This window comes from Spirosoma endbachense (genome assembly GCF_010233585.1).
In the GTDB taxonomy this organism is placed as follows: Bacteria; Bacteroidota; Bacteroidia; order Cytophagales; family Spirosomataceae; genus Spirosoma; species Spirosoma endbachense.
The window spans coordinates 2045237-2102907 of the sequence record NZ_CP045997.1 but is presented as its reverse complement, the minus strand read 5'-3'; the positions used below and the strand labels follow the sequence as shown (position 1 = coordinate 2102907).

At 48.7% G+C, this 57671-nt stretch carries 45 protein-coding genes and 1 tRNA gene (1 of these 46 cut by a window edge); 16 read left to right on the top strand and 30 right to left on the bottom strand.

Features of this window, described 5'->3' with window-relative positions:
* The 3 genes in view from GJR95_RS08270 to rpiB are tightly spaced (at most 28 nt apart) and all read right to left on the bottom strand, a layout consistent with a single transcriptional unit that may run on beyond the window.
* Positions 1–1203, bottom strand: the 5' portion of a protein-coding gene (locus GJR95_RS08270) for an FUSC family protein (RefSeq protein WP_162385431.1). Its footprint begins 936 nt before the window's first position; 1203 of the gene's 2139 nt are visible here — the first part of the coding sequence; its start codon is at positions 1201–1203; its stop codon lies off the left edge, out of view.
* A 28-nt stretch (positions 1204–1231) separates the two neighbouring features.
* Positions 1232–2992 (bottom strand): ABC transporter ATP-binding protein, encoded by a 1761-nt coding sequence (locus GJR95_RS08265; protein ID WP_162385430.1) that lies wholly within the window; start codon positions 2990–2992, stop codon positions 1232–1234.
* An 11-nt stretch (positions 2993–3003) separates the two neighbouring features.
* A complete protein-coding gene (gene rpiB, locus GJR95_RS08260; RefSeq protein WP_162385429.1) occupies positions 3004–3435 on the bottom strand; it encodes a ribose 5-phosphate isomerase B in 432 nt (143 codons plus the stop codon).
* Positions 3436–3577: 142 nt separating this feature from the next.
* Here rpiB and zwf point away from each other — a divergent pair, with 142 nt between their 5' ends.
* A complete protein-coding gene (zwf, locus tag GJR95_RS08255; protein ID WP_162385428.1) occupies positions 3578–5071 on the top strand; it encodes a glucose-6-phosphate dehydrogenase in 1494 nt (497 codons plus the stop codon).
* Between the two features lie 111 nt (positions 5072–5182).
* Complete coding sequence (pgl, locus tag GJR95_RS08250) at positions 5183–5923, top strand: 6-phosphogluconolactonase (protein WP_162385427.1); 741 nt, start codon at positions 5183–5185, stop codon at positions 5921–5923.
* Positions 5924–5955: 32 nt separating this feature from the next.
* Here pgl and trpS read toward each other — a convergent pair whose 3' ends face one another.
* Both trpS and GJR95_RS08240 read right to left on the bottom strand, forming a co-directional pair.
* The gene (gene trpS / locus GJR95_RS08245) at positions 5956–6936 is read right to left on the bottom strand and encodes a tryptophan--tRNA ligase (protein ID WP_162385426.1); all 981 of its coding nucleotides are present in this window, start codon (positions 6934–6936) and stop codon (positions 5956–5958) included.
* 96 nt (positions 6937–7032) lie between these two features.
* Positions 7033–9300 (bottom strand): NADP-dependent malic enzyme, encoded by a 2268-nt coding sequence (locus GJR95_RS08240; RefSeq protein ID WP_162385425.1) that lies wholly within the window; start codon positions 9298–9300, stop codon positions 7033–7035.
* A 158-nt stretch (positions 9301–9458) separates the two neighbouring features.
* On the opposite strand from GJR95_RS08240, the gene GJR95_RS08235 reads away from it, so the two are divergent.
* Positions 9459–9989, top strand: a complete 531-nt coding sequence (locus GJR95_RS08235; protein WP_162385424.1) for a hypothetical protein — start codon at positions 9459–9461, stop codon at positions 9987–9989.
* Between the two features lie 20 nt (positions 9990–10009).
* On the opposite strand, the gene GJR95_RS08230 is transcribed toward GJR95_RS08235, so the two are convergent.
* The 18 genes from GJR95_RS08230 to hisG all read right to left on the bottom strand — a co-directional run bounded on the left by GJR95_RS08230 (position 10010) and on the right by hisG (position 28619).
* Positions 10010–10939 (bottom strand): bifunctional riboflavin kinase/FAD synthetase, encoded by a 930-nt coding sequence (locus tag GJR95_RS08230; RefSeq protein ID WP_162385423.1) that lies wholly within the window; start codon positions 10937–10939, stop codon positions 10010–10012.
* A complete protein-coding gene (truB, locus tag GJR95_RS08225; RefSeq protein WP_162385422.1) occupies positions 10936–11667 on the bottom strand; it encodes a tRNA pseudouridine(55) synthase TruB in 732 nt (243 codons plus the stop codon). The genes GJR95_RS08230 and truB overlap by 4 nt, the downstream gene beginning before the upstream one ends.
* A gap of 82 nt (positions 11668–11749) precedes the next feature.
* Positions 11750–12595 (bottom strand): undecaprenyl-diphosphate phosphatase, encoded by an 846-nt coding sequence (locus GJR95_RS08220; protein WP_162385421.1) that lies wholly within the window; start codon positions 12593–12595, stop codon positions 11750–11752.
* Between the two features lie 99 nt (positions 12596–12694).
* Positions 12695–13036 carry a DUF3098 domain-containing protein gene (locus GJR95_RS08215; protein WP_162385420.1) on the bottom strand — a complete coding sequence of 114 codons (342 nt, stop codon included), beginning with the start codon at positions 13034–13036 and terminating at the stop codon, positions 12695–12697.
* 101 nt (positions 13037–13137) lie between these two features.
* Complete coding sequence (locus GJR95_RS08210; RefSeq protein ID WP_162385419.1) at positions 13138–14019, bottom strand: cell division protein FtsX; 882 nt, start codon at positions 14017–14019, stop codon at positions 13138–13140.
* 144 nt (positions 14020–14163) lie between these two features.
* On the bottom strand, positions 14164–15708 hold the full coding sequence (locus GJR95_RS08205; RefSeq protein WP_162385418.1) for a glycoside hydrolase family 32 protein: 1545 nt from the start codon (positions 15706–15708) through the stop codon (positions 14164–14166).
* A gap of 184 nt (positions 15709–15892) precedes the next feature.
* Positions 15893–16852, bottom strand: coding sequence for a methylenetetrahydrofolate reductase [NAD(P)H] (gene metF, locus GJR95_RS08200; RefSeq protein WP_162385417.1), 960 nt, complete (start codon positions 16850–16852; stop codon positions 15893–15895).
* A gap of 19 nt (positions 16853–16871) precedes the next feature.
* Complete coding sequence (locus GJR95_RS08195) at positions 16872–17174, bottom strand: hypothetical protein (RefSeq protein WP_162385416.1); 303 nt, start codon at positions 17172–17174, stop codon at positions 16872–16874.
* A gap of 17 nt (positions 17175–17191) precedes the next feature.
* The gene (locus tag GJR95_RS08190; RefSeq protein ID WP_162385415.1) at positions 17192–18052 is read right to left on the bottom strand and encodes a phosphatase PAP2 family protein; all 861 of its coding nucleotides are present in this window, start codon (positions 18050–18052) and stop codon (positions 17192–17194) included.
* A gap of 46 nt (positions 18053–18098) precedes the next feature.
* A complete protein-coding gene (locus tag GJR95_RS08185; RefSeq protein ID WP_162385414.1) occupies positions 18099–18974 on the bottom strand; it encodes a phosphatase PAP2 family protein in 876 nt (291 codons plus the stop codon).
* A 20-nt stretch (positions 18975–18994) separates the two neighbouring features.
* The gene (locus GJR95_RS08180) at positions 18995–22339 is read right to left on the bottom strand and encodes a UvrD-helicase domain-containing protein (RefSeq protein ID WP_162385413.1); all 3345 of its coding nucleotides are present in this window, start codon (positions 22337–22339) and stop codon (positions 18995–18997) included.
* A gap of 70 nt (positions 22340–22409) precedes the next feature.
* The gene (locus GJR95_RS08175; RefSeq protein WP_162385412.1) at positions 22410–22940 is read right to left on the bottom strand and encodes a hypothetical protein; all 531 of its coding nucleotides are present in this window, start codon (positions 22938–22940) and stop codon (positions 22410–22412) included.
* Positions 22941–22955: 15 nt separating this feature from the next.
* Entirely contained in the window at positions 22956–24050 is a 1095-nt protein-coding gene (hisC, locus tag GJR95_RS08170; protein ID WP_162385411.1) for a histidinol-phosphate transaminase, read from the bottom strand.
* Positions 24051–24073: 23 nt separating this feature from the next.
* Positions 24074–24577 carry a peptide deformylase gene (locus GJR95_RS08165; protein ID WP_162385410.1) on the bottom strand — a complete coding sequence of 168 codons (504 nt, stop codon included), beginning with the start codon at positions 24575–24577 and terminating at the stop codon, positions 24074–24076.
* Positions 24574–25758, bottom strand: coding sequence for an aminotransferase class V-fold PLP-dependent enzyme (locus GJR95_RS08160; RefSeq protein ID WP_162385409.1), 1185 nt, complete (start codon positions 25756–25758; stop codon positions 24574–24576). Before GJR95_RS08160 ends, GJR95_RS08165 begins: the two co-directional genes overlap by 4 nt.
* A gap of 353 nt (positions 25759–26111) precedes the next feature.
* The gene (locus GJR95_RS08155) at positions 26112–26351 is read right to left on the bottom strand and encodes a hypothetical protein (RefSeq protein ID WP_162385408.1); all 240 of its coding nucleotides are present in this window, start codon (positions 26349–26351) and stop codon (positions 26112–26114) included.
* Positions 26352–26382: 31 nt separating this feature from the next.
* On the bottom strand, positions 26383–27672 hold the full coding sequence (gene hisD, locus GJR95_RS08150) for a histidinol dehydrogenase (RefSeq protein ID WP_162385407.1): 1290 nt from the start codon (positions 27670–27672) through the stop codon (positions 26383–26385).
* 86 nt (positions 27673–27758) lie between these two features.
* Positions 27759–28619 (bottom strand): ATP phosphoribosyltransferase, encoded by an 861-nt coding sequence (gene hisG, locus GJR95_RS08145; protein ID WP_162385406.1) that lies wholly within the window; start codon positions 28617–28619, stop codon positions 27759–27761.
* Between the two features lie 447 nt (positions 28620–29066).
* On the opposite strand from hisG, the gene GJR95_RS08140 reads away from it, so the two are divergent.
* From GJR95_RS08140 to GJR95_RS08125, 4 genes are all read left to right on the top strand, one after another.
* Positions 29067–29360: a type II toxin-antitoxin system HigB family toxin gene (locus tag GJR95_RS08140; RefSeq protein ID WP_162385405.1), complete on the top strand. Its 294-nt coding sequence runs from the start codon at positions 29067–29069 to the stop codon at positions 29358–29360.
* Positions 29332–29760, top strand: coding sequence for a helix-turn-helix domain-containing protein (locus GJR95_RS08135; protein WP_162385404.1), 429 nt, complete (start codon positions 29332–29334; stop codon positions 29758–29760). Before GJR95_RS08140 ends, GJR95_RS08135 begins: the two co-directional genes overlap by 29 nt.
* Before the next feature lie 406 nt (positions 29761–30166).
* Entirely contained in the window at positions 30167–31630 is a 1464-nt protein-coding gene (locus tag GJR95_RS08130; RefSeq protein WP_162391624.1) for a DEAD/DEAH box helicase, read from the top strand.
* Positions 31631–31711: 81 nt separating this feature from the next.
* On the top strand, positions 31712–32821 hold the full coding sequence (locus tag GJR95_RS08125) for a Gfo/Idh/MocA family protein (protein ID WP_162385403.1): 1110 nt from the start codon (positions 31712–31714) through the stop codon (positions 32819–32821).
* Positions 32822–32967: 146 nt separating this feature from the next.
* Here GJR95_RS08125 and GJR95_RS08120 read toward each other — a convergent pair whose 3' ends face one another.
* Positions 32968–33867: a LysR family transcriptional regulator gene (locus tag GJR95_RS08120; RefSeq protein ID WP_162385402.1), complete on the bottom strand. Its 900-nt coding sequence runs from the start codon at positions 33865–33867 to the stop codon at positions 32968–32970.
* A gap of 141 nt (positions 33868–34008) precedes the next feature.
* On the opposite strand from GJR95_RS08120, the gene GJR95_RS08115 reads away from it, so the two are divergent.
* Entirely contained in the window at positions 34009–34632 is a 624-nt protein-coding gene (locus GJR95_RS08115) for an NAD(P)H-dependent oxidoreductase (protein ID WP_162385401.1), read from the top strand.
* Between the two features lie 181 nt (positions 34633–34813).
* A complete protein-coding gene (locus tag GJR95_RS08110; protein ID WP_162385400.1) occupies positions 34814–37327 on the top strand; it encodes a glutaminase family protein in 2514 nt (837 codons plus the stop codon).
* 73 nt (positions 37328–37400) lie between these two features.
* On the opposite strand, the gene GJR95_RS08105 is transcribed toward GJR95_RS08110, so the two are convergent.
* From GJR95_RS08105 to GJR95_RS08090, 4 genes are all read right to left on the bottom strand, one after another.
* Complete coding sequence (locus GJR95_RS08105) at positions 37401–38960, bottom strand: sulfatase family protein (protein WP_162385399.1); 1560 nt, start codon at positions 38958–38960, stop codon at positions 37401–37403.
* Between the two features lie 169 nt (positions 38961–39129).
* Positions 39130–40857 carry a GMC oxidoreductase gene (locus tag GJR95_RS08100; RefSeq protein ID WP_162385398.1) on the bottom strand — a complete coding sequence of 576 codons (1728 nt, stop codon included), beginning with the start codon at positions 40855–40857 and terminating at the stop codon, positions 39130–39132.
* Between the two features lie 307 nt (positions 40858–41164).
* Complete coding sequence (locus GJR95_RS08095) at positions 41165–41593, bottom strand: VOC family protein (protein ID WP_232541118.1); 429 nt, start codon at positions 41591–41593, stop codon at positions 41165–41167.
* Between the two features lie 355 nt (positions 41594–41948).
* The gene (locus GJR95_RS08090) at positions 41949–46040 is read right to left on the bottom strand and encodes a glycoside hydrolase family 9 protein (protein ID WP_162385396.1); all 4092 of its coding nucleotides are present in this window, start codon (positions 46038–46040) and stop codon (positions 41949–41951) included.
* A gap of 318 nt (positions 46041–46358) precedes the next feature.
* On the opposite strand from GJR95_RS08090, the gene GJR95_RS08085 reads away from it, so the two are divergent.
* Positions 46359–47804 (top strand): BNR-4 repeat-containing protein, encoded by a 1446-nt coding sequence (locus tag GJR95_RS08085; RefSeq protein WP_162385395.1) that lies wholly within the window; start codon positions 46359–46361, stop codon positions 47802–47804.
* 70 nt (positions 47805–47874) lie between these two features.
* On the opposite strand, the gene GJR95_RS08080 is transcribed toward GJR95_RS08085, so the two are convergent.
* A complete protein-coding gene (locus GJR95_RS08080) occupies positions 47875–50436 on the bottom strand; it encodes a M14 metallopeptidase family protein (RefSeq protein ID WP_162385394.1) in 2562 nt (853 codons plus the stop codon).
* Positions 50437–50622: 186 nt separating this feature from the next.
* On the opposite strand from GJR95_RS08080, the gene GJR95_RS08075 reads away from it, so the two are divergent.
* The 4 genes from GJR95_RS08075 (at position 50623) to GJR95_RS08060 (ending at position 54582) form a co-directional block, all read left to right on the top strand.
* Positions 50623–50694, top strand: a tRNA-Glu gene (locus GJR95_RS08075).
* A gap of 277 nt (positions 50695–50971) precedes the next feature.
* Positions 50972–52468, top strand: a complete 1497-nt coding sequence (locus tag GJR95_RS08070) for a pyridoxal phosphate-dependent decarboxylase family protein (protein ID WP_162385393.1) — start codon at positions 50972–50974, stop codon at positions 52466–52468.
* Between the two features lie 201 nt (positions 52469–52669).
* Positions 52670–53557: an NmrA family NAD(P)-binding protein gene (locus GJR95_RS08065; protein WP_162385392.1), complete on the top strand. Its 888-nt coding sequence runs from the start codon at positions 52670–52672 to the stop codon at positions 53555–53557.
* Positions 53558–53649: 92 nt separating this feature from the next.
* Complete coding sequence (locus tag GJR95_RS08060; protein WP_162385391.1) at positions 53650–54582, top strand: helix-turn-helix domain-containing protein; 933 nt, start codon at positions 53650–53652, stop codon at positions 54580–54582.
* 47 nt (positions 54583–54629) lie between these two features.
* Here GJR95_RS08060 and GJR95_RS08055 read toward each other — a convergent pair whose 3' ends face one another.
* The gene (locus tag GJR95_RS08055) at positions 54630–54986 is read right to left on the bottom strand and encodes a winged helix-turn-helix transcriptional regulator (RefSeq protein ID WP_162385390.1); all 357 of its coding nucleotides are present in this window, start codon (positions 54984–54986) and stop codon (positions 54630–54632) included.
* 84 nt (positions 54987–55070) lie between these two features.
* Here GJR95_RS08055 and GJR95_RS08050 point away from each other — a divergent pair, with 84 nt between their 5' ends.
* Both GJR95_RS08050 and GJR95_RS08045 read left to right on the top strand, forming a co-directional pair.
* On the top strand, positions 55071–55463 hold the full coding sequence (locus tag GJR95_RS08050; RefSeq protein WP_162385389.1) for a DoxX family protein: 393 nt from the start codon (positions 55071–55073) through the stop codon (positions 55461–55463).
* Between the two features lie 535 nt (positions 55464–55998).
* Positions 55999–57117 carry a hypothetical protein gene (locus GJR95_RS08045; protein WP_162385388.1) on the top strand — a complete coding sequence of 373 codons (1119 nt, stop codon included), beginning with the start codon at positions 55999–56001 and terminating at the stop codon, positions 57115–57117.
* Positions 57118–57671: the final 554 nt, after the last annotated feature.

The window sequence follows — 57671 nt, the reverse complement described above, 5'->3', positions numbered from 1 at the left end:
CAGCATGGCCAGTGCTACGCGTACCGAATGCCGGAATACGGACGAATCGAGACTGAGGTTATCCAGAAGTGATTTCAGATCAATTTCCTGATGAGATACGAAGCGACCGTATTCGAGTCCATCCAGCGAAGTCGGACTCGTATCGGGCGTCGCCAGATGAGCCTGCATCGTGGCCAACCGCTGGCTGATGTTTCGTAAACTGACCAGAATTTTTTTAAGGACCAAAGTGCTGCCTTCCCGGTCGCCGAGCTCATCGATTTCACGTTTCAATTTGTTCAGCGCATGCGTAAAATCAATCGGTTTTCGGGATGGAACAATAGATTGAACGGCTAAACCCATATGGTCGAGTTCGGTCGATAGCAGGCGAATGAGCCGGGCAATCGTGTTGAGAACGCCCGTTTGCCCAAATCGCTCGCGGATGGCTGCGTAATCGTAGTACATGGACAGGATCTGCTCATAGAGGTCGACAATATCCACAAATGTCAGCACCAGCAACCGGCTGGTATTGGTTGATTCGGCAACAAACTGGCGATTTTTGAAGAGCAAATCCCGGACTTCATCCTGCTTTTCACTAACGGTTACCTGCTGGGCAACCAACCGGCGATAATCAGTATCCAAATCGGTTTCCGTATTGTAAAAATCAGCCTTGAGGGCCATGAATTTGGCAATTTCATGAATGCACAAGCCCAATGCCTGCTGCGATGATCGATAGGGCTGAAGTTGTAACGCGAGCAGGCTTATGGTTGTATACCAGATGCCCCCGGCCAAAATTAGTCCTCCTTCCCGCAAAACGCCGACCGCATCGAGTGGCCGGTCGAGGGTGAGAATCATGATCAGCAGAGCCGCTGTTCCGACAGATGTTGCGCGATTGCCATAGACGGCGAGCATGGAAAAAAGAAACCCGAAGAGCAGGATTTCCAGTCCCAGCGTATAGTCGTTCATCCGGGCAAATCCCGTTACCAGTGCGACTGTAAACCCTGATATGACGGTAGCAACCATACCATTTCGCCGGTGCTGAATCGGACCGGGCGCATCGCTCAGACTTACGCTCAGGGCACCCATCGACATCGCCATACCGACCGGAAGCTGCCCAACCTGCGCCAACAGCAGCGATGGCAGGAGAATAGACAGGGTCGTTCTTAGACCATTCGAAAAATACTGGCCAGACAGAAAGTAGTTGACTTGTCGGGTGCGCCTGTTCATGAAACGTCTTTAGTAACTCACGCAATGATTATGCACTAACGTTTCCGGTTTTCCGTTCGCCGATTTGTTGCCGCCACATGGCATAATAGAGGCCCTTCTGGGCAACGAGTTCATCGTGACTGCCTGTTTCAACAATCTTGCCCTTTTCGAGCACAAAAATCGTATTGGCGTGCAAAATGGTCGAAAGTCGGTGAGCAATCAAAATGGTGATCTGCTCATTTAAGGCCGATACACTTCGAACCGTATCCGTAATTTCTTCCTCGGTCAGTGAGTCCAGCGCAGACGTAGCTTCATCGAAAATCAACAACCGGGGATGGCGAACCAGCGCCCGGGCAATAGATAGCCGTTGTTTTTCGCCACCCGACATCTTAAGGCCGCCTTCGCCAATCTGGGTATCAAGCCCTTTTTCGGAGCGAGCCAGTAGATGATCACAGGCCGCTTTGTCCAGTGCATCGAGTAACTCGGCTTCTGTGGCATCGGGTTTGACAAATAACAGATTTTCGCGAATGGTGCCGGAGAACAGGTGGGTATCCTGGGTGACGAAACCGATCTGGCGACGCATTGGGTTAAACCGTATATCTTTGGTTGATATGTCGTTGTAATAGATTTCGCCACCCACAGGCCGATAAAGTCCTACCAGCAGTTTAACCATCGTCGATTTCCCGGACCCCGATGGCCCCACAAAAGCGATGGTATCGCCCAGCGTGGCCTCAAATGAAACGCCGTCGATGGCATTTTGACTGGCCCCTTTGTGGCGAAAGATCACATCCGCAAAACGCAACCGTTCGATTGGCCCTACTTCTACGGGTGATTCAGGATTTCGTTCGATCGGTTTCTGCATCAATTGATCGAAACTGTTCAAACCAGCTTCTGCTTCCCGGTAGGCCAGAATTATATTGCCCAGATCCTGCAACGGGTTGAATATCGAGACCGAAATAAACTGCATGGAGATCAGCTCCCCCGTGCTGAGCACATTCCGGAATATCAACCAGAGTAGCGTAAATAACACCGACTGTTTCAGCACATTGAGCGTAGTGCTTTGCCAGAATGATAGCAGCCGAACCCGCTTTACTTTAAACATTTCTAACTCGAAAATTCGACTGGTTTGCTCTTTCAGTCGGCGAATTTCCGGAAACGTCAGGCCCAGACTTTTGATCAGTTCGATATTTCGCAGCGATTCGGTGATAACCCCCGATAGCAGAGCTGTTTCGCGGTTGATCGATCGCTGTGTCGTTTTGATCTGCTTGCTGAGCAGACCGGTCAGACCACCGAGCAATAGTACGCCAATCAGAAACACAGGTACAAGCGCCCAATGCTTCGTTACGGCATACCAGATCAGGAAGCCTATACCCACAATGGACGAAAACAGGACGTTCACGAAGGAGTTGATAAACTTCTCGGTGTCTGTGCGTACCTTTTGCAGAATAGACAGCGTTGCGCCACTGCTCTGATCGCCAAATTCCTGATACGACAATCGCAGCGTTTGTTTAAGCCCGTCGTTGAAAATATCGGTACCAAACTTCTGAACAACCAGGCGCGTCATGTACTCCTGAAACGCCTTCGTTATATTAGACAGTATGGCAACACCAACAGCCAGGGCCAGGAGCTGCAACACACCCGAAATTTTTTCAGAATCGGTTTTTGCGCCAGGATTAGTGGCGTATTCGTCGATGAGTTTCCCGAAAATAATCGGGTCGACCAGGGCGAGAATCTGCGCAACTCCCGCCAAGAGCAATGCAAGCACAGCCAGCCAGCGGTATGGCTTGAGGTATTTCCAGAGAATAGGCATAGGCGCAGTGGTTACTCGTCCAGTTCCTGAATGCGGGCCAGGTGCCGTCCGCCTTCAAATGGCGTATCGAGCCAGATGTGAACGAGTTTCAGGGCTGTTTCTTCCGACATCATTCGTTCGCCAAGGGAAATAACATTAGCATCGTTGTGCTGCCGCCCTAATCGTGCCGATTCTTCATTCCAGCACAGGGCGCACCGAACGCCTTTGATGCGGTTGGCTGTGATGGCTTCCCCGTTTCCAGATCCCCCCAGAACAACGCCCCGATCGACATCACCCGCTGCAACAGCCTCGGCAACAGGCCGGATAAACCGGGGATAATCGACAGATGGCGTCTCGGCATAGGTGCCTTTGTCAATAACTTCGTGGCCGAGGCCGGTTAGAAATGTTTTGATGGCTTCTTTATAACGGAAACCGGCGTGGTCGGAGCCAATGGCAATTTTCATAGCGTATAGTATAAATGAGAAACAACGCCCAAAAGTAGCAGAATCGTAGACTATCTTGAATCCTTAATGAACGAAACTTGTTCAACAGAACGGACGCCGGTATCTTGCACCGACTTTCGGTTTGACAACAACCTGTTTACCAATGATCCCAGCTACTAACCAGCGGCCCGCTGCTACCGTACTTTTTATTTTTGGCGGCAGCGGAGACCTCAATTTGCGCAAACTAACTCCCGCGCTTTACAATTTGTTTATCGATAAATACCTGCCTGAACATTTCTCGGTGGTTGGTATCGGGCGAAGCAAGTATACCGACGAAAGCTTTCGGGAACGATTGCTTGAAGGGGTAAATGAATTCTCCCGCCGTAAAGACGGACCCTGGAATGAATTTGCACCCAGTATTTCATACCTGCAAATGGATGGGGGAGATGCAGCCGCTTACTCGGCTATTTCGGATTTTGTCGAGGCCAGGAAACAGGAGTGGGGCGAATCGCCAAATGTCTTGTTCTATCTGGCCGTGGCTCCTCAATTGGTACCGGGCATTGCTACGAATCTGGCCAAGCTTGAACTCTGCGGTGATAAATCCCACGTTCGAATTGTCGTTGAAAAACCATTTGGTCATGATCTGAAAACGGCACAGGAGTTGAACACGCTTCTGGGCGGGTTGTTTGCCGAAGAGCAGATTTATCGTATTGACCACTATCTCGGTAAAGAGACCGTACAAAATATTCTGGCTTTACGCTTTGCGAACTCACTCTTTGAGCCAATCTGGAACCGTCGCTATGTCGAGCATATTCAGATCACTGCCGCCGAAACGGTTGGTCTGGAAGGCCGTGGTGGTTACTATGAAGGTTCGGGTGCCTTGCGCGATATGATCCAGAACCACCTGTTGCAGGTGTTGTGTATGGTCGCAACGGAAGCGCCAATCAGTTTTGATGCGAACGAAGTCCGTAACAAAAAAGTCGACGTACTGAATGCCATCCGGCGGATTCAGCCCGATCAGGTTAAAGACGTTGCGGTTCGCGGACAATATGGGCCCGGTAAAGTGAAGGATAAAGAAATGCCCGGCTATCGGGAAGAAGAGGGCGTAGACCCGAATTCGGCTACCGAAACCTTTGCCGCTATTAAACTATTCGTAGACAACTGGCGCTGGGAAGATGTACCGTTCTATTTGCGGACGGGTAAGTCGATGCCCGAAAAAACAACCGTTATCACCGTTCAGTTTAAGCCCGCTCCCAGTTATGCTTTCCCCGGCGAAGCAACGGGCAGTTGGGAGGCTAACCGACTGGTTATAAGCATTCAGCCTGCTATGGATATCCGGCTTCGGTTCCAGGCAAAGCGGCCAGGCCAGACGCTGGCTATCGATCCTGTTGAAATGGTATTTAGTTATAAAACAGCCTACGACGGTCAGGAGCCAGAAGCCTACGAAACGCTCTTGCTGGATGCCCTGACGGGTGATGCGACGTTATTTATGCGTGCCGATCAGGTTGAAGCCGCCTGGAAGGTTGTAACGCCGATCATCGAAGCCTGGGGCAATGAAGCACCAACTGACTTCCCGAATTATACGCCCGGTTCCTGGGGCCCTCAGGCCGCTATGGACCTGATCGAGAAAGACGGGTTTAAGTGGATGACTAAATAACGTTTGCAAGAGTTTTCAGTTTGTCGTTTTCACCGATCTGTCGTTGTGGTTGTGAGCATATCAGCCTACCGAAACGAAAAACTATAGACTGAAAACTGAAAATTCTTCCCGATGCAACTTATTATTAAAAAGAATCCGGCTGATCTGGCCAAAGCTGCGGCTGATTTTATCGCGAAGCGAATTAAAGACGTTCTGAAGAAGTCGGGTCCCAATGGGCAGGATCGGTTTACGATTGCCCTGTCGGGTGGGAGCACGCCCAAAGCGTTACACGAACTGCTGGCCAAATCGCCCTATCGGGAACAGATTCCGTGGGCACAGTTGCATGTTTTCTGGGGCGACGAGCGTTATGTGCCCATTGACGACGAGCAGAGTAACGCAGGAATGGCCTACGACACGCTGCTGGGCCATGTCTACACGCCCGAAGATCAGATTCACGTCTGGCGCACGGAGCTTGAACCCGAAGCCGCTGCCGCCGATTATGACCGTATTTTACACGAGTATTTCGGCGAAACGGGCCCGTCCTTCGATCTCGTTCTGCTCGGCATGGGCGACGATGGTCATACGCTTTCGCTGTTTCCTGGCACTGAGGTCGTTCATGAACAGACGGCCTGGACAAAAGCCTATTTTCTGGAACAGCAGAATATGTATCGCCTGACGCTGACTGCTCCCATCGTTAACCGGGCATCTTGTGTGGCATTTCTGGTGGCTGGTCCCAAGAAAGCCGAACCCCTGAAAGAGGTACTGGAAGGAGCCTATAATCCGGATAAATTCCCATCACAGGTGATTAAGCCAGCGGATGGGGAACTCGTCTGGATGGTGGATGAAAAAGCGGCTGAGTTGCTGAAAAAGTAACGTGGGCCGATCGTTCGATCCACATTACTTTTTTAATTAAAGCCTAATTTTTCCCGAACCCGCGCAATGGTTTTTCCGGCCACAGCGCGGGCTTTTTCTTCTCCAGCCTGAAGTTCGGCTTCAAGCGCATCCGGATTGTCAATTATGTAGTAATTGTATCGTTCACGCTCTGTAGCGAACTGGCTGAGAATGAGTTCGTAGAGCGCTTTTTTAGCCGTTCCGTAGCCATAATTGCCACCTTCATATAGGCCACGCAAGGCTGCGGTCTGCTCAACCGACGCCAACAGCGAATACAGCTGAAATGTAATGTCGGTATCTGGATTCTTCGGTTCCTCCAGGGGCGTCGAATCAGATTTGATCTTCTTGATCACTTTCCACAACTCATTTTCCGGCAGAAAAATATCGATGTAGTTGTTGTATGACTTACTCATCTTAGCGCCGTCGATGCCGGGAATGGTCATTAACCGATCGTCGATTCGCGGTTCGGGTAGAACAAACACCTCATCGTCGTATTGCCGGTTAAACGTACTGGCAATGTCGCGGGTCATTTCGATGTGTTGCCGCTGATCTTTCCCAACGGGAATAATTTCGGCGTCATAGAGCAGAATATCGGCAGCCTGCAAAACCGGATAAACAAACAGGCCAGTATTCACCGCACCCGTAGCCCGATCTGATTTTTCCTTGAACGAGGTTGCGTTGTTGAGCATCGGAATCGGTGTAAAGCAACTCAGATACCAGCATAACTCGGTATGCTCGGCTACCCGCGACTGTCTCCAGAAGGTGTTCTTGCTGGTATCCAAACCGAATGCCAGCCAGGTTGCAGCTACCGATTTTGTAAACTCCCGGCGCGTTGGCCCATCCTTAATCGTTGTCAGGGAGTGTAAATCAGCGATGAACAGAAATGACTCGTTGTCTGGATGTTTGGATAAGTCGATGGCGGGTTTGATGGCCCCCAGAATATTGCCTAAATGCGGTCGTCCGCTGCTTTGAATACCAGTTAATATGCGTGCCATAATTTTGAGTATTAGAAGCGGGGAGTGAGGATAGTGGAGCTACTTATGCTAGCAACTCCTTCCTACTCCTCACTCCCCACTCCTCACTTCTACTACTTATTTCCCCTGCGCTTCCACTACCGAAATGGCAACCATGTTGACAATTTCGCGTTCCGATGAACCCAGCTGCAAAACATAGACTGGCTTACGGATACCCAGTAGAATTGGCCCGATGGCGTCGAAACCGGCGGTTTCCGACATCAGGTTGTAGGCAATATTAGCGGCCGAGAGGTTCGGGAAAATCAACGTATTCGCGCCTTCACCTACTAATTTACTGAACGGATGGTTCTGTTGAAGCAACTCCGTATTGAAGGCAAGGTGTGCCTGAATTTCGCCGTCTACGATGAGGTCAGGGTGCTTCTTTTGTAAAATCTCGACTGCCCGATTCATCTTTTCTGCATCTTCTCCCTTCGCACTCCCGAAGTTTGAATAGGTCACTAAAGCAATGCGAGGCTTAATGTTGAAGCGTTCAACGGTACGGGCGGTCATTTCTGTGATTTCAACGATCTCTTCGGCCGTTGGGTTAAAATTGACCGTTGTGTCAGAGAAAAACAGCGGACCACGTTTGGTCAGCAAAATATACATACCGGCCACTTTCTGCACACCCGGCTCTTTCCCGATTATCTGCAAAGCGGGCCGGATCGTATCCGGATAACTGCGCGTGAGACCCGAAATGAGCGCATCAGCCTCACCCGTTTCGACCATCATAGCACCGAAGTAATTGCGGTAATACATCATTTTGCGCGCTTCGGTGGCATTGACGCCCTTTCGCTTTCGTTTCTCAAAATAGATGTCGGCAAAGCGTTCAATCAATACATTCTGCTCGGGTGCACGCGGGTCGATAATTGGTATTTGACCCAGATCCAGGCTATTGTCTTTAATAATTTGCTGGATCTTATCGGTTTCGCCCAGTAGAATTGGGAAGGCAATGCCCTCATCCCGAACCTGTTGAGCCGCTTTGAGCACTTTCAGGTTTTCTGCATCGGCAAACACAACACGCTTTGGATTTGTCTTTGCTTTGGTCAGAATAACCCGCGAAATCTGATTATCCTGGCCCAGTCGCCGGGCGAGTTGCTGCTCATAAGCATCCCAGTCGGTAATAGGCATCCGGGCTACGCCCGATTCAATGGCCGCTTTCGCTACAGCGGGCGCAACGGTGGCCAGTAGACGTGGATCAACCGGCTTTGGCAGGATATACGTTCGGCTAAACACCATGTTGTCTTCGCCGTAGGCCAGGTTAACGATATCAGGCACAGGTTTTTTGGCCAATTCTGCCAGAGCGTAGGTTGCCGCCAGCTTCATGGCCTCATTGATTTCAGTAGCCCGAACGTCGAGCGCACCCCGAAAGATGTAGGGGAAGCCAAGTACATTGTTGACCTGGTTCGGGTAGTCTGAACGGCCCGTTGCCATGATAATATCGGGTCGGGCAGCCATGGCATCTTCGTAGCTGATTTCGGGCGTTGGATTGGCCATAGCGAACACAATCGCATCGCTGGCCATCGAACGAATCAGATCCTGACCAATAATATTGCCTTTCGACAAACCAACAAATACATCCGCTCCGGCAAATGCATCGGCCAGTGACTGAATATTACGGGAGGTTGCAAAAGGCCGCATGATCTCGCTCAGGTCGGTGCGGTCGGTGCGAAGTGGCCCATTCACGTCGAACATAACGATGTTCTCAAGCTTCGCGCCTAAGGCCACATACTGCCGTGCACAGGAAATAGCCGCAGCTCCAGCTCCCATAAATACGAACTGAGCCGTTTCGATCTGCTTGCCAACCAGTTCAAGGGCGTTGAGTAAAGCCGCTCCACTGACAATAGCCGTTCCATGCTGATCATCGTGCATGACCGGAATATTCAGTTCACGCTTAATCCGTTCTTCAATTTCAAAGCATTCAGGGGCCTTGATGTCCTCCAGGTTTACACCGCCGAAGGTTGGCTCAAGAATCTTAACGGTTCGGGCGAACTCGTCAATATCTTTCGTATTAAGTTCGATATCAAAAACATCGATATCGGCATAGATTTTGAACAGCAATCCTTTACCCTCCATAACGGGTTTGCTGGCCGCAGCGCCAATATCGCCTAAGCCTAAAACGGCTGTTCCGTTACTGATAACAGCGACGAGGTTACCCTTAGCGGTGTATTTGTAGGCATCATCGGGGTTGGCTTCAATGGCCAGACACGGTTCGGCCACGCCCGGAGAGTAAGCAAGAGAGAGATCACGTTGGGTACTGTATTCTTTCGTCGGGATGACTTCGAGTTTACCCGGACGCCCCTTGGCGTGGTAATCAAGGGCATCTTCGCGCCGGATTTTCTGTTGCATAACAGTTTGGTTGATGATCGTTTAGGGTACGGTTCGGAGCGCGAAGGTACGTAAAATAGATAAACGGGATTTATTTGATGTTTAAGAAACCGGGTACTATGTTTTTCGTAAGTATAGAAAACAAACTACATTGCAGGCAAGAATAACCGTAACGATCCATGGAAAACACATCTATGTTTATTGAAGAATTACTTAATTCCGATGCTTATTTATCTAAAATTGATCAATTTACCAGCCAGCCTGGTCGTATTAAGCAGGCTAATCGGTTGATCACTGGTTTAATAATAGCCTGTCTTCATCGACAACTTCAGTCCGACATCGGCCGTAATCTGATGTATCGGGTTATGGTCAACCATACGCGTTTTGCCGAAGATGCTCTTCCATTCTGGCTTTCTGTCAATATTGACCCGGTCATGTATGCCGCTGAAGGGAATCGGCTGTTCAGTACGATCATACCCGGCAAGAAAAGTGCCTTGGTTCAGATTGCAGGCCATTATGCTAAACTTTCATTTGCTGAAATCGATTTGCTGGTGGGGCTGTGTTCTAATGCGCTAATTACTAATTTTTCGTCAAGGTTATCTAAAAATAATGACCTGACGGGCTTGTTGCCAGCACTAAAAGACTTGTCGGCTTTAATCCCTGAATTGACCAGAAAGGACTATGAATCGATGGGCCTCAATAGGTTATAAATGCACCTAAAATCAGCCGGTCAGCTCTGTAGTATGGCCCGTGCCGTTTCTTCGTCACGCTTCAACTGGGCTACCAGGGCAGGCAGGCCCTCGAACTTCTGCTCGGGGCGTAGAAACTCCCTGAAGCGGAGGGTCATGTGTTCGCCGTAAATGTCTTTATCGAAGTCAAAAATATACGTCTCGATGGTCTGATGGGTTCCGGCAACGGTTGGGCGGAAGCCGATATTAAGCATTCCACCGTATACCTGACCCGCCTGAACGACGTCAACCGCATACACGCCGTTGGCCGGAACGAGCTTAATGAGGTCATCTACCTGGAGATTGGCCGTTGGAAAGCCAATGGTTCGACCGAGTTGCTGACCTTTCACGATGGTTCCTGTCAGATTGTACTGACGCCCTAAAAACAAGTTGGCCGTATGAATATTACCTTCCTGTAAAGCTGTCCGGATTTTTGACGAACTGACTCCTACCGCTTCTACGTCCTGGCGGGGAATTTCTTCTACTTCAAAGCCATATTCGCTCTGGTGGGCCTGAATGTAGTCGAAACCTCCTTCGCGGTCACGGCCGAAGCGGTGGTCATATCCAATCACGAGTTTCTTCGTCCCGATCTTATCAATTAAAATCTGCCGGATATACTGCTCAGACGTTAGTTCGGAAAATGATCGCGTAAATGGAATAGCAACCAGATGATTGACACCAGCCTGTTCGATCAACTCGATTTTTTCGTCCAGCGTCGTCAATAACTTAAGATCCTGGCTATCGTTAGAAACGACCGTGCGCGGGTGCGGCCAATAGGTAATCAGAACAGATTCGCCCTCACTGGTTTGAGCAACCTCCGTAAGTCGGGCCAGAATTGTCTGATGACCGCGATGGACACCATCGAAGGTGCCACTGGTAACTACGGCGTTAGTAAGCGGAGAAATATCATCTAAACCACGGTGAACTATCATAGCATTGGGGGGCCTGTTTCTGGGCGGCACTTGGCAATAAAACGTTCGAGCGTATCGGCATCGGCTATCCGGAAGTTACCAATGCGTGTCCGGCGAAGGGCGCTCATGTAGGCACCATTGTTGAGTAATAGGCCAAGGTCGCGTACCAGACTGCGAATATACGTGCCTTTAGAACATACGATGCGGAAATCAACTTCTGGAAGCCGATCGGTATTTACCTCAAATACGGAAACCGTAACCTGTCGTGATTTGATGCCACCCTCGATTCCGTCTGCCGTTTCTCCACGGCGGGCTTTCTCATAAAGACGCTCCCCGTTGACACGAACGGCCGAATAAATGGGCGGTACCTGCAGGATGTCGCCGGTAAGCTGATGGGCCGCATTCTGGACTTGTTCAGTTGTGATGCCGGTCGTATCAAACTCGGCATCGAAGGCTGTTTCGAGATCGACCGATGGAGTGGTTTTGCCTAACATGAGCGTGCCTGTATACTCTTTTTCCTGCGCCTGATATTGATCGATCTGCTTCGTCATTTTACCCGTGCACAGAATCAGTAAACCGGTTGCAAGGGGGTCGAGCGTACCCGCATGACCGATTTTCTTGAATTTGCAGGCATATTTGAGCTTGTTAGCCACATCGAACGATGTCCAGGTGAGTGGCTTGTCAATGAGTATGACCTGTCCCGGATCTGCCTGACCGGGGACGTGTGGTGGTGCTTTTTCTTGCGACACAAAAAATAGAAAAGAAGCACAAAGATACACGGAGTTGAGTCTCTGCGAACCTCTATGCTTCTTTATTGACCAGGAGTAGGTATTAAATGACGTCCAGTTTAACGCCAGCGGCTACTAAACCTAACAGCAATAAGCCAAGTACAATGCGATAATATCCGAACACCTTGAAACCGTAGCGTGTCAGGAAACCAACGAATCCCCGAATGGCCAGCATGCCGACGATGAAGGCAATCACATTACCGATAAGCAATGTCTGATAATCGGCGGGCTGGAGGAGTTTGTAGGTTTTCAGCAGCTTATAACCCGACGCAGCCGCCATGGTAGGAACGGCCAGAAAGAACGAGAATTCGGCCGCCTGCGTCCGTGTTAGTCCCTGAAACATACCACCAATGATCGTTGCCGCCGACCGCGATACGCCCGGAACCATAGCAATACACTGAAAAAAGCCGATGCGAATAGCATCGGCAACAGTCACGTCGCCGTCTTTAGGCTGCCGGGTCACGATACGATCGATGAAGACCAGAATAATACCGCCTAAAAGCAGCATTATGGCCACAACAACCACGTTTTCGAGCAGCGAGTCGATAAAGTCATTCAGTAAAAAACCAATAACGGCGGCAGGCAGGAAAGCAATCAGGATTTTGCTGTAAAAATCCAGCATTGGCTGCAACTTCGGTGGAAAGGACTTTAAATAGCTGGGAACGGTAAATGTACCCGTTCGGGCATTCGTCATGAAACGACGGTGATAAAGCACTAATACCGACAGAATGCAACCGAATTGAACGTCGACGGTGTAAAGTTTAGTGAATTCATTACCGGCAATGCCAGCCAGAGAGGAGTAAATAATCATGTGGCCCGTTGAGGAAACCGGCAGAAACTCGGTCAATCCCTCAATGATGGCCAGCGCAATAGCGTGAATCAGGTCCATATAGTGGTTATACAGTTTAAGGTATTCGGCTTATAGGAGGTTGACGCAAACATTCGCTCATCAGCCAACCGTAAACCGAATACCCTAAACCATAAACAGTTATGCCTTGGGCCGGGCGAGAATAGCAAAAAATTCAATAACGAAACCACTCATAACCACAATAGGACCGAGGGTGAGGCCCAGAAAACCAAAGCCGAATTCTTCTTTATCGAGGCTCATGATAAAGAAGCCAGCCAGAATAGTAGCAATGCCCGCCAGCATCAATACATAGTTCTGACGACCAAATGGTAGCGCTGCGGCTGCTGTTTCCCGACGGGTAGGTTCAGAAGCCGACGTCCGTAGTGGTGCCGGTTTTGCGACCGGTGTCGTACTGGCCGGTACCTTCTTGGCGGGTTCGTCGCGAGTCAACGTAGCCGAGCTATATTGTTTGTCTTTTGCCATGTTCGTAAGTCAGTTATACTCTTTGTGTAACCTTAAAATTGGTTTACTGTTCGTGGTTACACACTACTGGGAATGTATAAGCAAAAACCGAAAACTATAAATTAGTACAGTTCATCCAGCGTCATGCCCAGATACCGATTCACAGCCTGGAACGTGCTTAGAAAACCAATCAGAACACCCAGTCCAACGATTCCTGCCAACAGGAACATAAGCTTCTGAGGGTCCTGAAACATAGCCAGTTCGGGCAGATTATGAATCGCAACCTGTAGACCAACCAGCAATAATACAACCGCAATGACACCTGCCAGGAGCCCCTGCCACATACCTCGCCCCAGAAAAGGCCGCGTTATGAAACCGTTTGTTGCTCCGACCAGTTGCATACTCCGGATCAGCATTCGCTGCGAATGGAGCGCTAACCGGATGGTATTGTTCATCAGAACAACAATAATCAACAGCAATATTAGCGCAAAAGCTGACATCACGGCATAAATTTTCGTGATGTTGCGGTTGATGTTGTCAACCAGATTTTCCTGATAAACTACCTCAAAAACGCCATCGACCTCTTCCAGATCCTGTTTTACCTGTTGAAGTTTCGCTTCTTCGAAATACTCTTCCGTTAATTTGATCCGGTAACTGTCACGTAAGGGATTTTCGCCTAGAAACTTCGAGAAATCCTCTTTGGTTTCGGCAATAAATTCTTTTGCTGCTACGTCTTTCGGGACAAAAGTTACCTGGGCGGCTCCTTTGGCTTTTAGAATATAAGGCTTTTCGGCGATGATCTTCGACAGTTTTGTCAGTTTTACATCGCTGAGCCCTTTATCCAGAAAAGCCCGCATTTCGTAATTTTCACGAATATAGGTCACCACCCGCTTCGACTGGATAGCCAGCATTCCGCAGAACCCAATCAAAAACAGAGCCAGCGTCAGACTAAACAGAATCATGCCGCTGGGGTACGCACCTACTTTTTTCTTTGTACGAGCCATTCAGGGGTTCGTGTTAATAGAGACAAAAATAATGATTTCGACGGGCGAATCGCCTAATTTAAGAAAATTTAAGGGATAATGGCTATTAGACCAGATGCGGGAGCAAGTCCGGCATCGATTATCTGACATCCAGTGTCCAGCTTGTCATTTCCAGATCGGCTCAACGGAGCGGATAAGCACCGAACGGAGCCCATCCCCAAAAAATTCTATCCCTCTACTTTCAGGCTTCGGGAAGATCTGATTCGTTAAGGTTATTTCGCCATTGTTGCCAAAGACTTCGACCGATGACCGATCGACCCATATCTGTAACGAAATCCGGCCGTTTTGTGGTTTAAGCGGAGCCGTAAATCGTCCTGTAAATTCCTTTTTGAACGCTACCTGACCGGATCGGCTTCGATCAACATAAACCTGTTGTTTCGCAGGGTCATAACCAATAACGGTTTCTTCACCTTTTCCCTGTGCTGCTTCCTCTTTTTTTACACGAACACCTACGCCGGTTTTGGCCGCTTCTAATTCGAGCTGAAGCCAGTAGGTGTCACCGGCAAGGCTATTGCTGGCCAGGCTTTGGTTCAGTTGAGCAACGTCGGTTCCAGTCCACTGGAAACTGGTACCAAGTAACGGTTTTAATTCCTGTATCGGCTGTTGGCGTAACTCATAACGGGCAACAGGGGCGGGCATTTTAGCGAGCCTGAGTTCGCGCGGTAAGGTCATTGTGCCCCGAAAAGGCGTGGTTGGAATCTCGCTGGCATACTGTAAATTGTTCATCCAGCCGATGCTGATAGCTCCCCGGTTACCACGCCTTGGTAAATTATTGAACGTAATGGCGGCATAATAATCTTTTCCCCAATCGACATAGCGTTGCTCGCCGGGCTTCGATTCATTGATGAACGTTGACCCGTTGAAGCGGCCCACGTAATATTGCATACCTGAACCGCCAGCGGGGGCATTATTGCCCATCGACAGCAACAGCACCCATTTCCGCTCGATCGTGCCATCGACCGGAACTTCAACCAGATCAGGACATTCCCAAACGGTGGCAGGGCTATCAGCAGCCGTAAACTCACCGGTTTTAGTCCACACTTTCAAATTGGGCGACTTATAGAACAGGGCTTTCCTGTCGGTTGGCAATAAAACGATCATTACCCAGTGCTGACTGGGTTCATACCAGAATACCTTTGGATCACGGAAATCTTTCTGTTTTAAATCAATAATCGGATTGCTGGCATATTTGGTCCAGGTGCGGCCTTTGTCCAGACTATAGGCAATATGCTGACTCTGGTTATCCGGACGTGCCCCCGTATAAATAGCCACCATCGGCACGCGACCGTCCTGTCCGAAACCACTTGTGTTGGTTTTATCGATGACACAGCTCCCCGAGTAAATCATGGTTTCCCCTTCTTCGGGTATAGCCGGTGGAAGTTCCTGCCAGTGAACCAGATCGCGGCTAATCGCATGCCCCCAGGTCATGTGGCCCCAGCGAATACCCAATGGATTGTATTGATAGAAAAGATGATATTCACCATCGTAGTAAACCAGACCGTTTGGGTCATTGATCCAGTTCGCACGGGGCGAAAAGTGATATTGCGGGCGGTGGGGCTGTTTGTAGGTTGTATCGCCGGTTGTTCGTTGAGCGAACAAGTCAGGAGTTATCAAGCCAAACACAAGCAATACCACAAGGGTACGAGTCATAAATAGTTTAAGTCAATAAGTAGTGTTTTTACTTCGAGCCGTGCCTCGGTTCGTGCAGCCACCAGTGGAAACTGTGACACGACTCGAAGCAAAGACACCGAAGTAATTTGGTGTACTAACTCGGCAAGTTGGTGATATTTTTCGTCTAATTACTGACGAACTTATCAACTGGTGAGTTTTTTGGTTAAAATACCTCGCGGGCAATTTTCATGATGTTATCCGCTTTTCCCATCGTGTAAAAATGCAGGACAGGAGCCTCATGTGCTATTAGTTCGCGGCATTGCTGAATGCTCCACTCAATACCTACCTGCCGTGCCTGCTGGTCATTTTCACAGGCCTCAATAGCTTTTACAAGATCGTCAGGGAGATGCAAATGGAAGATCTTGGGTAAGATCTGGATTTGTTTTCGGGTGCTTATGGGCTTCAGGCCTGGTATAATTGGAACCGTAATACCCTCTTGCCGACAGCGTTCGACAAAATCAAAATATTTTTTATTATCGAAAAACATCTGCGTGACGATGTAGTCGGCCCCTTTGTCGATTTTATACTTGAGGTAGTGAAAATCAATATCGTGGTTGGCGGCTTCAAAATGTTTTTCGGGATAAGCCGCTACGCCAATACAGAAATTGCTGGGAGCCAGTGGTGTATCTTCCTCATGGAGGTAAATACCCCGGTTCATATTGGCAACTTGCTCTACCAGTTCGCTGGCGTAGGTATAGCCGTTTTCTTTCGCTTTAAATGTCGAAAAAGGCTTGGCCGGATCGCCCCGTAAAACCAGTGCATTGTCGATGCCAAGGTAATGCAGATCGATCAGGAAATCTTCGGTTTCTTCCCGTGTGAAACCTCCACACAGAACGTGCGGCACCGGATCGACACCAAACCGATGCATAATGGCTGAGCAGATACCAACCGTACCGGGCCGTTTACGCGTTACGATTTTCTGGATCGTTCCATCGGGTAAAGGGCGCTCAATGTATTCTTCGCGATGATAGGTAACGTCAATGAATGGGGGCTTAAACTCCATCAGGGGCTCAATGTTATCGAGCAGATTTTTCAGATTGTCGCCTTTGATGGGCGGAATTACTTCAATCGAAAAAATAGGTTTGCCATTGGAGGCCTTAATGTGATCGGTAATTTTAGTCATTCAATAAATTGCTTAACCCTTATTTCGTATATCGTTGAAGACCTGCCAGATAAATGACTACCAGCAGTTGCGACGATAAAATGAACGCTATACAAACTATAAGCTGACCACGTTCTGTTGGAACAAACTGTGAAATACCACCGACGCTTAATGCAACAGTAGCTAAAACGAACAGGCAGTTGCGAGCCCAGCGGGCCAGACCCTTTTTATCAATAATGGCAGCCTTATCAACATTGGATAGCAAATCTGTTCGCTCAAAGCGCCCTATAATAAGCCCCAACAGGGCGATAAAAAGGCCAATACTGATGAAGATTGTGCTCATCGCCTACAAAATGGTTGCTACCGCGAAAACACCAATAGCCGTGCGTTGATTCCAGTGGCTGAGCCATTGTTCCAGGGTTGAATCGTGAGCCGCTGGCTAATGCCTTTCTGCTTTTTGACTTCATGTAATTTCGGAATCCACCAGCCCGCCAATGATCCGAATGCTGCTCCTACTAAAATGTCGCTCGGGAAATGGTAGCCAGCTTCATACCGCATCAGGCTCGTTGTTGACGCTAAGCCAAGCATGATGACCCAGACAACAGGCTTTAGTTTTGAATTTGGATAGAAATGCCGAAACATTTCGGAGGCAAAGACTGCCGAAGCAAAAGCAGTGCCAGCGTGCCCCGAAAAGAATGATTGGCGGCCATTGGGGGCTAATTTGGGGTCTAATGGCGCATCGGGATTATACACATACGGGCGCGTTCGCAGAACAATATTTTTAACGGTCTGTTGAATCAGCGTGGGTAAAGCCAGTACTTCGATGTACATCACTGGCACCGTTGCCCAGTTTTTATCCCGAAATAATGTCGGGACGGCAATCAAACCAGTCGCAACAAAATTGGCGGTCAGGGTCTGATCACTCACGCGAAACGCATCCGGCGACCATTTGTATGTGGCGCTTCGGTCGAAGGCATTGACCTGGCTCCGATCAAATCGACTGAGGTCGTTTACCGTAAACGGCTGAACCTGTTGTTCAAGCAGGAGGGAAGATACACCGGAAACTGCTACCAGCCCCAGTAACGTAGCATCTGTTTTCCAGCTAAGCCGATACGGATTCGGCCGATGATGAGTGGTTGATTGAGAAAGTGTATCCTGCCCCTGCGCAACCGACAGTTGCAGAAATAACAGGAAGGAGAAAATAGTATGGTTAGCTCTCAAAGGGAACGGTGTTTATGACGCAAATTTACGGATAAACCCGAAACCTTTAGTGGAGCCGAAGGCGGGCATAGAGACCTGTAGCGGAACCACTGCTCCACGGCTGAATATCGAGCCGACGGCCCAAATCGCTCCGGTTTTTTACTTCATGTAATTTGGGGACGCCCCAGCCCACCAGTGATCCAAAGGCGGCCCCCACCAGCAAATCGCTTTGGTAGTGCCGACCGCTCTCGTAGCGCATGACACAGGTTGCACTGGCCAGGCCCAGTGTGCCGACCCAGACAACGGCTTTTAGCTTCGAGTCAGGAAAATAATGCCGGAACACCTCGCTTGTAAAAACCGCAGTAGCAAAAGCCGTGGTGGCATGTCCTGAGAAAAATGATTGTCGGGCATCTCGGGTGAGTTTGTTCTCCATCGGAACATCGGGATTAAACACGAAGGGCCGGGGTCGCTGCGAAAGGGCTTTGACGGTACTTTCAACCCCATTGGCCAGTAGCAATGTCTCCAGATACATAACACCCACAGTTTTGATATCCTTACGCATCGGTTTGGTGCCAAGCGTAAGCAAAACTGGCAGAGCCACATTAGTGTACAAAGTAAGGTCACTGACACGAGCGATGGATGGGTCCCAGTGTTTTGTAGCACCTCGATCAAACGCGTTGATTTCCTCCCGATTCAACGCATTTACCTGGTCCGGAGTAAGTGGATCAACCGATTGGTTAAGCAGTATCGATGCGCCATAGGTGGCTACACCCGCTCCCAGAAGACTAATCTCCAGCCCTTTTTTGAGTTGATAAGGAGAGTCGGAAGACTGGGCCGTAAGCCGCTGAGGACTGATCGTTTGTGCTGTGCCAATCAGCGATTGCAGGGACAGCCAAACCAATAAAACGGGTGTTGAGCGAGTCAACCGAAAACCATAGATCATAAACGGAAAACTATAAACTGTTAAGTGACTCGGACAACGGTTGGTTCATCAGCCAAATAAACCAACCGGCCTTCGACTTCGGGGAAACCCATGTCACGGTATAAACTTGTAAAATACTTTAATGAATCCGTCGGGTTCGGAGTTTGGGCGAGGGTAGAGTCCGACGAAAGTCCGGGTAGTGATTCATACTGTACCAGCACAACACTACCGTCTGGATAATAAACAACGCGGTGAGGGGCGCCATGAATACGTTTGTTGCTCAAAATACTGCGATCCGTATCAATTCGCAGGGTCGGGTCGAAGAGGGGCGCTAAGGAAGAATGTGAGATAATGGCGGTTAGTGCCTGTTTTAAATCGGCACATTCGGCGTTGCGAACCAGCCCTTCACTGACGAGCTGACGGAGTGTTCGATCAATACTTTCAGGGCCTTTGATCAGGCTCAAAGCGGCACAGAGTTTTCGATCCCGTTCGCGCGTTCGTTCAAACGTAGCTACATCGAAGACGCGTTCTGCCTGTCGGCGAAGTTGTAAATCCTGCCCGCGATGGCCGCTAATGACGTCATCCAATAAAATTTCATCAATGTCTTCCTCAACCTTCTGATGCGTGAAAGCATCGGCACACAGGCTGATTTCATAACTCAATTGACCATCCTGCCAGGCACAGCCGCAGGTACGGGCAACTTCACTATCGCGCAGGAAAGCGTGCAGCCAGTGACTAATGGTATTTTGCTGGCCTTTACTGAAGTCTTTGGCCTCGCTGATAATATAAAGCCGGTCGGTTGGCCGGGTGAACGCTACGTAGAGCAGGTTCATGTTTTCCAGAAACGTACGTGTCAGTTCTTCTTCGTACTGAGCGGCAATCGATTCGGGGGCTCCACGCAACTTGCTGGTTGTATTGGCGGGGGCCGATGTAAGTCGTGTAAGTTTGCCCAACCCATTTTCGTGGGTGAGCATGTCGGTTCGAATTTCCGACAGGTCGAGCCAGATGGTGCTGTCGTTGATGGGTTCGACTTTCCAGTTGGCAAACGGAATGATAACGACGGGAAACTCGAGTCCTTTGGAACGGTGGATGGTCTGGATGCTAACGGCGTTGAGGGCGTTTCCTTCTACAGATACTTTCTGACGGACGCTGTCCCAGTAAACCAGAAAATCGCTGAGATGCCCGCTTCGCTTCTGATTGAACGTCAGGACTTCATCCAGAAACCGAAACAAAAAGGGGTTGTGTTCGGCCTGACTGAATAAATTGAACTGAGCGGTTAATCGCTCGGCCAGTTCATAGGGATTAAGTTGCCCCAGCACATACGGGTCAAGCGGATACCCCTGTGCGGTCAGATAGGCATATACCCCCAGTGAATCACCTTCGGCCACCCCTTGAAGCTCTTCGGTCAGGGCATCGTCCGGAAAAACACCCCGAACAACCCGATGGAAGAGATACAGGAGCTCGTAGCGCAACATTTTCTGGTCAGGTTGCTGAAGCAGCTGCATCAGCGTAACGATCCATTTGACCGGCTCCGAGAATTCCAGCGATAGCGAATCCGCTGAGACGAGCGGAATGCGCCTGGCATTCAGCTCATTGGCTAATGCTTTGGCATGTGCTTTTTTGCGGCAGAGGATGGCAATATCGCCGTATCCGTACCCATCTGCCAGCGCCTGTTCCAGATGGGTGATTGTCTGATCGAGCATGAGTGCTGTAAGGTCGGCCTCATCGTCCTCATGTTTTGCGACGAAATCGATCTGTACATGACCAGCTTTGCGGGCGTCTGGCTGGGCTTTCTGGTGAAACTGCTGTTCATTGTCGAATACGTCGGCGAGTTTTGGGTACTGGTGTTCGAATTTCCGGGCTGTGAACTCAAAAAAGTCATTGTTGAATCGAACAATCGGCTCGGCACTGCGCCAGTTCGTATCGAGCATTTCATCCTGTAAGTGCCCATCGAGCATATCGATCCGGTCGGCCGTCCACGAGCCTGGATTATGGGCCAGTTTGAGTCCCTCAAGGTCTTTCCGGTGCAGGGCCACAATTTGATCCATATCGCCACCCCGGAAGCGATAAATGGCCTGTTTCCCATCGCCAACGGCCAGGTTGAAATGTTCGGCACCCAGGGAATTTTCGATCAATGGCAGAAGGTTCGCAAACTGCAAGCGCGATGTATCCTGAAACTCGTCGATCAGAATATGATTGTATTTGGTGCCAAGCCGTTCGTAAAGAAACGGCACTGGTTCCGATGCGACAATGCTCAGAATTTTCTTGTTGAACTCTGAAATATGTACCCGCCCATCTTTACGTAACAGATCATCGAACTCAATCCGCATCTGCTTCAGGAGGGCGAGCTTCTGGAGGTGTGGCAACAGGCAATCGAACAGAATTACCTGCCGACCGTTTGCATCCCGTATGGTATTGATTTGCGCGATGCAGTCGCACAGTTCTGCCGCCATACCATCAATCATAGCCTGAACAGGCAACGGCGTTTTCTTGCCGTACCAGTCGCCATTATTGAGGGCATTGTGGACGCGTATTCCGGCTTCTTTTTTTGCGTTGCCTTCGGCGATGGCTTTTAAATAGCCACCTACACCACTGGCTCCATAACTGAAGTCGGTTTCGTCGAGTCCCGCGTCGGAAATTAGTTTCCAGGCTCGTTGCCCGTGTCCGATAATGGCAGTTTCAACTTCCTGGTTGTGGTTCAGTAACTGGGTTCGGATGTTTCGTAAAGCGCCCGGCGATAATTCCTGAGCGGCATTAACGGCTTCGTAGAACTGGTCGGACGTTAGGTTTTTGCCAAACTCTTTCAGCAACTCAGGAAGTTGGTTCCAGCTTTTGCCCTCGGCAGCGGTATGGGTATAATACTCACTCAAAATGGTCGTAATCTCGTCCATTTCGTCGGTACCGGCCTTCTCGATGAGATTATCGATGGCTAGTTCGAGTACTTCGTCGGTATCTAACTCTACCTCGAACGAATAGGGGAAGCCTAGTTCATCCGTAAATGCCATAACGACGCGCTGCGTGAACGAATCGATAGTGGTGACGCTGAAATCGGCGTATCGGTGCAGAATAGTCTTGAAAACCGAGTCTGCTTTTCGACGAAGATCGGCCTTGGCGATGTCAAAAGCAGACTCGCTGGCTGCATGAACGCCATATAGCTCAATGACTAACTCGTCCAACAGCGGTAATTCCTTGCCTCCGGCAATGTCGGCCAGGCGTTCAAGAATTCGATTCTTCATTTCATTGGCAGCCGCATTCGTAAATGTTACTGCCAGAATATGCCGGAAATACCCGTCCTGCTCATTTGGCCGTAGGGCCAGCTTGAGGTATTCTTTGGTGAGCGTGTACGTTTTGCCCGACCCGGCCGAAGAACTATAAATCTTGAACATACGAGCAAAGAGTTAGGAGTGTGGAGAATTCTGATGGGTCTTCCCGCTCCTAACACCTGATTCCTAACGTCTAAAAGTTATACCGCAAACCCAAACCCGTATTGAGGTTCAGGAAAAATGGAGCCTGGAGAAGTTCGACGTAAACGCCTGTTTCCAGAAAGAAAGAGTACGGTTTGCTTGCCGGAAAAAATTCCAGACCACCAATACCTGATCCGCCTAACGATAGCGCATTTTCATATTCGCCATTGAGCCGGGGTGGGTAATAACGACGCGTGTTGATTTGACCACCAAAGCCATAATAGGCCCGAATGCTTTCACTTTTGCTCAGGGCCGTGTGCCACAGGTAATGCCCCTGTATGGCTAGCCCAACGCTCTTGTAGTCGCCCGAACGATAGCTGCGTTTGGTTCCATACAGGCCGCCATAGGTGCCAATATTGAGATCGAACGCATGGTTGTTGCCAAAGTATTTCCGAACATTAACGCCCGAAGGCTCGCCGATTCGAAAGCCGACCGACCAATTGTTATACTGTGCCTGTGCCCGGTTTGGCACCATTAACCAGCCTAATAGAGCGAGTGTTACAAGCAGAAACGATTTTCTCATAGAAATGATAGCAAGCTACGAATTTGATACTAATGTCGATTTGGTGGCCGGATCTTCAGTAGTCATGCGCCGAAGCGTTTCTAAAAGACGCTCATTTTCGGCAGTTGTTCCCACTGAAATACGCAGGCAACCATCACATAACTTCACCTTCGAACGGTCACGAACAATGACCTGCTGGTTAATCAGATACTCGAATGTTGCTTTTGCATCATCAAATTGAACCAGCAAAAAGTTCGCATCAGATGGGTGAATAACCTCAACAAATGGCAAAGAACGCAGATTTTCGGCCAAAATCGTTCGTTCGGCCAAAATCTTAGTAACCATATTATCCTTTTCAGCTTCACGGGTAAGGGCTTCGAGCGCCAACGCCTGTGTGGGAGCTGATATATTGTAAGGCGGTTTAATTTTGTTCATCACACTGATCAACTCCTCCGACCCGAAGCACATGCCTAATCGTAAGGCCGCCAGTCCCCATGCTTTTGAGAACGTTTGAAGAACAACCAGATTGGGGTAGCTGTCCAGTTCGCTTGTCCAGGAAGGGGTGTCGGCAAAGTCGATATAGGCTTCGTCGACAATCACCAGCGAGTGGTCGGCAACGTCGAGAATTGTTCGGATCGCATCGGCCTGGAGTAGATTACCCGACGGATTATTTGGTGAACATAGCCAGATGAGCTTCGTCTTTGGGGTGATTGACCCTATCACGGCATCTAAATCCACCTGAAAATCGGGTGTCAATGGGACTTTGATAATCTCAACGTCATTGATATTGGCCGAAACTTCATACATCCCATAGGTTGGCGGCATAATCAGAATCGAATCTGTACCGGGTGTGCAGGTCGCCCGAACGAGCAGGTCGATGGGTTCATCGGAGCCATTTCCCAGAAAAATCTGACTGGGTCGAACGCCCTTTATGGGAGCCAGTTTCTGTTTGATAGCCCACTGGTGCGGGTCCGGATACCGATTGTAATCGCCCTGTGGCGTGGCTGAACCCAGCGGATTTTCGTTTGCATCCAGAAATACGCCCTCTTTTCCCGTATACTCGTCGCGGGCCGATGAGTAAGGCGTAATAGTCAGGATATGAGGCCGAAGGATAGTATTGAGAGTAAACATGAAAGGTAGTTACTAGCTGGTAATTAATTCGTATCGGGTGTTGGTCGCCAACGGAATGAATGGGCGTCGATGGCACGCATTGTGCAAAGGACGCCGTTCAGATGGTCGTATTCGTGCTGAACTAACTCCGATAATCCCCAATCCGTTACAGTCCATACTTGCGATTGCCAGTTCTCATCCCGATACGACAACGTAAGATTGCGGTGTCGGCGTACACGAACCAGTAAGTTTGGGAAACTCATGCAATCGTCCCAAAGTTCATCGGTTTCGGCGCTAACCGAAACAAATTCGGGATTAATGATGACTTGGGGCCAATCGACATTCAGGTAAATCAACCGTTTCATAATACCTAACTGCGGTGCTGCAATGCCCCGTCCGAACTGATATTTAGCCCGAATTTCCTCCATTACTGTATGTAAATCAGCCACCCAGCCTGAAACCAGCGGCAATTCCGACTCCAGAACAGGTTCGCAGGTTTCATACAGACGCGGGTCGCCTAACAGTAAAAGGTCAGCGAGGTGTTTCATGCCAGAATTCGTTTCAAGGTTTCGACCAGCGTATGAATTTCGTCTTCGGTATTATAGTAATGGGGCGAAATACGCAGGGCAGTCGTTGTCATTCCTTTATGATCGAAGTCCAGAATAGCGGCTTCGCGGGGGCTGAGCGAGGTATTGATGCGTTCAGCCTGTAGCGCATTTTTTATCTCAACGGCCGACCGGCGCTCCGTGACCAGCGTAAGTATACTCGCCAACCGTTCGCCCTGGTCCAGTAGTCGTACTGCTGGCAGGTCTGCCAGTTGAGTAGACAACAGCTCAATTAGTTCGGTATTACGCCGGGCAATGTTTCCAAGTCCGATGTTCAGGGCATACCGATTGGCTTCGGCCGCCCCCAGAACCAGGGCATACGGAAACTCCCAATCCTCAAAGCGTTGAGCTGTTGAGACAGGTGTAAATTTGTCGGCAGATTCCCAGGAAGCACCGCGCAGATCAATAAACAAAGGCGAGAGCTTGCTGGCCAATACATTGTCGGAAACGTATAGAAATCCCATTCCACGCGGCCCACGCAGGAACTTTCGGCAGGTAGCAGTGAGAAAATCGCAATGAATCTGGGTCACATCTACAGGCAATTGCCCAACTGATTGGCAGGCATCGACCAGATAAAACACATCGTATTCCTGGCACAACTGCCCAATGGCTTCTACCGGCTGGATCAGGCCCGAATTGGTCGGAATGTGTGTAACGGCAACCAGTTTAGGGCGTAGCGTCTTTATTTTCTGCGCCATGTCATTGACCGAAACACCGCCCAGCGGGTCATCTACGGCCCGAACAACTTTAACGCCGAACCGCTTCTGTAACGACAGGAACGCTATCTGGTTTGAGACGTAGTCGTTGATCGTGGTTACTATCACATCGCCCCGCTCAAACGGAATCGAAGACAATGCCCGGGAGTAGGCATCCGTTGCATTCGCCGTGGCCGCAATGTGATCGGCAGTTGTGTTCAGTAGTTCAGCTGTAGACTGATAAAATCCCTGAATGGCCTCTTTTCGCAGTTCAGCCGCTTCATACCCACCTCGTTCAGCTTCAAGCATGATGTGGCCAGTAATGGCGTCAATAACCGGCTTTGGCATGAGCGCTGCTCCGGCATTATTTACGTGAATGACATGCTGAACGCCGGGCGTATCGGCGCGGAGAGCGGAAAGATCAAGCATGAGCGGGTTGTATGAAAACTTACAGAATGGAAGTCAGCGAAATGATTTCCAAGCTAGAGATATCTTGAAAATCAATGGTATTGTTGGTGAGTAAGGGCAAGTTATGAATGAGGGCTGTAGCCGTAATAATTGAGTCACCGAGCGAGCGTTTGTTCTGCTGATTGGAAGTATATCTACACTGGCAAAATACGCTTCGAAGGTACGTTTGTCAGTTTGGGTTAAACGGTTAAATCCTAGTACCTCAAGTGTAGAAATGAGCGAAACACGCACACTGTTCTGATTGGTCTGAAGGTATCTGGCTAAGCGAGTGTATTCAGGCTTAACCGAGTAAATAATGATATTACTGTCTAAAATCATTCTTCCCGTCCATCAAGAACCCGATCCCAGTGCCGAATCTCCCGTTGCCACTCCGAAGGGTCGCCGAATGACTTTCCAACTCCTCCTGACTGAATAATAGTCTCTAAAACATCTTTTAAATGGTGTTTAGGAGAATCTGTTTTTTTTTCAATCAATCGGGCATTCGAGCGAGGGAGCAGTTCCAGCAACAGGGCTTCATCCTCAGGGCTGTCTACTTCAATGATTAACTGACTCATAGCTTTGTCGTTTTTAAGCAAGATAACTAAATCAGACCGGATTTATTTCTGCCAGGCTAGCCAACCGCAAACTTACGGCCCGCTTATGAGCATCGAGCGATTCTGCTTCGGCCATGGCTTCGACAACTGGTCCCAGATTCTGTAATCCTTCGGGAGTAATGTGCTGCACCGTGATTTTCTTGACAAAACTATCCAGTGAAACCCCACTGTAGGCCCGCGCAAAACCGTTGGTGGGCAGCGTGTGGTTCGTTCCCGATGCGTAGTCTCCCGCTGATTCGGGCGTGTAGTTTCCCAGAAAAATCGAACCGGCATTGACAATCTGCTCCGCCACCGTCTCGGCATTTTTGATACTTAAAATCAGGTGTTCAGCCGCATAAGCATTCAATAAATCAATGGCTTCTTCCTGCGTATCGACCAGAATTGCCTTGCTGTTTGCTAATGCTTTGGCCGCCAGATCGCGACGGGAGAGTCGGCTCAATTGCGTAGGAAGTACCAGATTGACAAGCTCAATAAGGCGTTTGCTGGTCGAAACCAACAGCACCTGACTATCAGCGCCATGTTCGGCCTGAGACAACAGGTCAGCCGCGACGAAGGCCGGAACTGCCGAATCGTCGGCATAAACCGCTACTTCGCTTGGTCCGGCGGGCATATCAATAGCCATCCCTTCTTTGGCGACCAGCATCTTGGCTGCCGTCACGTATTGATTGCCCGGCCCGAAGATTTTGTAAACCTGCGGAACAGTTTCTGTTCCGTAGGCCATTGCTGCAATAGCTTGTGCACCACCAATGCGGAATACCTTCGTAACGCCGACCAGTTTGGCTGCAAAATAAATAGCAGGGTTATTGCTGGGTGTGCAGAGTACAACGTCACGGCAACCGGCCAGTTGTGCCGGAACACCCAGCATAAGAACCGTGCTGAACAGGGGAGCAGTCCCTCCCGGAATATATAGGCCCACTTTCTCAATGCCCACGCTCCGGCGCCAGCACACGACACCCGGCATGGTCTCGATTTTTTCAATCGGTTGCTTTTGCCGCTCATGAAACGTGCGAATGTTCTGGTATGCCTGACGAATAGCAGCTTTCAGTTCATCGCTCAATTCCGATTCAGCGGCATCGAGTTCAGAAACGGGAATTTCGAGGCCAGTGGCAGACAAGTCAATCTTGTCGAACTTCTGAGCCAGTTCGATCAGTGCTGCATCGCCCCCAGTGCGTACCTGTTCCAGAATCGGAGCAACGGCCGCTTCGATCTGCTGCGTTGACTGCACAGGGCGGGCCAGCAAATCAGGCCATTCGGTGCGTTTGGGAAAAGGAATAATGTTCATTTGCTAGAAGCAGGGAGTGAAGAGTGACAATACGCAGTAGATACTTTTCAACTGTGGAGTATGCTCACTTCTCACCCTAAGGCTATTTAATAGATCATTTTCTCAATTGGGATCACCAGAATACCTTCGGCACCAGCGGCACGAATGGCTTCGATATTTTCCCAGAATTCATTTTCGTTCAGCACCGAATGAACCGAACTCCAGCCTTCTGTTGCCAGAGGTGTCACGGTTGGGCTTTTCATACCCGGCAATAAGGATGTAATCTGGTCGAGGGCGTGGTTGGGTGCATTCAGCACAATGTATTTGTTATTCTTGGCGGCCTGTACCGACTTGATCCGGAACAACAGTTTATCGACCAACGCTTGTTTGTCGGCATCCAGTTCGGAACGGGAAATAAGAATGGCCTCGGATCGAAAAATGGTTTCGACTTCCTTAAGGCCGTTGCTCATGAGCGTGCTTCCCGAACTAACAATATCACAAACGGCTTCGGCAAGACCAATACTCGGCGCGATCTCGACCGAACCACTGATTTCATGGATTTCTGCCCGAACACCCTGACCCGCCAGGTAATTGCCGAGAAGGTTAGGGTATGACGTTGCAATGTTTTTACCCTCCAGACTCTGAATGCCCGTCCAGTCGCTACCACGCGGAATGGCAATTGACAGCCGACACTTTGAAAAGCCCAGTTTATGAACGGTCTGCACCGGGCGGCCCGTTTCAACGGCTACGTTCTCGCCAACGATGCCGAGGTCAGCAACACCATCTTCGACATAGCCGGGAATGTCATCGTCGCGAAGAAATAGAAATTCTGCGGGAAAGTTCGATGAAACGGATTTGAGTTTGCCAGTGCCGTAGTCGAAACGGATACCGCACTCTTTAAAAAGCTGGTACGAATCTTCGCTCAGCCGACCGGATTTTTGTAAGGCAATGCGTAATACAGAAGACATTACTAAATGGATGATGTACGATTTAGGAAGTATAATTGACTGAATACGATCCGTAACTCGTTGATTGTGGGATTAAAACCAGCAACCGACGGCTTTAGTGTCGGGCTATGTTTGAATTAAGGGGCAAAAGTAAGGAAAACCGTGGACCAACAGGCGATAGGTCGCAGAATTGACCAGCAGCGGCTTAGCAGCCGTGATGATGGCGACGATGTCGAAATGAAGAAAGGGGTGCCAGTTGGGAAATCATGGACACAAAGGTATAGGGATAGAAGGAAACGAACAAGAATTTTCAAAAGGCCTTACCAGTATATTGCCAGCAAACATGCCTATTTCAAAGGTTAAATTTCGTTATTGGGAAGAAGTTTTTAAAATGTGTAAGTTTTGAGTAACTTTGATAAACAGATAAGTCGTTACAAGACGGCGGCTTTATGAATATTTTTTGCCGTCATGGTAATTGTAAGCCAAAAAATAATACGGGAATATGCATCTACACACGCTCAGTCGACCGAAGCACTCAATGACTGGTTTTTAAAAACTAAAGCTGCCGATTGGGGCAACTTTAGTGATGTCAAAAATACCTTTAATTCAGTTGATTACGTTGGCAACGATAATTATGTATTTAACATAAAAGGGAACCATTATCGGCTGATTGCCAGGATCATCTTTCCAGTACGAACCGTATTTATCCGATTTATTGGTACTCATGCCGACTATGACAAAACAGATGCTTCGTCTGTTTAAGGAGAAGTATTATGATGAAGAATCCGTTATGATTTTAACAATAGAGACAGCAAACGATTACGAACAGGTGATGGCCGTGATCGAAACGTACCTGGCCAAAGGATCTGCAGCCATGACCGAAGTGGACCTGGCTGAGTTACAGAGACTATCGCTGCTGGCTGAGCGATATGAGGAAGAACATTATCCTATGCCTGTTGAGCCAGCCACATTACCGGAAATGATTCGATTACGAATGTTTCAGGAAAATCTTAAACAACGGGATACGGCTAAAGTACTGGGTATCACTGAAACACGACTGTCTGAAGTTTTGGCCGGGAAGCGTAAAGTAAACATGGACCTGGCGAAGCGTTTGCACGATAAACTTCATATAAGAGCTGATTATATCTTGAAAATGGCCTGATTTTCAGATTCATACGTCCAGTCCGCTACTGCCGAACGCTACCTGAACGGATTCCGACAGGACATCGTTGATACAATAAACGACCTTTACAAGTCATGCCAGTCAACGGAAAGCCCCGACCAGGGAGTTGACTAGAGGCAGGTTAGTAAAACGTTTTTGCCCTATTACTAAAACATTTGCCGAAAAGGATCGAAACAATTCTTTCGGTAGGAAGAGGAATCAAATTGACATACGGCGTTTGGCGAAACCTGTTTTTCGTATCATTCCATTTCGTTATATTTGTTTCCAAATCAAGCGGTTTGCTGACCGGGAAATCAAGGTCAGCGGTTTTTCACCCTCACTAGCTGTTACCTTGACATTTCAGGAATTTAATCTTCACGACGACCTGCTGGCCGGTGTGGACGCCATGAACTACTTAAAGGCCACGCCCATTCAGGAACTGGCCATTCCCAAAATCCTCGCCGGACGTGACCTTATCGCCAGTGCGCAGACAGGCACCGGCAAGACGGCGGCCTACCTGATTCCACTGCTCGACCGAATCTCTCACGCTGATCATGACCACACCAGTACGCTCATTCTGGTGCCTACGCGCGAACTGGCCAAGCAAATAGACGAACAGGTTGAAGGATTCGGCTATTTTGTTCAGGCCAATAGCATCGCTATTTATGGCGGAGGAAAAGGTGACGATTGGGATAAGCAACGCAAAGCCCTCGAAACAGGGGCCGACATTATTATAGCGACACCGGGCCGACTCATTGCGCACATGCAACTGGGCTACGTCAATTTCGATAGGATTGACTATTTAGTGCTCGATGAAGCCGATAAAATGCTCGATATGGGCTTCTCGGATGATATTCTGAATATCGTTAACAAATTGCCCACCAAGCGTCAAACACTGCTGTTTTCAGCGACGATGCCCAATAAAATCCGGGAGTTTTCGAGCCGGATTCTAATCGAACCAGAAGAAATCCGGCTGGCCGTTTCGAAACCAGCCGCAGGTATCGATCAGCAGTTTTATCTGGCTTTCGATAATCAAAAGTTGCCGTTGTTGGCTCATTTAATTCAAAACAGTCCAACGCCCGTGCAGAGCATGGTACTGTTTACCTCGCGAAAATCGGAAGTGAATGGGATCGTGCGGGCGTTGAGTAAACTAGGGTACGAAGCTCGTGGTATTAGCTCCGACCTCGATCAGGATGATCGTGAAGTCGTTCTGCGTGATTTCAAGAATAAAGCTTTCCCAATTCTTGTCGCTACCGATGTTCTGTCGCGGGGTATTGATATTGATAATCTGACGCATGTAGTGAACTACGACATCCCCCGCGATGCCGAAGATTATGTACACCGTATTGGTCGGACAGCTCGGGCGGCAACGACCGGTACTGCCATTACATTCATCAGCGATCAGGATCAGAATCGAATTGTTAGTATCGAAAAACTCATTGAGCGCGAAGTTGAAAAACAGTCTGTCACGGAAGAATTAGGCATGGGTAAATCGCCTGTGTTCGATCCCCGGCGATTTAGTGGACTGCGCGGGAAAGCGGGTTTTGGCCGGGGGAAAAGCCGGGGCAAAGGGCGGGATGGCCAGAAACGACCTGAGAACGGAGGTGGACCAACAGCAGAGGGTCAACCTGATCGCCGATCACGGGAGAAGCGCAAACCTCGCCCCGAAGGATCAGCGACACCAACCGAATCGGTAGTGAATGTCGCAGTTGATGGTGAGCCTCGCCCTGTTCATGCTGAAGGGCAGGTAACGGATAAACCAAAGCGCCGAAAAAAACGTCGGCGCGGGCCAAAGGGTGAAAAACTGGAAGGGAGTGATGCCGGATCTCGTCAGGAGCAGCCCACAGCCTCAGTGCCAGTTGGTGAATAGAATACAACAAAGCTAATATAGATAAGCAGGGCTGTTTTTCTTTTAGTATCTTTTGTTCGTTTAACGGAAAATCGATACTAAATGGCGGCCCTTATCTCTCGTAGAACCTCCCTGCAAGCACTTTCTTTGGTCGTTGGCGGAGCACTCGTTCAACCAACAGAATTGATTGCCGATCGTGCACCTAAAGCAAAAAAACTGGGTATCGCACTCGTAGGACTCGGTAATTATGCCACGAATCAACTGGCTCCGGCACTGCTCGAAACCCAGAATTGTTACCTTGCCGGTATCGTAACGGGGTCGCCCGAAAAGGCCAGATCGTGGGCGGCTACCTACAACATTCCGGCGAAGAACATCTACAATTATCAGACATTCGATCAGATTCGGGATAATCCTGCCATCGATATTGTCTATGTCGTTTTGCCTAATTTTCTCCATGCCGAATACACGATTCGGGCTGCTCAGGCGGGTAAACATGTCATTTGTGAGAAACCAATGGCTATGAACGCGGCCGAAGCCCGGCAGATGATTACGGCCTGTGAGAAAGCCGGGGTTCAGCTATCGGTCGGTTATCGGCTTTACTTCGAACCGCATCATCTGGAGATGCGCCGGTTGGCAACCGAGAAAACCTTTGGCCACGTAAAGGTGATTGAATCGGGATTGGGTTTTACCGTACCGGGGCCAAATTCCTGGCGACTTGACAAGAAAATCGGTGGAGGTGGGGCCATTATGGATCTGGGTGTTTATGCGATCCAGGGTGCCCGCCGAACCCTCAATGCCGACCCAATCAGCGTGACTGCTCAGGCATTTACGTTCGATAAGGAGCATTTCAAGGATATCTACGAGACCGTATTCTGGCAGTTTGAATTTCCGGATGGCACAGTCGCTCACTCCAGCACGACCTATTCGTCGTACGTAGATCGACTTTATGTTACCTGCGAACGGGGCTGGTTTAAACTCGAACCGTCTTTCAATGCAACGGGGGCGCAGGGAATCACCAGCAAGGGTGCGATGGAAGTGCCCTCACCCCGTTTCCAGCAAACTGCCCAGATGGATGCCTTTATTCAGTCGATTCAGAATAAAACAAAACCGGAAGCATCGGGCGAAGAAGGTTGGAAAGACATAAAATTAATCGGTGCGATACTACAGGCTGCCGATACCGGCCGAAAAATAACCATCGACTGGCGGGTCTAATGGCTAGTTAAGAAGCCGTTTTTGGCGAATAAGGGCACCATTATGAATTCACCCAACCCGCTGGTAACGACAGAATCATGACTGGGAAGCGAAGGGTTATTTTGATAGGTTGCTAGTGGCGGTATGACTTCTGAACAGCCAATGGATTAAAGATTCTGTGTTTCGAAAATCTGCTGAATCCGGCTAATTTCATGGGCATAGATCGTTTTCTTCCGTGTACCGAAGTAAAGCGTGTTTTCAATCACGTTCTGCCCCGCCCAAACCAGCTTAACCTTGCCAGCCTCAATTTCATCCCGGCATAAAAAATCAGGAATAATTGAAAAGCCTACGCCATCGCTCAGGCACCGTACAATGGAGCATATATTAGGAACAATGTAGTTGGGTTTAAAATCGGGGTGTTTGAAAAAATTCTGATGCCAGAATTTTTTCAGATTGTCCATATCGGCGGCTGTACTATACCAAACCTGCTGTTTTAACCAGGCTTCAGCTTCGCCAAATGCTTTATTTTCGAGAAGATCACTCAACGCTTCGGTATTCGATTTCGCTCCCCCGATCAGAACAATTCGCTCTTTAGAAAAAGGACGGTAATCCAGATTGGCCTGTATGCCTTTTTGTGGGGTGATAATTAAGTCGAGCAATCCTTTGTCGAGATCCTGTTGCATATCAGGGTAGTCGCCAAACTTGATAATGACATTAAAAGGCAGGGTCGCCAAATGCGGCTCCAGTGTGAACTGAAACGTTTCAAAGCACATACCGATGCTAATTGTTGCCTTATCGGTTTTTGAGCTTTTTTGAAATTGCTGTTCAGCGACTTCCAGCTTATTGATGGGTTCGACAATATAATTATACATCACTTTTCCCCGCTCTGTGGGTACCATTTTTCGCGCGGCCCGGTCAAATAACTTATAGCCCGTATGGGCTTCGAGCGAATTTAGATGCAAGCTCACACCTGGTTGCGAAATATACAGAACCTGAGCTGCGGCTGTCAGTGAGCCGGTTTCGTAGATAGCCTTGAACGTACGAAACCATTCCAGATTAATCACCATATCTATTAGTATTATGATGTAAAGCTACTAGTTGTGTTATTTTTATGATACCGTTGGTGTCTTTAATTTTGTAGCCAGAATCCCGGTAGCAGGTTTTCAACTTAGTTACCCGGAGCAAAAAACTTATTATAAAAGAAGGATATGAAAACGGTATTTGTCATCAACGGCGGTCAAAAGTTTGCTCATTCGGGTGGCGCATTTAACGAAACACTAACAGGCTGGACACTGGATTTCCTGCGCCAACACCCTGATTTTGACGTAAAAGTTACAAACATCAACGATGAATACGACCCACTTGAGGAAGTCAAAAAATATGTCTGGGCTGATATTGTGATTTATCATACGCCTGTCTGGTGGTTCCAGTTACCTTACCGAATGAAAGAATATCTTGACCGGGTATTTACAGCTGGTCATCAGCAGGGAATTTACACCAGTGATGGCCGTTCGCGTAAAAATCCAGCTGTAAACTATGGTACTGGTGGCACACTTCATGGTCGGCACTACATGCTTACCACAAGCTGGAATGCACCTAAGGAAGCGTTTACACTGCCAGGCGAATTTTTTAATCAAAAAAGCGTGGACGAAGGGGTCATGTTCGGTTTTCACCGAATGAATGCGTTCACGGGTATGGAGCCGCTGGAAAGTATTCACTTTCACGACGTTGAAAAAAATGTGAATATCGCTCGGGATAAACTGCTTTATAGGGCTCATCTGGAGAAAGTACTATTGGGCCAGTCCGTTGCTGCTGTGATTATAAACCTATAAGCCGGGCCGCTGGTGCGGTTTTTGAAACCTTATAGGTTTAAAGAGCACTAGATCAATGGGTCGTTACGGGGATTGATGAGCAGGAATTCGTGGCGATTTTATGCGTTAGAGAGTAAAGGTTTCCGGGAAATTGATTTATAGGTAGAAAGACTTCAGTTGAAGTAAAAATCAGTAACCGTCAATGCACGACAAAAAATCAACCCGTTTACTCTTCTTTCTAATCGTTTCCCTACTGATACAGGGGATACACGCTCAGTCGCTGCGACCACCTGCTTACCCGCTCGTGACGCACGATCCCTACTTCAGCGTCTGGAGTACCACCGATAAACTTACCGATTCGCCAACGCGCCACTGGACTGGTAAACCACAGTCGCTCGAAGGAATGATTCGGGTCGATGGAAAAGTATACCAGTTTCTGGGAGCCGTTCCGACCACCTACGCGCCAATTCTGCCAACTGCCGAACTGAAGCCTTATACCGCTTTATACACAACGACGAAACCCGGCGACGGTTGGGAAAAGCCCGGCTTCAATGCCAGCAGCTGGACATCGGCACCGGGTCCTTTCGGCGATACACCCGAAGCGCGAACCCGCTGGACAAACAGCGAATCCATGAAAGATGGAATCTACATCCGGCGTGAGTTCACCTATGATGGCAAGGCTGATCCAGCCAATTTGCTGTTGTCGATCAATCACGATGACGATGTAGAGGTGTATCTGAATGGCACCAAAATTTTGGCTAAACCGGATTACTTAAACGAATACGTAAACCTGCCCCTGTCGGCTGAAGGCCAAAAGGCTTTACAGGCTGGTAAAAATGTGCTGGCAATTCATTGTGTTAGTCCACGGGGTGGGTCGTTTATTGACGTAGGCATTGTCAATCCCATAAAATCCTCTGCCGTAACAGTGGCCACGCAAACGGCGGTAACGGTATCGGCTACCCAAACTGAATATACTTTTACCGCGGGGCCAGTCGGGCTGACCGTTAATTTTCTATCGCCACTGCTGCTCGACGAGCTCGAAGTGGCTTCCCGGCCTGTAACCTATGTGACGTTCAATGCGCAATCGAGCGACGGTAAGCCGCATTCGGTGCAGATTCTGTTCACCGAATCGGCCACAATGGCTACCAATACTGCCGGGCAGAACGTACTGACGAAAGCTGGCCAGGCTCCGGGGTTATCGTATCAAACGGTCGGCACACAGGACCAGCCGGTGCTGGCCCAAAAAGGTGATAACGTTCGTATCGATTGGGGCTATGCCTATCTGGCGGTGCCGCAACCATCGGCTAGCAGCCGTACCGGATCAGGAAAAGTAGCCGATCTTAAGCAGCTATTTTTCGACAAGGGCCAGCTTTCGGGAACCGCAGATAAAGCAATGGCCGAACCGGCACAGACAATGGCCGTAGCCGCTGTGCTTGATTTGGGCAGCGTAACCAAACCGATTGCCCGGCATTTGATGCTGGCCTACGATGATCTATACTCGGTTCAGTACTTTCAGCAGAATCTGCGGGCCTGGTGGAATCGCGACGGTAAAACAACCATGCCCGATTTACTGCAAACGGCGGAGAAAGACTATTCGCGGCTACGCCAGAAATGTACCGCCTTCGATGCCAAAGTACGTGCTGATGCCGAAAAAGCAGGTGGTAAGGAGTATGCTGATTTGTGCGTTCTGGCCTACCGGCAGGCTATTGCTGCCCATAAAATTGTGGCAGGTCCCAAAGGAGCAGGGAAGGAAGCGCCCGTTCTTTTCTTCTCGAAAGAGAATTTTTCCAATGGGTCAATTGGAACGGTGGACATAACCTACCCATCAGCTCCGTTACTTCTTCTCTACAACAATGAGTTGGCGAAGGGTCTGCTCCGGTTTATCTTCGATTATAGCGAGTCCGGGCGCTGGAAAAAGGATTTTCCGGCACATGATGTAGGCACTTATCCGCTGGCAAACGGGCAAACGTATGGCGAAGATATGCCCGTGGAAGAAGCCGGAAATATGATGATTCTGACAGCTGCCGTGGCTCAGGTTGACGGTAAGCCTGACTTCGCCCGTGAGCACTGGCCGACACTGACCAAATGGGTTGACTTTCTGAAACGCGATGGGTTCGATCCGACCAATCAGCTTTGTACCGATGATTTTGCCGGCCATCTGGCCCGTAATGCCAATTTATCGGCAAAAGCTATTGTCGGCATTGCCTGTTATGGTAAACTGGCCCGGATGATGGGTGATCAGAAAACGGCCGATGAGCATTTTGCACTGGCTCGCGAGCTGGCTCGCAAGTGGATGCAACTCGATGCGGATGGTGATCATTATGCGCTTACGTTCGACAAAACGGCGGGAAGCTGGAGCCAGAAGTATAACATCGTCTGGGATAAGTTGCTGGATCTGAACGTGTTTCCGGAGGAGGTGGCTAAAAAAGAGATTGCCTTTTATCTCAATCATCAGAATACATACGGACTGCCGCTGGACAGCCGGAAAACCTACACAAAATCGGACTGGATCATGTGGACCGCTACTCTGGCTGATTCAGATGCCGATTTCCAGGCCTTAATTAAGCCAGTCTGGAAGTTTGCCAACGAAACGCCAAGCCGTGTGCCGCTCACTGACTGGCACGAAACAACGAACGCCAAACAGGTTGGTTTTCAGGCTCGATCGGTGGTAGGGGGGTACTACATTAAGCTGCTACAGAAGCAGTTGAAAAAATAGAAATGGGTCCGTCGGTGCGCGAGCAAATAACACTCGGTCATGCTAACGCACCGAAGGCCCCATCTTTTTACGATCAATACGTTCCCTTATATCGGTGATCGTTCCGCTTTTGCCGGATCGGGTGAAGCGGAATCTGCAATCCGCCCGTCGATTCGAGCCAGTCGAATACCTGATTGCGCATGTCCTGGGCAATTTTCTGATGCTCTGAACTACGAATCAGGTTGTTAACTTCCTGCGGGTCGCTCTGTAGATCATACAGCTCATTCGCGTCCCAGACACCGTGGTTGAAAATATACTTATATCGCCCCGTTCTGACACCATACATGGTGGGCGTTTGCGGAAAATCAGCTTCCCAATAATACTCGTAGAAAGCCCGGTCGCGCCAGGGAATCGTTTGGCCTTTAAGCAATGGCAAAAATGAATTCCCCTGCATCTGCGCCGGTTTGGAAAGCCCTGCATATGCCATTAATGTAGGGGCAATATCTACATTCTGAATGACCTGATCCAGTTTTGTGCCGGGTTTGATGATGTCAGTGCAGCGTATCAGCAGCGGCACCCGCATCGATTCTTCATACATGTGTCGCTTGTCGATCAGACCGTGCTCGCCAAAGCTGAAACCGTTGTCACCCATGTAGACGATCAGGGTGTTTTCTAGCTGATTGTTCGCTTCCAGCCACTTTAGCACACGTCCAACGCTGTCGTCTACACCCATCAGCGTTTCACAATACTGCCGATAAAAATCGTTGAAGCCAATTTGCCCGTCGTACATATAATCGACCCCATGCCAGCTATACCGTTGGTTTTTCACCCAGGCAGGCATGTCGGCCATGTTGACTTTTAAGACACCCGTTTCCGGACTTTGAGTCGGTTTCGGCCCCCAGATTTTACTGGTATCTGTGGCCGTTAAATACATGCTCTGCGGATAATTGATTGGCATGTTGCGGTACATACCCCGGTGACGTTTGGCGGGCTGAAATTCGGCATGAACCGCTTTATGCGAGAGATAAAGGCAGAACGGCTTGTTCCTGTCGAGCGAACTGAGCCACTTCAGGGCATAATCGGTCAGTAAATCGCTGGTGTAGCTGCTGTCGGTATAACTAACCTGTTTTCCATTGATGTTGAAGGTTGGGTTATAATAAACGCCCTGCCCCTTGAAGCTGAGCCAATAATCGAAACCGGGCTGGGGTGCATCGTCGGTATTGCCCATATGCCATTTGCCCAGAAATGCCGTTTTGTAGCCTGCCTGTTTCAGGTAGTGCGGGAAGAATTTTAGGCCCGGCGTTAATGCCGCAAAGTTGTCGACCACCTTATGCGTATGCGCATACTGGCCTGTCAGAATGCTGGCCCGACTGGGCGAACAAAGGGCGGTACTTACAAACGCATTCCGAACATGGGCACCTTCATTGGCCAGCCGATCGAGGTTCGGCGTTTTCAATCCGGCGACTTTACCCGTAAACCCCATGAAATCGTAGCGGTGGTCATCGGCCAGTATGTAAATAATATTTTTTGGACGGGCCGCGTTCGGTCTGGCCACGCTCGATCGGGTGGGAGAATTGTCAAACTGGGGGCGAAATGAGGTCAGCAAGCCTAGAAAGACCAGCGTACTAAATCCACTTAACAGGAAGTACTTCATTCGTTTTTAACGTAATTTGGTTTGGGTGTTGCCTACGTGAAATCAACCATTTCGTTGTCAAATCAAGAAATGGTTGATTTAGCAAGCTGTTAAAAGGCTAAAGCTTAAAATAGCGGAGACTGGATTAGCTTGATGTTGACGCAAAAAGAAATGCTTAAACAGCTTCAATTTATAAATTTTGCCGTTTCAATTCGCTGACGGCAAAATTGGCCGCTCGGGCAGTTAGGGCCATAAATGTGAGCGATGGGTTTTGACAGGCTACAGAAGCAAACGAAGCTCCGTCGGTAACGAACACATTCTTAGCTGCCCAAAGCTGATTGTGGGCGTTGAGCATCGACGTTTTGGGATCGCGGCCCATTCGAACCCCACCCGTTTCATGAACAGCCATGCCGGGTATCGAATGATTATCGTACGTCGTAATATTTTTCAGTCCAGACGCTTCGAGCATTTCGGCGGCATCGTTCATCATGTCCTGACGCATACGCTCCTCATTTTCACGGAATTTTACGTCGAATGTGATCGTAGGTAACCCCCACTTGTCGAGCCGATTATGATTCAGCGTAATCGTGTTGTCTTCATAGGGTAAACATTCACCAAAGCCCATGATGCCCATCGTCCATGGCCCAGGCTGAGTCGCTCTTTCCTTCAGTGCTGCTCCGAAATTTCCTTCAACACTGGATGCTTCCGCAATCAGTCGCTGCCAGCCGGATCGGGAAGCTCCGCCCTGATAGCCAAAGCCCCGCAGGTACGTACGTTTGTCGGTGCCGATATTCCGATAGCGGGGAATATAGATGCCATTCGCCCGACGCCCGTAGTAGTATTTGTCATCGAACCCCATGTCATCGGCCTGTGCATTGGCCCCTACCTGAAAATGGTGGTCCATGATGTATTTTCCTAAGGTGCCACTTTCATTGCCGAACCCGTTTGGGAAACGGCTTGAAACGGAGTTAAGTAGAATAAAATTCGTGGCCATGGCCGACGCATTCAGAAAGATAATCCGGGCGTAATACTCGGTTGTCTGATTCGTTTTTGAATCGATGACCCGAACACCGGTAGCTTTCCCTTTTTTCTCGTCAAACAACACTTCCGATACAATACTATCCGTCCGAACCGTGAGCCGATCGGTTTTGCGGGCGGCTGGCAACGTAGCAGAAAGTGAACTGAAATAGCCCCCATATGGGCAACCTCTGGCGCAATGATTTCGGTACTGGCAGGGAGCGCGGCCGACCGAGGTATGGATCGGATTGGCTTTCGACAGGTTGGCGGTTCGGCCAATCGTCATCACGCGATTCATTTTGGTTTTCAGTTTTCCGCGAACGTGCTCCTCTACGCAGTTCAAATCCATAGGCGGCAAAAACTCACCATCGGGCAATTGAGCCAAACCCTCCTTATTGCCTGAAATACCGGCGAATGGTTCGACGTAGCTATACCAGGGAGCCAGATCCTTATACCGAATTGGCCAGTCGGTACCAAAGCCATCGCGAGCGTTAGCCTCGAAATCCATCTCGCTGAATCGATAGCTCTGTCGACCCCACATAATCGACTTACCGCCCAGTGTGTCAGGACGATACCAGAGAAATGGGTGTATTTCTTTGTAGGGCGCGTTTCGATTATCGAATACAAAATGGCCATTTTGTTCATTATAGCCAAGAACCCGAAAATCAGGGGCTGGGTTATCTTTTGGTAAAATCGTACGATCGCGATGGGCAAACTCCCAGGGGGCCTTCAGGGCGGTGTCGTAGCCTGTAATGTGCTGAAGGTCGCGCCCTCGTTCGAGCATCAGTACCCGCAATCCTTTCTGGGTGAGTTCTTTCGCGGCCCAGCCACCACTAATGCCCGAACCAACCACAATGGCATCGAACGTATTATTGAGTTGTGCTTTAAGATTAAGGTTCATAAGGGGTTCGGAAATCTCTAGTCGTGCTCAGGAGTTGGCCACAGCTAAAGCTAGTCTTTTTGGGAAACGGTTTACGTACTAAAAAGCCGATGCTGAACGATTATACCTACCCGATAAACTGAAGAGGCTATTTTAACTTTCCAGACAAGTCTCCTGCTGTCGTCAGGCCGAAACAAGTTCGACCCGACTTTGACTCAACAGAATCTCTTCCGAATAGAACGTTTAAACAGGTCGAAAGGAAAGCAGCTTTTGTCAATGATAACATTGATGAAAATTCCTCGTTGAGGAGTTTAGAAAACCCCGCTACTCATTTAGTACCCAGTTGTTCGGCCAGCCCGATGAGAAGTCCTTCGGGGCCGCGGATATAGCATAACCGGTACGAGGACTCGTACTGAACCACTTCGCCGACGAGCTCGGCGCCGATCTTGCGGAGCCTGTCGAGCAACTCGTCAATGTCCTCCACGGTGAACATGACGCGTAGGTAGCCGAGCGCATTCACAGGGGCGTTCCGGTGATCTGAGACAACAGGCGGAGTGAGAAATTGCGAAATCTCGAGTCGGCTGTGGCCATCGGGAGTGACCATCATCGCGATCTCGACGCTTTGAGTACCTAGTCCCGTGACGCGCCCGGCCCATTCTCCTTCGACCCTGGTACGCCCTTCGAGTTTCAGGCCAAGCTCGGCGAAAAAAAGGATGGTCTCATCGAGGGATTCTACCACGATGCCGACATTGTCCATTCGGAGTAATTTATTTTTTGTCATCGTTTTTTCTCCTTATGAATTAAAAGACATAAAGCCTTGTCCAGCTTTTAGTATCTACATGTAGTACGAAATTCCGTAAATTAAATTTCGTACTACATGTAGATGCTAAAAGCTGGACATACATAAGTGATCGATATAGTTTATCATAAACCAAGGCTGAATCAATTAGTGGCTACTTAGTGAAATACAGTCAGGCCTTTCGCTTCGAACCGTGCTACCATAACGGCGGAACGTGGTTACTAGTGATACGCAACCAAACTGTGGTAGGGCTTAAGACCTGACTGTAGATATAGAGCGAATCTTGTGAATTTAATGATGTGAATCACTGAATTTAGTCGACGACCAGACGCTGTGTAATCTGCGTTGTCTGACCATAAACCGTAAGCAAATAAGTGCCTGTACGCAGTTTATGGAGTGTTATCGACTGCTCACGACCAGCGAGAACAAGACTCTCCTGATGTACTGATCGACCCTGCTCATTGACAAGCTGAACGGTTAGTGTCTCGTTGACCGGGAAGTTGCTGAATGATAAATGCACAACTCCCTGATTGCCAGAAACCGGGTTTGGTGAAATCTGTACCGTTGGTTTTCCTTCCGGTTGTTCCGCAATCACCCGCGCCGACGATAACTTGACCAGTTGAAGGTTATCGATGTAGAATGGTGTACTGATCGAACCGCCCGTGTCCTGAATATACAGATCCTTCAGGGTGGCGGGGCTGTTGAGCGCCGATAGCGGAATCGAAACCAGAGCCCAGGTGTTGGCAGCGGGCTGGACTGTGTAGGTTTTGTAGTTGTCGTTAATCATAACGTCGAACCGTTTGCCAGTTGCGCTACCACCGTGTACCCAGAACTGGACGTGCGTGTAGGCTGCGAGATTGATCGCTGTTTCCGGATGCAGATACAAACCACCCCAGCCTGCCGTGTATTGTACGGCCAGTGACTTCGAGCCAGCTTTTACGGGCGTTCCGTTGGCATAATTACGCGTTGTGCTCCATGACCAGTCATACCATTGCGCTTTGAGCGCGTCATCGTAAATCAGATAACCGGTTGGAACAGGGTCAGGATCGGTCGTGCCGCCTGTTACGGTTACGCTGGTTGTGGCCGTACTGGCACATCCGGCCAGCGTAACGGTCAATGTGTATTGACCTGATGCAGCTGTCGTTACCGAAGAAATAGCCGGATTCTGAGTCGTTGAGGCAAAGCCATTCGGTCCATTCCATTGATAACCTGCTCCCGAACCCGCGTTGGCTGCTGTCAGATTCAGGGTCTGGCCTGCCGTTACCGGGCTGTTGCTGGAAGCCTGAGCTACTGGTAAGGGTTTAACCGTAACCGTGGTAGCTGCCGTATAAGAAACGCCATTGCTCACTACGGTTAGCTTATACGTTCCCGAAGCTAATGAGGACGCAGCAGGAATCGTTGGACTAATCGTAGAGGAAGTGAATCCATTCGGGCCGTTCCATTGGTACGTAGTACCCGCCTGAGCATTCGTTACGGTTGCCGACAGGTTCAGCGGTTGGGCGGTACAGATGGGGCTATTGCTTGACGCGCTGACGACAACCGAAGGGGGTGGGTTTTCGCCCTGCCCGGAGGCTAGCTGCAACTGGTCGATGTAATAGGCAGGCTGAGCCTGATTCGTTACATCCTGAATGAATATATCCCGGAGCGTTGCCGGATTGCCGAAAGCCGAGAACGGAACGGTGATTAATGTCCATTGGTTGGCTTTGGCGCTGAACTCATACGAGCCACTGCTGTTAATCACAACCTGCATTCGCTGGGTTCCACTGGTTCCGCCATGTACCCAGAATTTCAGGTATGGATAAGCGCTTAACGTAATTGGCGTCTCCGAATGTAGGTACAATGCGCCCCAACCGGCAGTATGCTGTACGGCCAGCGACTTCGCCTGACTATAGACCGGCGAGGTATTGTTGTAGTTGCGCGATGTGCTCCACGACCAGTCGGCCCAACCCGTTTGCAGGGCATCTTCGTAAATGATTTGCGAACCAGCACCGGGTCCGGGTGTTGTGCCCGTAACAGATACAACTGTTGTAGCCGTGCTGGTGCAACCACTTAAGCCGACCGTTACCGTATAGGTTCCTGATGCAGATGCCGTTACGTTTGCCACTGAAACGTTCTGACCGTTGCCCGAATAACCATTAGGACCTTGCCAGCTATACGTCGCTCCGGCACCTGCGTTGCCAGCCGTCAGCGTCAGGGTTTGCCCACCTGCGATGGGGCTATTGCTCGACGCCGAAGCGATTGGCAAGGCATTAACCGTAACAACAATACTAGCTGTTTTGGCCGCTTCTGTGCTGCTGGTCACGGTGAGAGAGTAGGTGTCGGATGCTGCCGTCGTTGCGTTCGGGATGCCTGGATTAGCAACAGTCGACGTAAACCCGTTCGGACCATTCCATTGAAAAGTGGCTCCGGCAGGAGCGCCATTGGCTACCAGGTTCAGCGTTTGTCCGGCACAGACTGGACTGTTGCTCGATATTGTCAGCGTGGCTGGTGGGGGCGTATCGGAGGGCGTCGTGAAATACGCGACCAGGAACGTATAGCCAGCCTGATTATAAATGGCCGGTTCGGTGATTTCCCAGGAGGGTTCCGGGTAAGACGTGTTCCAGTTCCGGTAGGCTTTCATTGCGGGCTGACCTTTGGGTGGAGAAGCCGTACCGCCATAATAGACATTCGGTCCGCCAACCACGTAGCCCGGTGGTGGCCCAAACTGAGATCCGGCACCATCATAACGGGCCGAACCATCCCGAAACCAACTGTGGTAGAACTCATCGACGCTGTTGTCGCCCCCGGCGTTGGCCTCCCGGCTTCCCATATTACTCAGATAAATCCATGACAATGGATTCCTGCCATGAAAGTAGTGAAGATACTCTTCGGCAATCTCTTTGTACAGAGCGTTCTTGGCGGGATTGACATTTAGATCGACGGCCAGAATCGGCAGCATTGCCCAGAGTGCTTTTTGCAGATTTGAGCCCCATGAATAATGCCCGGTCCACATAAAGCCCAGGTAGGGGTCATTCTTCTGGGTGTAATACGCTTCCACAGGCCAGTCCATTGTATTCTTGAACTTGTCTTTAATGGCCGAAACGATGGCTGGCGTAGAGCCGCTGGCTTTGGCATAAACATAGTAGGCACGATTCAATTCCCAGCAAAGCGACGCATCCAGATGGCCCGCCGAGAACGGATGAAACCCGTTTTCACTGGTGCCGCCGATATCGTTGTAATTAGCCTCAAAAAACGATTTGTATTTAGCCGTACCCGTTGTGGCGAATAGTTCGGCCGCTGCGGCAATCCGTCGTCTTTTGTCGTCATTTGAATCAGAACCGGCATCAGCTGCAGCCGTGCTGGCACCATCTTTTCCTGATGCGGGTTGCATGGTCGCATTGGCTTCGAGGTAAGCCCAGGCATTTTCAGCGGCTGTACGGAGTGTGCTGGCGTAGGCTGGATACTGACCGGCATACCCACTGTAAATCCGGGCCGCATGCGCCATGATAGCTGCGAAGGTGGCTGTCGACCAGGTGGTTACGGGTGTGTAGTAACGTGGCTGTGTATCGGTTGAGGGATCATCTGTGCCGTTGTCATAACTAGTTACGGTAACGCGATTATGAACCCCGCCATTGGCAGCCTGCATTCGCAGCATCCAGTCAAGTTCCCATTTAAGTTCATCGAGCAGATCCGGCACGCCATTGCCCGATTCCGGAATGCTGGTGTTGTCTGCGAATGCCAATGGGCGGAGTTCATAACCCACCATCAGATTCCAGAGCGTGTGGTTCAGAAACGGGATATACTTATTGTAATCGCCCGCATCATACCAGCCACCTGTCACGTTACGCTGCGTACCTGCCTGGGCAGAACCCGTATAGAGCAACGCGTTCGCATCTTGCATGTGAGCCGGGCCGTGTGTCCAGCTGCCGCCGTACTGCGCCGGAATTGATGTACCGGAACGCTGGTAATAGAACGTTCGTGTCGATGCTTTCAGGGCCGCAGCGTAGATATCGTCCCTCAGTTCGAAATCATACGACCGAAGGTTATTCGTAGGGTCATAAACGTAATAGGTCCCCGGCGTTGTCAGGCTCGAAAAATCACCATGCCACGCTTTATCGCCCGAATCTTCGTGCGTGCTACCGCCATTCCACTGGACCACTGCGCCCGTAAACACATCCACATTATCGGCTGATCGACGCACCTGAAACTGCCCGCCCGGTATGTAGGGTGTTCCGGCGTTCTGTCCGGTAATGGGATTCGCAAAGACAACCATTTTCTTCGCCGACAATCGCCACCCGAACTGATCGACAATAATCTGTTTACTGACCGACTGAGCCCTGACGGCTAGCGGACTTAACCAACCCGACAAAATCCAACTCAGGCAAAAGCCTACACCTAAACGGAAAAACCGTTTTGCTTTTTTCATACGCTTTACTGTTTTAGTTAAAAAATGAGCCAGCAAAGTAGATGAGACAGCCAACCTAAAGGAGTATGATTCGCCTGAAGCGTATATTTTGGGGAGTCGACTGTGTTTTTTTCTGCTTAAACAAATTGGAAAATGTTTACCAGAAGATATTGACTGGTGTTAATTTTAATTTTCTAGTTTGCTTTATGTGAAAAATTTAAACTTTTTGCCATCGCCAGTTTGAATGACCTACCTTCTGACTGATGGCTATTTTTCGGGTAGAAACGTTCCATTCGTCAGTTTTAAGAATACTATAGACGTTTTAACCCGACGCTACGAATGTTACGTATCCTTGTCGCCGTGCTGTGTCTGGCCGTAACGTCTACGGGACAGGCGCAGACCCTCAATCAGAAAGCCGCTGGTTATCGCGGAATCTGGTATTTCATCGGCCCTACCAACAATGAGTACGCTTATAAATACAGTGGTGGTTTAGGCACCTACCCCGCGAATCATTACCCGTTTTCGGTCTATGCCCCAGCTGTTCAGCGGACGTTTTTCTGTTATGGAGGTGTGACAGATTCTACTTCCCGTGATCTGTGCCATATGATCGGCTACTTCGACCATAAAACGGGCATGGTATCCCGCCCGACACTCCTGCTCAATAAAAAGACCGACGACGCCCACGATAATCCGGTGATTCAACTGGATGCTCAGGGATACATCTGGGTGTTTTCTACCTCACACGGCACCGAACGCCCGTCTTTTATCCACCGCAGCCGTAAACCATACGACATTAGTTCGTTTGAGCCAATAACGGCAACGCGGCAGGATGACGCCGGGAAACGCATTCCGTTCGACAACTTTTCGTACCTGCAAACGTATTACCAGCCGGGCCGGGGTTTCTTCAATCTGATGACACATTACGATCGTGGCGTTCTGATCTACGGGGCAAACAAACCCCGCCGAACAATCTCGTTCATTACCAGTCCCGATGGCGTTAACTGGTCGGCCTGGCAGGATATCGCGACTATTGAAGAAGGTCATTACCAATCCAGTGGGCAATGGAAGAATAAAGTGGGCAGTGCATTCAACTATCATCCCAATACCAAAGTTGGAGCGGGGCTGGACTATCGCACCAACATCTATTACGCGGAAACCGATGATTTTGGGAAAACCTGGCACACGGCTGACGGGAAGCCGCTTCGCCTGCCATTGGCAGAAATAGCCAATCCGGCCCTGGTGAAGGAGTATAAAAGTCTGGGATTAAACGCGTACATCAGCGATGTGAATTATGATGAGGTTGGCCGTCCAATAATTTTGTATATCACCAGCAAAGGCCCCGACCCCGGCCCTGCCAACGGACCACATGAATGGCATATTGCCCATTGGACCGGTAAAGAATGGGCCATTCATCGGGTGACTCAATCAGACCATAATTACGATATGGGCTCGCTTTATGTACAGGGGAAAACCTGGCAGATTATTGGGCCGGTCGAAGCGGGGCCACAGCCATACGGTACGGGTGGCAACCTGATCCTGCTGAAAAGCACAAATCAGGGACAGAGCTGGGCAACCATGAAAGCTATCACTAAAAACATGGTTCGCAATCAGACCTATCCACGGCGTCCGGTGGCAGCGCAGCCTGGTTTTTACGCGTTCTGGGCCGATGGAAACGCCCGAAAGCCATCAGCGTCCTACCTCTATTTCTGCAATCAGGACGGTCAGGTTTTTCAGCTACCCGCCGAGATGAAGACTGAGCTGGAGAAACCAATCCTGGTAAAATAAAAAGTTGCCGGGCAATACAGCGATTGAATCGCTGTATTGCCCGGCATTCTTATGTTCAGGAAGTAATCTACTAGTTGCCAACCATGAATACGGCATTGCCAAAGAGCAGTTTGCCATTGTACCAGAATCCCCGGAAAAGCGGATCATCGGCCAGATAGACGATGCTTCCGCGACCGTAATTCTGAACGCCCATCAGCAGCGTATTTTTTAGCTTGTCCTTTGCATTTTTACCCGAGAAGCCAGCTACATAATTGTCGGCCTTCAGGTAACCAACGTTCCAGCCATCTTTCAGGAAGTCGTAATTGAACGTGTTCTGCACCAGGGTGTAATAGCCGCCTGTCAGTCCGAAACCGAGTGGGTGCGTTGTGTCGATGTTAACGCGATAAATGCTGCCGGGCGTTTCATCTGAAATAGTTGCCCGTTCGCGGTTGCCATAGAGCTTAAGCGAGTCGGCCGGGTTGCTTTTCTCTTTTGCTTTGTCCTTGCCGCTTTTATCTTCTTTCTCTTTCAGATCAAACCCATCTTTTCCTGCCAGAAACGATGTAGCCCGCTCCAGAGCAATGAGTTTACCACCAGCCCGAATCCACTCTCTGATGGAAGACAGGTTCTTGTCGTTCAGAAAGCGAGCGTAATTGTAGTTCGTTGGCAGAATTAACACATCCAGTTTGCTCCACTCAACGTTCCCGAGCGTGTTCCCATCGATAAGCGAAATGGGGTAGCCCAACTCCTGATCGAAGAAGTGCCAAACCTCGCCCGCTGCCGGTGGAGGGGTCCCTTCGCCCACAACGAGGCCCACACGGGGTGCTTTTAGTCCCGTTACAAAATCAGACCCGAAGTCAGACCCTTTTGCTACGAAGCCGGTCTGGACCGGTGTAAGGTCGGCACCCGACTTGGTGGCTTCGGCCCGAACGAGGGCATCGAAACGATCGCCAAAGCGTTCATTTCCGGCGCGTGTTACAATGAGCGTTCCCGAGGGATACGTCTTGTTTTCTAATTCAAACGGTTTCTCGGCTGCTCTCACTCTGACTTTTTGCTTCAGCAAACCAGCGAGCAGTTGCACGGCCGGGAGCGACTGCCAGCGCACAACATAAGCATAGGGTTTCGTGATCGTTGTCGAAGCGGGCGCACTCGTTGCGGATTGAGAAGCGACGGGCGTTAATCGGGTTGTCAGGCCATAGGTTTGCAGACCGAAAGCATAAGGCAGCGACCAGGCCGTAATGTCATACGTTGCGGAGTCTTCCAGAGCTGAATTTGGTTCAAACAGAATTTTGAGCAACGTCGACTTTGACTGATAGGCGCTAATAACCATGTCTTCGGCAGCAATAGCAACCGATTTTTCGTTTTTCTGGCTTGTGTAATTGAATCCGGCTACTGTCTGTGCTTTGCCCGCATAGCCATACGTGATTTTATTGCGATCCAGAAGCTGTTGCAGTGATTTTAAGCGCCCGGCATCGCCATTGGATTTAATGAGGTAGCTTTTGTAAGGCCCGATAGGTGTGTTTCGCGATTTGTCGAAAAACTGGCCAAATTCTTTCACGACCTCCGCTGGACGATCGGCTACCGATTCAAGTGTGGCGATGCTGGCTACATAATGGTGGTCGATCCGTTGGCGAAGGGTCAGCGTATCGCCATCGTTTTTTTCAATAGCCAGACCAGCCCGTGAATTACCACCCTGTTCGTAGGTCATACCGATGGCCCCGTTGTAGGTTGGGTAGGTGTCGCCGTAACTGGGATAAAAGAGGTCAAAACGCTCGCGGGTGTAGTAGAGCCAGCCCTTCTGATCAAAATAGCGGCTGCAATATTGGCCAATGGTTTGCTGAAACTGCCGCTGAAACGGCGTAATATCTTCGTGATAGGGTTTGGCTGAAGGTGCGAAGTAATAGGGGCTTTCAACTCCCATTTCGTGAAAATCGCCGTGGAGGTGAGGCATCCATTGCTGATAGAGCGCCATGCGATGCTGTGTAATTTCCTGAGTTTGCCAGGCCCAGTCGCGGTTTGGGTCGAACAGGTAGTGCGTGTATCGACCACCTGGCCAGGGCTCAACGTGTTCACGGGCGAAGGGTGTCGGATCGGCGTACTGACCCATCATCTGATTGTACCAGTTCACATACCGGTCATGCCCATCCGGATTCAGGCCGGGGTCCAGAATGACAACCGTCGTGTTCATGATTTTCTGGGAAATCGGATCTGTTGTATTCAACAGCCGGTACAGGACTTCCATGAAAGCTTCGGAACTAACGGCTTCGTTGCCGTGAACGTTGTAGCTGAGCCACGCAATAGGCGGCTGAGTTGCCGTTGAGGGTTGCCCTTCGAGCATGCCAATGCGTTTGAGGTTGTTGGTTCGAATCTCGTCGAGACGAGCCAGGTTCGCTTCCGAAGCGATGGCAACGGCCATTAACTGACGGCCTTCATAGGTTGTACCATAGGGGAGGAGTTTGACACGGGAAGGCATCTGCCGGGCAACTTGCTCAGCATAAGCCAGAACGCGATGATGGGGTGTAAATCGTTCGCCAATTTTATAGCCGAGGAATTGAGCGGGCGAATCCAGTCGGGTGGATGAGGAGTTGGTCGTTTGCGATGAAGCCGACAGCGACGCGACCATAAGGCCCGCCAGCAGCAAAAGGTGTTTCATGAATCAGGTGAAAAAAAAATATAAAAGCTAACACCTTCAAAAATAGCAGTAAATCGGTCAAGAACGCTTTTTTTGAAAAAATTTTGAGGGTGACTATTGCATTATAAAAACATCGACTTACCTTTGCACCACGATTCGCCAACGCAGCGGCAAACAAGCTAAAACGTTGGGTCTTGGTCACAAGACGGCCGATTCGTCTAGCGGTTAGGACATCGCCCTTTCACGGCGGTAACACGGGTTCGATTCCCGTATCGGTCACTAACAATCACAACAGTTGTTGTACAAAAAGCCCTGAATACGTTGTTATTCAGGGCTTTTCTGTTTCTTTGGCATTCGGTGTACTACACGCTGTCCCTCCAAACTTCGTAAAGCGTTCCCGGATACCAAACCAACGACCCTCAGCACAGCATTGGCTCGTGCCAATAACTAAACAAGTGACGGGTTGGCCAGGAATTATTTCGTTTATTTAAGAAAGCGAAACCCTTAAGGACTCACGTGCTCAGGTAAGTTTGCTCACATTTGGCGAAACAATGGTATGGCAACGAAACGGGCAACTCCAATCCAAATCGGGAAAGAAGAATTCAAAAAAATTGGCTACCAGTTAATTGATGCCGTTGCCGATTTTTTTGACACCATTGAGGAAAAACCCGTGACCACTGGAGAGTCTCCCAAACAATTGCAAACAATTATTGGCACACAATCCATACCCGAAGAGGGAAAGTCTGTTGAAGAAATTCTTACTAAAACCACAGACTTACTATTCAACCATTCGCTCTTTAATGGCCATCCCAAATTTTTTGGCTATATCACGTCCTCTCCGGCACCAATCGGTGCATTAGCCGATTTGTTAGCTGCTGCAGTTAATCCTAATGTCGGTGCCAACAGCTTAAGCCCCATTGCCACTGAAATTGAAAAACAAACCGTGAAATGGCTGGCTGAATTAATTGGCGTTTCTCCCAGCTATGGAGGTCTACTGGTTAGTGGTGGTAATATGGCCAATTTTACCGCTTTTTTAGCGGCTCGAACGGCAAAAGCCCCTAAAACAATAAAAGAAGAGGGAATGGCTACTCTCGCTCAACAATTGACAGTCTATTGCTCAAAAACGACGCATACCTGGATCGACAAAGCGGCTGTTTTATTTGGCCTTGGTTCCAGTGCCATTCGCTGGATTCCGACTGATAGCCAGAACAAAATGGACAATGATGTTCTGGAACAAACCATTAAGGCGGACCTTGCCAATGCTTGTCAACCCATTATGGTTATCGGAACCGCCGGCGATGTTAGTACCGGTGCGGTAGATAATCTGAAGGGGATTGCTTCAATCTGCCAGGCATATGACCTGTGGTTTCATATAGATGGGGCTTATGGGATACCGGCGGCTGTGATTCCGAAACTGAACGATGTATTTGAAGGCATTCAGGCCGCCGATTCGATTGCCCTCGATCCGCACAAATGGCTCTATAGCCCATTGGAAGCCGGCTGTACGTTAGTAAAAAATCCCAACCACTTACTGGAGACCTACAGCTCTCATCCAGTCTATTATAATTTCAGTACGACCGACGAAGTGCCAGCTCTAAATTATTATGAATACGGCTTTCAGAATTCACGAGGTTTCCGGGCATTAAAAGTCTGGCTTACGTTACAACAGGTAGGGCGACGGGGTTATATCAAAATGATTGGTGAAGATATAGCCTTATCGAAGTTATTATTCGATCTGGCTAATAAGCATTCTGAAATCGAAGCCATTACGCAGAATTTAAGCATTACAACGTTTAGGTATGTTCCACTAGATTATAGACCTGCCACTCAAGAAGAGACGGGTTATCTGAACAGATTAAATGAATCCCTGCTGAACGAATTGCAACAGGGAGGTCAGGTATTTTTATCAAATGCCGTTATCAATGGCGTGTATTGCTTAAGGGCCTGTATTGTTAATTTTAGAACATCAAAAAAAGATATAGAGGAAATTATAGTGATCATCGTTGATGAAGGCCGAAAAATGCACAGCCAACTCCTGACGAAAATCGACTGATCCTAGTTAATCGCATCCCATTCCTGTACTGACTCCTATTTAGGCTTTACGATTTGGCAGAACTACTGGCTAAGGCGTAAAGCCGGGTGCATTTTTGAGACGTATTATCTTCTGTACAAATTCATGTTTTGACTACAACAACAAACGATTTGATTACATATCGTTCTTCGCAGCTGCGGAACTTTGTGGAAAAATAGAAAAATGAAAGTTGTAGTAACAGGTTCGTTAGGAAATATCAGCAAGCCACTGGCTAAGGAGTTAGTAGAAAAAGGGCATGCAGTTACGGTTATCAGCAGCAAACCAGAAAAGCAAAAAGCCATTGAAGCACTGGGTGTCACCGCAGCCATTGGTTCTTTGGACGATGTTGATTTCCTGGTGTCCACCTTTACAGGTGCCGATGCCGTTTATACGATGGTGCCGCCCAATTATGCCGTGCCTGACCTGAGAGCGTATTACCAGAAAATTGGCAATAGCTATGCGCAGGCCATCAGACAGGTGGGTATAAAGCGTGTGGTTAATCTCAGTAGTTACGGTGCAGATTTAGATAAGGGCACTGGATTCATCCTCGGTGCTTACGATGTAGAAGGCATACTAAATGAACTGTCGGACGTTGCCATTACGCACCTTCGCCCTACTTATTTTTATTACAACCTGTACATTTTTGTCGATATGATAAAAGAAGCGGGTTTTATTGGCGCGAATTACGGGGACGATGACAAACTTGTTATGGTTGCTCCAGTTGATATTGCCGCCGTCGCTGCCGAAGAACTGGTGATCTTGGATGCTGTACAGGCCATACGCTATGTAGCCAGCGATGATCTTACCGCCAGCGAAGTGGCTCATCGTTTAGGTGTCGCCATTGGCAAGCCAGCTCTAAAGTGGATCACCTTTACCGATGAGCAGGCCCAAAGTGGTTTCGAAGACAGAGGAATACCTGCCTATCTGGCCGCGAACTTTATCGATCTGGGGGCAAGTATTCATAGTGGCGCCATGCGACGTGATTATGACCTGAACAAACCAACGGCTATGGGCAATGTAAAGCTCGACGATTTTGCCCGAGAATTTGCGGCTGCTTTTCACAGGGGGTAATTGTCTTTGAATCATCAGAAACGGCATGACTGTTTCTGATGGTTTTATCAATGAAAGTGTATCTATAATCGTATAACATTCATTCGTTACTAATGAAAAGTATACAACCCCTCAGAATTAAGACCATAACCGACTATCATAAACTCATGGCTTTGCCAAAGCCGGAGCATCCATTGGTTAGCGTACTGAATTTTGAAGTGATCAAGCGTTTGTCGGGTGGTAAGCCGACAAGCATTATTCATGATTTTTATTCCATCGCGCTTAAACGAAATTTTAACGGCAAGATGAAATACGGTCAGCAGGAATATGATTTTGATGAGGGAATACTAATCTTCATTTCGCCCGGTCAGGTTTTTACAATTGAGGCAGATGAAGAGTTACAACATTCGGGCTGGTTGTTACTCGTTAATCCCGATTTTTTGTGGAATACACCCTTAGCCAAACTAATAAAGCAATACGAATATTTTAGTTATTCGGTACATGAAGCCCTGCACCTTTCAGAAAAAGAAGAAGCCATAATTACGGGGATTATAAAAAATATTGAACAGGAATATCATTCGCCCATCGATGGATTTAGTCAGGCCGTAATTATTGCACAGCTTGAATTAATACTGACGTATGCTGATCGATTTTATCATCGCCAATTCATAACCCGAAAAATTACGAACCATAAGCTCCTCAATCGACTGGAAGCTATTCTTGCCGACTATTTTACTAGTAATGATTTAGCGGAAAAAGGATTACCAACGGTTCAATACATTGCCGAATCGTTAAATGTATCGCCAAATTATCTGAGCGTATTGTTAAAAGTATTGACAGGTCAAAGTACCCAACAGCACATACACGATAAATTGATAGAAAAGGCAAAAGAAAAACTGTCGACTACCGATTTGACCGTAAGCGAAATTGCCTATGAATTAGGCTTTGAACATTCGCAGTCATTTAGCAGCTTATTCAAGAGCAAAACCAATTGTTCACCACTGGAGTTTCGAAATTCTTTTATTGGTCCCTCAATTCGTCAGTAAAGCACTCCGCGTATTGGCGGAACTGATGGAACGGGATAGCAGACTGATTATTTTCCCAGCAATTGTTTGCGGTGATTAATCCCCCAGCTATGTAGTTCCATCATGACCTTCTTCAGCGAACGGGAATAATCCGTAGCGATATATTCAATTAAAACAGGGTGATCATCATGAACGATTCGCTTGATTAACTGATGTTCTTCCATGTCTTTTAATTCTTTGGAAAGAACCTTGGGGTTGATTTTGGGAATGCTCGTCTGTATTTCCGTAAAACGCCGATTGCCATGCATAATTGACGTTAGAATCAATACTTTCCATTTGCCACTTATTACATCCAGCGCATCACGGATCGGAAGCATCTGTTCTAAACAATCGATATGCTTCGTTTTGCCCTCTGTTAAAATCATGCTGCTTACGTTCAGGTAACTGCTTACTTTTTGAAAGTAAAAGTAGAGACCTTTGACAGACCAATCAACTCCTACTTAACCAGTATGGTAAGCCAACAAAAAAACTCAAAAAATCGGCACATAGCCTTATGGGTCGTTCAGATACTACTTGCACTTTCCTTTATTGGATCGGGGCTTTTTAAATTGGTTACGCCTGTTTCTACGCTTGCCGACATGTGGCGCTGGGCGGGAGAATATCCGAACCTGCTTCGTTTCACGGCTGTACTCGATCTAGGTGGCGGTATTGGTATCGTTTTACCCGCCTTTATCCGTAAGCCAGGGTTAATTGTATGGGCAGCGTTGGGTTTAGCGATGCTTATGGTCTGCGCCATTGCCTTCCATTTGTCTCGTGGCGAGGCCGCCAATACACCGTTCAATTTTGTCATGCTGGCACTCGCCCTGTTCGTTTTCTGGGGGCGTCGTATGAGACGTTGGTAAAAACCTACTTTGATGAAGGGCTTTGGCCAAAAAACTGCTTGTAAGCAACTGAGAAATGGGAATAATCCTTAAAACCAACCTCCTGATTAACTAGATTTGGCAACTATAGGGTCTTACCTTTTTATCATTTTTGGTGCTATTTCGAGCATTTACGGTGTGTATACGGCCAGTCTATGGCTTCATTACAAGAACTCTTACAGCCCGCAGTGAAAATAATGCAAATGGACTTTTTAATACTATTAATAATTTAATTATATATATAAGTAAATTATATTTTTAAAATAGACCTGTATGATGTGTCCTGTCATTTTAATATATATATTTAAAAATACCAAATATATATAAATTTAATAGTAGTGACTTTTTGGGTGATTTTGTCCGGTAAAATGGTGATTTCAGACGGAAAGAGCCGTCTGACATTAGTCAATAAGTCAGTGAATCCCGTTTTTTACGGCGAAAGCCCCACGACAGTTTGGCGACCGGACGCGGGGCTTTACAGGAGTCTAATGTTTCACCATTAAACAAAACAAATATAATGAAAAAGTTTAGCGTCTTTAAACGGTCAAATTTCCTACAGTTACCTTTATTCTTAATTATGGTGCTACTGATCTCTTGTAACAAAGAGAACACGCTTAGGCTACCTAATAGAGGCACTAGTTTTAGTGTCAAAGAAGCCGAGACATGGTATAACTCTCAGTTTAAATCAAAAACGAGCTTATTCACCACGCTGGAACCAGAATGGAGCGGGGCCCTATTTAAAAAATCTAGCGATGATAAAGACTTCCTCATTGTCCCTTTTAAGGGCTCAGTCAATTTTAATGTAAAGGGTAGCTCTGTACAATCTCAGCAGCTTCATCTGCGTATTTTTAAAGATGAATTAAGTAAAAAATTTCAGGGGCGAATCGTTCAATTCACATCGAAGCTAGCAGCTGGAGATTGGTCTAGCTATACTATTACTGATTCTTTTTCAGGAAGAGTATTTTTCAGATCGATTAATGATGGGAAATTATTGTTTGGCTATCGTTATGATAAAGGCAAGGTTACTTTTCAAATTAACCCTACTAGTGCCAATGCAAAGCCAGCAGGTGAGGTTTGTAATTGCAGAATGCAATATTATTTCACTTGTTACTGCCAAAAACCGGGAACCCAATCGGGCCTTGCTGATGTGGCAGTTGTCGGGACATCCTATACGAATGATTGTAATGCTAATCCTCCTACCAGTAATGATGTAGGTACACCATGGATTACTCAGGAAGGCTATAGATGCGGCCATTGGGAGAATAATGGTGCAGAAATGTATAATGAGTGTTACTGGGTTCAAGATCCCGTTTCAGGCGATCCTGGGACAGGTGGTAGCGCAGATGTTGATAATCAGGTAACTAAACCTTGCGTTCGGAGTCAAGTAAATGGTATAATTAATGCTAATGTTAAAAATTACGTCCAGACTACGTTTAACGAAGTATTTAATAATACAAAAGGTCTCAATATGATGATCTTTCAGGAAGATAATGGATTGGGTAAGGCAGCTAGAACAGAAGTTACCTCTACTAATCCACTAACGATAATAATGCATGTGAATGCTAATTTTTTAGCGGATGCTTCTAAAGAGTATGCAACCATGACAATTTATCACGAATTGTTCATGGTATTTTAGATAGCCAAGGTAATTCCTTAAGCGAGTTTGATCAGCATGTTGATATGACTCAAAACTATGTTGACCATCTTGTCAATGCTACGAGGGCTTTATATCCTAATATTTCAGAGAATGACGCACGGGCTCTTGCTTTATTTCAATTTGGTGATGTTTATGGACGAACGCCTGATATTTACAATCAAGTTGCCGGTCGATACAATCTCACAGTTGATGATATTAGCAGGATTGGGAGTGGATATAGAAGGATCGGAGTTACCGATAACGAAAAGAAGGGAACAGTCTGTAATTAGAAAAAATAGAACCCATGAAAATCATACTCGCCTTGTTAATAGCATTTTCCTTTCGTTTGGGATATGCGCAACAGTCATCTCCTAACTACAGATTTGAGTATACAGGTGGGGAGTTTGCTGGAGAAATGGATCGATTTGAGACTGCTCGCTAAACTGTGTCACAGGTGAATGAAAGGAGTAAAACCTCTAACTTTCACTATCATGACTAACGAGTTCGATTTTGAAGCCTTTAAACAGGCAGCCATCAAAGGCCTTTATGAAGGC

What these genes read in the sequence shown, in the direction of transcription:
- GJR95_RS08265 (WP_162385430.1), bottom strand. Translation starts at nt 2,992, where the DNA reads ATGCCTATTCTCTGGAAATACCTCAAGCCATACCGCTGGCTGGCTGTG.
- rpiB (WP_162385429.1), bottom strand. Translation starts at nt 3,435, where the DNA reads ATGAAAATTGCCATTGGCTCCGACCACGCCGGTTTCCGTTATAAAGAA.
- zwf (WP_162385428.1), top strand. Translation starts at nt 3,578, where the DNA reads ATGATCCCAGCTACTAACCAGCGGCCCGCTGCTACCGTACTTTTTATT.
- pgl (WP_162385427.1), top strand. Translation starts at nt 5,183, where the DNA reads ATGCAACTTATTATTAAAAAGAATCCGGCTGATCTGGCCAAAGCTGCG.
- trpS (WP_162385426.1), bottom strand. Translation starts at nt 6,936, where the DNA reads ATGGCACGCATATTAACTGGTATTCAAAGCAGCGGACGACCGCATTTA.
- GJR95_RS08240 (WP_162385425.1), bottom strand. Translation starts at nt 9,300, where the DNA reads ATGCAACAGAAAATCCGGCGCGAAGATGCCCTTGATTACCACGCCAAG.
- GJR95_RS08235 (WP_162385424.1), top strand. Translation starts at nt 9,459, where the DNA reads ATGGAAAACACATCTATGTTTATTGAAGAATTACTTAATTCCGATGCT.
- GJR95_RS08230 (WP_162385423.1), bottom strand. Translation starts at nt 10,939, where the DNA reads ATGATAGTTCACCGTGGTTTAGATGATATTTCTCCGCTTACTAACGCC.
- GJR95_RS08220 (WP_162385421.1), bottom strand. Translation starts at nt 12,595, where the DNA reads ATGGACCTGATTCACGCTATTGCGCTGGCCATCATTGAGGGATTGACC.
- GJR95_RS08215 (WP_162385420.1), bottom strand. Translation starts at nt 13,036, where the DNA reads ATGGCAAAAGACAAACAATATAGCTCGGCTACGTTGACTCGCGACGAA.
- GJR95_RS08210 (WP_162385419.1), bottom strand. Translation starts at nt 14,019, where the DNA reads ATGGCTCGTACAAAGAAAAAAGTAGGTGCGTACCCCAGCGGCATGATT.
- GJR95_RS08205 (WP_162385418.1), bottom strand. Translation starts at nt 15,708, where the DNA reads ATGACTCGTACCCTTGTGGTATTGCTTGTGTTTGGCTTGATAACTCCT.
- metF (WP_162385417.1), bottom strand. Translation starts at nt 16,852, where the DNA reads ATGACTAAAATTACCGATCACATTAAGGCCTCCAATGGCAAACCTATT.
- GJR95_RS08195 (WP_162385416.1), bottom strand. Translation starts at nt 17,174, where the DNA reads ATGAGCACAATCTTCATCAGTATTGGCCTTTTTATCGCCCTGTTGGGG.
- GJR95_RS08185 (WP_162385414.1), bottom strand. Translation starts at nt 18,974, where the DNA reads ATGATCTATGGTTTTCGGTTGACTCGCTCAACACCCGTTTTATTGGTT.
- GJR95_RS08180 (WP_162385413.1), bottom strand. Translation starts at nt 22,339, where the DNA reads ATGTTCAAGATTTATAGTTCTTCGGCCGGGTCGGGCAAAACGTACACG.
- GJR95_RS08175 (WP_162385412.1), bottom strand. Translation starts at nt 22,940, where the DNA reads ATGAGAAAATCGTTTCTGCTTGTAACACTCGCTCTATTAGGCTGGTTA.
- hisC (WP_162385411.1), bottom strand. Translation starts at nt 24,050, where the DNA reads ATGTTTACTCTCAATACTATCCTTCGGCCTCATATCCTGACTATTACG.
- GJR95_RS08165 (WP_162385410.1), bottom strand. Translation starts at nt 24,577, where the DNA reads ATGAAACACCTCGCTGACCTTTTACTGTTAGGCGACCCGCGTCTGTAT.
- GJR95_RS08160 (WP_162385409.1), bottom strand. Translation starts at nt 25,758, where the DNA reads ATGCTTGATCTTTCCGCTCTCCGCGCCGATACGCCCGGCGTTCAGCAT.
- GJR95_RS08155 (WP_162385408.1), bottom strand. Translation starts at nt 26,351, where the DNA reads ATGAGTCAGTTAATCATTGAAGTAGACAGCCCTGAGGATGAAGCCCTG.
- hisD (WP_162385407.1), bottom strand. Translation starts at nt 27,672, where the DNA reads ATGAACATTATTCCTTTTCCCAAACGCACCGAATGGCCTGATTTGCTG.
- hisG (WP_162385406.1), bottom strand. Translation starts at nt 28,619, where the DNA reads ATGTCTTCTGTATTACGCATTGCCTTACAAAAATCCGGTCGGCTGAGC.
- GJR95_RS08140 (WP_162385405.1), top strand. Translation starts at nt 29,067, where the DNA reads ATGGTAATTGTAAGCCAAAAAATAATACGGGAATATGCATCTACACAC.
- GJR95_RS08135 (WP_162385404.1), top strand. Translation starts at nt 29,332, where the DNA reads ATGACAAAACAGATGCTTCGTCTGTTTAAGGAGAAGTATTATGATGAA.
- GJR95_RS08130 (WP_162391624.1), top strand. Translation starts at nt 30,167, where the DNA reads ATGAACTACTTAAAGGCCACGCCCATTCAGGAACTGGCCATTCCCAAA.
- GJR95_RS08125 (WP_162385403.1), top strand. Translation starts at nt 31,712, where the DNA reads ATGGCGGCCCTTATCTCTCGTAGAACCTCCCTGCAAGCACTTTCTTTG.
- GJR95_RS08120 (WP_162385402.1), bottom strand. Translation starts at nt 33,867, where the DNA reads ATGGTGATTAATCTGGAATGGTTTCGTACGTTCAAGGCTATCTACGAA.
- GJR95_RS08115 (WP_162385401.1), top strand. Translation starts at nt 34,009, where the DNA reads ATGAAAACGGTATTTGTCATCAACGGCGGTCAAAAGTTTGCTCATTCG.
- GJR95_RS08110 (WP_162385400.1), top strand. Translation starts at nt 34,814, where the DNA reads ATGCACGACAAAAAATCAACCCGTTTACTCTTCTTTCTAATCGTTTCC.
- GJR95_RS08105 (WP_162385399.1), bottom strand. Translation starts at nt 38,960, where the DNA reads ATGAAGTACTTCCTGTTAAGTGGATTTAGTACGCTGGTCTTTCTAGGC.
- GJR95_RS08100 (WP_162385398.1), bottom strand. Translation starts at nt 40,857, where the DNA reads ATGAACCTTAATCTTAAAGCACAACTCAATAATACGTTCGATGCCATT.
- GJR95_RS08095 (WP_232541118.1), bottom strand. Translation starts at nt 41,593, where the DNA reads ATGGACAATGTCGGCATCGTGGTAGAATCCCTCGATGAGACCATCCTT.
- GJR95_RS08090 (WP_162385396.1), bottom strand. Translation starts at nt 46,040, where the DNA reads ATGAAAAAAGCAAAACGGTTTTTCCGTTTAGGTGTAGGCTTTTGCCTG.
- GJR95_RS08085 (WP_162385395.1), top strand. Translation starts at nt 46,359, where the DNA reads ATGTTACGTATCCTTGTCGCCGTGCTGTGTCTGGCCGTAACGTCTACG.
- GJR95_RS08080 (WP_162385394.1), bottom strand. Translation starts at nt 50,436, where the DNA reads ATGAAACACCTTTTGCTGCTGGCGGGCCTTATGGTCGCGTCGCTGTCG.
- GJR95_RS08070 (WP_162385393.1), top strand. Translation starts at nt 50,972, where the DNA reads ATGGCAACGAAACGGGCAACTCCAATCCAAATCGGGAAAGAAGAATTC.
- GJR95_RS08065 (WP_162385392.1), top strand. Translation starts at nt 52,670, where the DNA reads ATGAAAGTTGTAGTAACAGGTTCGTTAGGAAATATCAGCAAGCCACTG.
- GJR95_RS08060 (WP_162385391.1), top strand. Translation starts at nt 53,650, where the DNA reads ATGAAAAGTATACAACCCCTCAGAATTAAGACCATAACCGACTATCAT.
- GJR95_RS08055 (WP_162385390.1), bottom strand. Translation starts at nt 54,986, where the DNA reads ATGATTTTAACAGAGGGCAAAACGAAGCATATCGATTGTTTAGAACAG.
- GJR95_RS08050 (WP_162385389.1), top strand. Translation starts at nt 55,071, where the DNA reads ATGGTAAGCCAACAAAAAAACTCAAAAAATCGGCACATAGCCTTATGG.
- GJR95_RS08045 (WP_162385388.1), top strand. Translation starts at nt 55,999, where the DNA reads ATGAAAAAGTTTAGCGTCTTTAAACGGTCAAATTTCCTACAGTTACCT.